Origin of the sequence: Streptomyces sp. NPDC051218 (assembly GCF_044455475.1) — a bacterium.
Lineage (GTDB): Bacteria > Actinomycetota > Actinomycetes > Streptomycetales > Streptomycetaceae > Streptomyces.
This window is the reverse complement of sequence record NZ_JBITEU010000008.1, coordinates 220,702-276,201: the sequence shown is the minus strand read 5'-3', so window position 1 is coordinate 276,201 and position 55,500 is coordinate 220,702. Positions and strand designations below refer to the sequence as shown.

Genomic DNA, 55,500 nt, shown 5'->3' with positions numbered 1-55,500 from the left:
GGTTGTGGTGTCAGTTTGGGGCGGGCCTTTTTCGGCCTGCCCGGCAAAAGTAAATCGCGGGTGTCGGCAGTGTCAACCCCCGCTGTCACATCGCCCAGACCTCGCGGTTGGACGAGGCGATGGCGCTCGCGCCCGCCTTCAGGGCGGCGAACACGTCGTCCCGGTCGCAGACCAGCCCGCCCGCGATGAGCGGCACGTCGATGTCCGCGACGACCCAGGAGATCACCCGCGGCATGCAGCCCGGCAGGATCTCCACGCAGTCGGCCTTCGACATGCGCAGCTGCGGGGCGAGATTGCGGTACGACATCGAGTCGATGAGGAAGAAGCGGTGCACCGCGTAGAGGCCGAACTCGCGGGCCGCGCGCAGCATGAACGCCTTGGAGCTGAGCACGCCGTCGGCGGCCGTCCGCTCCTTGACGTAGCGGACCACGATCTCCTTGCCCGCGAAGCCTTCGAGCAGGTCGACGTTGACGAGCACGATCCTGCCGTCGTCCTTGAGCCGCTGCACGATCGCGGGCAGGTCGAGGACGGTGCCGTAGAGCAGGAACACGATCCGGCACTCGGAACGCAGAACGGCCTCCAGGTCGTCGGCGTCCTTGACGCTGGCGACGACCGGGTGGTCCTCCAGGAGCGAGGGGAGCGGCGTGGTGTCCATGGGGATCTCCTGGAGTGCGGCGCGGTGACAAGCTCCCTCAGGAGCGGCAAGCACCCTCAGGGTACGACCGGGGAGCGCCACCGCCACGCGGGCCCCGGCGGCCGTCGCCCGCCCCCGTCCACCCCTCTACCGCTCGGCGCGCGCCGCGTGGGCGAGATCCATGTCCGTGGTCTCCGGAGCCAGGAAGTGCGAGACCACACCGCCGAGCGCGAGCACCCCGGCCCCGACGAGCAGCACGAACTCCGGGCCGAAGCGATCGAGGCCCATCGGCAGCAGGAACGTGCCGATCGCGGCGCCGACCCGGCTCATCGCCGCGGAGAAGCCCACCCCGGTGGTGCGCAGCGCGGTCGGGAAGACCTCCAGGGGGTACACGGCGGTCAGCGCGCTGGAGGCGGCGTTGAGGAAGATGAAGAACAGGAAGCCGCCCACCACGACCGCGGTCACGTCCGGGAAGAGCGCCACCACGGCCAGACATCCCGCGGTGATCCAGAACGGCGGGATGAGCAGCTTGCGCCGCCCGACGCGGTCCACGACGAGGCAGCCCACCGTGACGCCGGCGACCGCCGTGAACGCGTACACCAGCAGCGCGCCCGCCGCGTTGTCGCCCATGTTCAGGGCCTCGAAGACCTCGCCCCAGAACGCGCCGATCGCGAAGTACGGCAGGACGAGCGCCGCCCAGAAGGTGCTGGCGAACACCGTCGCCCGCAGATGCGCCTTGCTGAACAGGGCCCGGAATCCGGCCTGTTCACCGCTGTCGGCCAGTTCCGCGTCGGCGTCGAGCTCGATCCCGTACCGCTCGATCAGCGTCCGGGCCTCGCCGGTGCGCCCCTGGCTCAGCAGCCAGCGGGCCGATTCCGGCACCCCGCCGCGCAGCGCGAGGCAGGCCAGGGCGACGACCGCGCCGCTGGAGAGGGACCAGCGCCAGCCGCCGTCCACGGAGGCGAAGAGGGCGCCGACGACGGTGGCGAGCGCGTAGCCCGCGTACCAGCTGATCTCCAGGCTGGACAGCAGGCGGCCACGGCCCTTGCTCGGCGCGTACTCGGACAGGAGCGGCGCGCCGACCGCGTACTCCCCGCCGATCGCCAGGCCCATCACCAGGCGGACGAGGAACAGCTGCGTGCCGTCCGCCACGAAGAACTGGGCGACCGAGCTGAGCAGGAAGATCAGCATGTCGACCATGAAGACGGGCCTGCGGCCGAACCGGTCGGCGAGCCAGCCGAAGACCGGGCCGCCGAAGAAGATGCCGATCAGCGGGGACGCCCCGACCAGGCCCTGCGCGACCGTGCCCAGGTGCAGATCGGCGGTGAGCGCGGCCATCGCCATGCCGATGCCGCCGATGACGTAGCCGTCCAGGCCCTGACCCAGCTGAGTCGCGGTCTTGAGCCGGAAGTGCAGACGGCCCCGGTCACGGGCGACACGCTCGGCGGGTATCGGTTCCGGGCGGTCGGAGACAGGCGTCATTGCCATGTCGGGACTCCTTGAGGGGGGAGGGGCGGGTGAGGGGTGCGGCCGTTACGGGGTCGGCCAGTCCAGCGCCACGTACTTCGTCTCCAGGAAGGCCTCGATGCCTTCCCGGCCGCCCTCCCGCCCGAGCCCCGACTGCTTCACGCCGCCGAACGGCGCCGCCGGGTCGGAGATCAGACCGCGGTTGAGGCCGACCATGCCGGCCTCCAGACGCTCGGCGACGCGCAGGCCGCGGGCCAGGTCGCGGGTGAAGACGTACGAGGCCAGGCCGTACGACGTGGCGTTCGCGGCGGAGATCATCGCGTCCTCGTCGGTGAACGTCGTGACCGGTGCCACCGGGCCGAAGACCTCGGTGTGCAGGATCACTGCGTCCGCCGGGACGTCGGTGAGGACGGTGGCCGGGTGGTACCAGCCGTCGGCCTCCGGGACCTCGCCGCGGGCGGCGACACGGGCCCCACGGCGTACGGCGTCCTCGACCAGGCCGGTGATCTTCTCGACGGCCGCCGGGTTGATCATCGGGCCGAGGGTGACGCCCTCGTCGAGGCCGGGGCCCGCCTTGACGGCCAGCATCGCCGCGCAGAGCTTCTCCGTGAACTCGGCGGCGACGTCCTCATGGACGTAGAAGCGGTTGGCGGCGATGCAGACCTCGCCGCCGCCGCGCATCTTGGCGTCCATGGCACCGCGCACGGCGGCGTCCACGTCGGCGTCGGCCAGGACGACGAACGGGGCGTTGCCGCCGAGCTCCATGGTCACGTTGACCACATGGTCGGCGGTCTGGCGCAGCAGGGCCCGGCCGGTGGCGGTGGACCCGGTGAAGGAGAACTTCCGTACGCGTTCGTCGGCGAGCCACGCCGACACGGTCTCGGGGGCGCGGTCGGTCGGCAGCACGTTGAGCAGCCCGGCGGGCAGGCCCGCCTCGGCGAGCAGCGCGGCCACGGCAAGCGCGGTCAGCGGGGTTTCGGGGGCGGGCTTGAGCAGGACGGGGCAGCCCGCGGCGAGCGCCGGGGCGATCTTGCGGGTGGCCATCGCCGCGGGGAAGTTCCACGGCGTGACGAAGGCCGTGACGCCGACGGGCTGTCGCAGGATGACGTGGCGGAAGCCGCCGCCGGGCGCCTCGCCGAATCCGGAGTCGATCCGCACCGCCTCCTCCGCGAACCAGCGGAAGAACTCGGCGGCGTAGGCGACCTCGGCGGCGGCGTCGCGGTAGGCCTTGCCGTTCTCCAGGGTGATGAGGCGGGCGAGGTCGTCAGTGTGCTCGCGCATCAGACGGAAGGTGTCGGCGAGGACCTCGGAGCGGCGCCTCGGCGCGGTGTGCCGCCACTCCTCTGCGGCCCGCGCCGCCGCGTCGAGCGCGAGGGCGGCGTCCTGCGCCGAAGCGGCGCTGACCTCGCGCACGACCTGCCCGGTGGCCGGGTCGTACACCGGGTACGTACGGCCGTCGCTCGCCGCCTGCCAGGTGCCGTCGATCCACAAGTCGCCTTCTCCATAAGGTGACTTGGTGATGCTGGTGAGGTCGCTGGTGATGCCGATGTGGGTGGCGCTGGGGCGCTGCATGGGGTGCTCTTTCCGGCGTGTCGGAGATGCCTCGGGCGGCCGTGACCGACAGCTGAGGACGCGGTCGGGCCAGGGGCGCCGGGGCAGGGGAGGGCTGAGGCCCGGCACTGGGGACAGCACGGCTCTCTGCGGGCTCTGCGTGCGTTCACGTCCGGGACGCCAGGAATGTATGAGCCGGTCACCTGCCGGAACAAGAGGTCACCGGCGATCGAGACAGGGGTTGCGCTCAGGGCAACCGGGACGCCGACGGCCGCGGTTCCCAGCCCAGAAGCGACGAGACCTTCGCGGCCGCCGCCATCGCGGCTCTCCCCGCGTGGTCGAGCCGCGCCGCGAAACGGGCGGCGGGCGCCGTGACGTTGAGGGCGGCGACCACCCGGCCACGGAAGTCGAACACCGGGGCCGACACCCCGACGAGGTCCGGCTCGAACTCCTCGAACTCCCGGGCGAAGCCCTCCTCCCGGGCGCCCTTGACCCTCGACCACAGGGCGGGCACGGACACCTCGTGAGTGGCCCCGAAGCGGACGTACAGCTCGTCGGGGCTGGCGTCCCGCAGCAGCACGGGGCCCGCCGACGTGGTCCACGCGGGGACGCAGCGGCCCTCCCACTCGCGCAGCCGGTAGGAGTGCCCGGAGACCGACAGCAGCGTGCGCACCTCCTTCTCGTGCAGGACGCACAGGTGGCTGGTCTCCTCCAGGCCCACGGACAACTGGTGCATGACGGGCCCGGCCACCCGCACGAGGCGGCTCTCCGAGGTGCGGGCGACCAGCGAGAACAGCCGCCAGCCGAGCCGGTACTCCAGGCTGTCGGGGTCGCGCTCGACGATGCCCACGTCCGCGAGCGCCTTCAGCGCCCGTGACACCTGGCTCTTCTCGCGTCCCACGATCTGCGCGATCCGGACGACTCCCAGGCCGCCGGTGTGCTGGGCCTCCGGCGAACCGAGGGCGTCGAGCAGGTCGATGTCACGGCGCAGGCCGTGACCCTGATTGCGGCCGGCTATGGGGGCGGAGCCGGCGGCGTTCGCTTCGTTCACGCCCGCATCGTAAGGGTGACGTCCCGGGGGACTGCCTGGCCAGGGGCTCGGTTGCCCTCACCGCAACCCCGGTTTCGATTCCCCGGGCGGGCTTGTCCGGCGCTCGCCGGGAGTTCTAGATTCACCGGGCAAGGCAGCGGGGCACGGCCCCCGCGAAGCCCTCCGCGTGGCATTACGCGGATCGCTTCTTCTTCCCAACTCATCGCGCAAACAGCTTCATTGAGTTCCGCGCGCCCTCCTGCCCTTCCGCGCTTCTGACGCACCTCATCCTGACCCTCGTATGGGAGCACTCATGCCCTTCGCCCCCGCCGCGCTCATCGGCGAGTCCTTCGTCGGCGACGGCCCCAACGCCGCGCACACCAACATCGTCATCGGCCGCAAGGGCGGCCCGGTGGAGACCGCCTGGGCGACCGCGCTGGCCACTCCGAGCGCGGGACACGTCCCGTACATGACGGTCGTGCGCCCCTCCGTCCCGGTGAAGCCGCTGACCCTGTTCGTCAACAAGGCGGTGGCCGCCGGGGAGCTGCACGAGCGGGCCACCTGGGGGTCCGCGCAGGCGGGTCTCGCCCAGGGAGTCGCCGACGCGGTGGCGGACGGTGTCGTCCCCGCGGACGAGGCCGACGACCTGCTGATCATCGCCGCGGTGTGGGTCAACCCGAAGGTCGACGACCTCGACGAGTCGTTCCGCAACCAGCGCACCGCCGCCTACCGCGCCCTGCGCGCCGCCGTCGAGTCCACCCCGACCCCCGGTGAGGTCCTCGACGCCGCGAAGGCGGGAGTGACCAATCCCTTCTACACGCCGTCCGAGGAGCAGCTCGCGAGCTCGCGCCCGCAGGGCTGATCCGCCAACTGGCCATCCGTACAACCCTCTCAGACCGCAGCAGCGAGGAAATATCATGAGGATCGGTTTCATCGGCCTGGGCAACATGGGCCGTCACATGGCACGCCACCTGATCCGGGCCGGGCACGAGGTGACCGTGCACGACTCCCGCCCCGAGGCCGCGGCCGAACACGTGGCACTCGGCGCCATCTGGGCCGAGACGGCGGCCCAGTGCGCCTCCCAGGCCGAGGTGTTGGTGACCATGCTGCCCAACCCGCGTGTGGTGGAGGACGTGTTGCTGCGCGGTGGCGTCGCCGAAGCGCTGCCGACCGGCTCCATGTGGATCGACATGTCGACGTCAACGCCCGGGGCGGCGGACCGAGTTGCTGCCGAAGTGCTCGACCGGCGCGGCGTGCGTCGGCTGGACGCCCCGGTCAGTGGAATGGCGCACGGGGCGGAGGCCGGGATGCTGCAGATCTTCGTCGGCGGCACCGCCGCCGACTTCGAGGAGGCACTGCCCGTGCTGCGGGTCATGGGTGACGCGGAGCGCATCCTCCACGTGGGTCCGCTGGGGGCCGGCTACACGGTCAAGCTCATGATCAACCTCCTCTGGTTCAGCCATCTCACGGCGTCGTCCGAGGTGCTGGCCATGGGCGTCAAGGCGGGCGTCGACCTGGGCACACTGCGCAACGCGCTCCTGGCGAGCCCCGCCGCGTCCAACTTTTTGGAGCGCGACATCATGTGCGTCCTCGCCGACGGGGACTACGACGACTCGTTCGCCATGGCACTTGCCTGCAAGGACCTGGGCCTTGCCGTGGACCTGGGCCGGGACCTCGGTGTCTCCACGGAACTGTCGGCCCTGGTCGAGCAGATCTACCGCAGGGCCAAGTCCCGGCACGGCGACTTGGCGGGCGAGATGACGCCGGTCCGGCTGTACGAGGAGCTGGCGGGCCGGGAGTTCCGGCTCGGCGCCGAAGTGGCCGCGGGCCCGGTGGCCGTCTAGGCCTGGACGCCGAGGAGGGTGGGCCTGGACCCACTTCCGGGCCGACCTGGGAGGCATCGGGTTCCGTGCCGTGCAGAGTGGACTCACCGCGCCGTACCGGCCGGGAGTTCACGAAGCAGAAGGAAGGCTCATGCGACAGGTCGAAGGCCTGTCCAACCAGGCCATCGCCGGGCGGCTCTTCCTGAGCGACAGCGCCATCAGCAAGTACACCACTTCCCTGTTCGGCAAGCTCGGCCTGACCGACGACGACAACAACAACCGCCGTGTCCTCGCCGTCCTACACCTACCTCAACGGTCCCTGAGGGCCAGCACCAGAGATGGTTTGGTGGACCGGGGGCACACGACTGCGGTCGGCACCGACACGGACCAGGGAGGCCCCGGCCCCGGACGACCGCCGCCGCATCGTGGCTCTCGCCCCGACGAACTCCTGGCTCCGCTCGGCTCCGAGGAGCGGGAGACGTTGCATGGGTTGCTTTCGCGGGTGGCGCATACGGGGGGCGAGGCCTGACCCCCCGTATGCGCCTCGGTTCGTCCTGGTCGATCGGGGCGTTCGGGGCCTTCGGGTCAGGACCCCGAAGGCAGTTCCGTCCTCACCTCGCGTGCCGCCGCCACCAGGTTCTCCAGGGAGGCCTTGGTCTCGGGCCAGCCGCGGGTCTTGAGGCCGCAGTCCGGGTTCACCCACAGGCGTTCGGCGGGGATGGCCTCAAGTCCCTTGCGCAGCAGGGCAGCCGCCTCCTCGGTGCTCGGTACGCGCGGGGAGTGGATGTCGTAGACCCCGGGGCCCGCCTCGCGCGGGTAGCCGTGTCCGGCCAGTTCGCGGGCCACCTGCATGTGCGAGCGCGCGGCCTCCAGGCTGATCACGTCGGCGTCGAGGTCGTCGATGGCCTGGACGATGTCGCCGAACTCGGCGTAGCACATGTGGGTGTGGATCTGCGTGTCGGGCCGGACGCCGCTGGTGGTGAGCCGGAAGGATTCCGTGGCCCAGTTCAGGTACGCGGCGTGCTCGGCGGCGCGCAACGGCAGCGTCTCGCGCAGCGCGGGCTCGTCCACCTGGATGACGGAAGTGCCCGCCGCCTCCAGGTCGTTCACCTCGTCCCGCAGGGCCAGGGCGACCTGGCGTGCCGTGTCGCCCAAGGGCTGGTCGTCCCGGACGAAGGACCAGGCGAGCATGGTGACAGGGCCGGTGAGCATGCCCTTGACGGGGCGCCCGGTGAGCGAGTTGGCGTACGACGTCCAGCGCACCGTCATCGGTTCGGGGCGTGAGATGTCACCCGCGAGGACCGGCGGGCGCACATAACGGGTCCCGTACGACTGGACCCAGCCGTGCTGCGTGGCGAGGTAGCCGGTGAGCTGTTCGGCGAAGTACTGCACCATGTCGTTGCGTTCGGGTTCACCGTGCACCAGGACGTCGATGCCCGTCTTCTCCTGGTAGGCGACGACCTCGCGGATCTCGTTCTTGATGCGCTCCTCGTAGCCCGCCGTGTCGATGCGGCCGGCCCGCAAGTCGGCGCGCGCGGTGCGCAGTTCGGTGGTCTGCGGGAACGAGCCGATGGTGGTCGTGGGAAGGAGCGGCAGACCGAGATGGGTCCGCTGAGCCGCCGCACGCTCGGGATAGGCGTGCGCGCGGCGGGCGTCGGCCGCCGTGACGGAGTCGACGCGTGAACGTACGGCCGGGTCGTGGGTGAGGGCCGAGCCGGAGCGGGACGCCATGTCGGCGCGGTTGGCGGCCAGTTCGGCCGCGATGGTGCCCGTGCCCTGGGCCAGGCCGCGGGCAAGCGTGGCGATCTCGGCGGTCTTCTGATGGGCGAAGGCGAGCCAGCGTGCGATCTGCGGGTCGATGTCACGCTCGGCGGTGGAGTCCAGCGGGACGTGCAGCAGGGAGCAGGACGCGGAGACGTCCACCCGGTCGGCGAGGCCCAGGAGCGTGCCCAGCGTGGAGAGGGACTTCTCCAGGTCGTTGATCCAGATGTTGCGGCCGTTGACGACACCGGCGACCAGGCGCTTGCCGGGCAGCCCGCCGACGGCGGCGAGGTCCGCGAGCTGGTCGGCGGCGGTCTCCGTGAAGTCCAGGGCGAGGCCGTCGACCGGAGCCTTGGCCAGCACGGGCAGTGCCTCGCCAAGCCTGCCGAAGTAGGAGGCGACGAGGAGCTTCGGGCGGTCGGGGAGGGCGCCGAGGTCGCGGTAGGCACGGGCGGCGGCGTTGAGCTCCGCCGGGGTGCGGTCCTGGACCAGGGCGGGCTCGTCGAGCTGCACCCACTCGGCGCCGGCCGCACGCAGGTCGGCGAGGACCTCGGCGTACACGGGCAGCAGGCGGTCAAGGAGCGTCAGCGGCTCGAAGTCGGCGGCCACGCCGGGCGCGGGCTTGGCGAGCAGCAGATAGCTCACCGGGCCGACGAGGACGGGACGGGCGGCGAGGCCGAGCGCGACGGCCTCCTTGAGCTCGGCGACCTGCTTGGCGGAGTCGGCGGCGAAGACGGTGTCGGGACCCAGCTCCGGCACGAGGTAGTGGTAGTTGGTGTCGAACCACTTGGTCATCTCAAGGGGCGCCACGTCCTGGGTGCCGCGGGCCATCGCGAAGTAGCCGTCGAGCGTGTTGGTGTCGACGGCCTCGCGGTGCCGCTGTGGCACGGCACCGACCATGACGCTGGTGTCCAGGACATGGTCGTAGTACGAGAAGTCGCCGGTGGGCACTTCGTGGATGCCGGCGTCGGCCAGGCGCTGCCAGGTGGACCTGCGCAGCTGCGCCGCGGTCTCCCGGAGGGCGTCGGCGGTGACGCGGCCCTTCCAATAGCCCTCGACGGCCTTCTTCAGTTCACGGTCGGGGCCCTGGCGGGGGTAGCCGTACACGGTGGCCCGTGCTGCCGCGGCTGCGGACTTCGCTGTCACGGAAATCTCCTTCGCGAGATGACTCCTGAGAATCCCGGGGACGGGACACGGACGCGAAGGGATGACGGACCGGGCGGACCGAACGCGCGCCACCGGCGCGGTGCTCCACCTGATCTACGCCGACCCGCCCACGAGGTCACCGGGATGCCGCACGTGAGGGATCACATGCGGGCAACGGGCAGGTCTTCGGACTCGCGGGCGCACCTGCCGAGGCAGATTCCTACTGGCCGTCGCTTCCCGGATCCGCGCTCGGATCCAGTGCGTATGACGGCGGTCGTTCCCACTCACCGCTGCGGGGCAGTCCCGGATTCCCACCGGGTTCCCTCTTGCGACGCGTCTGTCTGGCGGACAGGGCGAACCAGCTGCACGGATCAGGCTAGAGGGTCGTCGGGGTTCTTGGGCGCCACTGATCACATTGCGGACCGTGAGGTGAGACACGGACCCGAGGGGCGGGGGCGCACGCGAAGGGCGCGGAACAGATCACCACTCCGTTCCGCGCCCCGCACACAGCAGCCGCGGGCCCCTCGGCCCGGCGGCGGACCCGGGCCCCTCAGCCCCGGTCGTACAGGTGGAACCCGCGCCCGCTCTTGCGGCCGAGCAGCCCCGCTTCGACCATGCGCAGGAGCAGCGGCGGCGGCGCGTACAGGGGTTCCTTGAACTCTTCGTAGAGAGACGCCGCGATGGAGGCGACCGTGTCGAGGCCGATCAGGTCCGCGAGCTTCAGCGGGCCCATCGGGTGCGCGCAGCCGAGCTCCATGCCCGCGTCCACATCGGTGGCCGTCGCGAAGCCGGACTCCGTCATGCGGATCGCGGAGAGAAGGTAGGGCACGAGCAGCGCGTTGACGACGAAGCCCGCCCTGTCCTTGGACCGCACCACCGTCTTGCCCAGCGTGTTCGTGGCGAACTCCTCGACGGCGGCGACGGTTTCGGCGGCCGTGTGCAGCGAGGAGACGACCTCGACCAGGGGAAGGACGGGTGCGGGGTTGAAGAAGTGCAGCCCGAGAACGCGGTCGGCGCGCCGGGTCGCCATGCCCAGACGCATGACCGGGATGGAGGAGGTGTTGGTGGCGAGGATCGCGCCGGGGTCCTCGACGACCTTGTCCAGGGCGGCGAAGATCTCCGTCTTCGCCGCGGTGTCCTCGACGACCGCCTCGACGACGAGCTGGCGGTCGGCCAGGTCGTCGAGGCTGCCGGTGAAGACCATGCGGGCCAGTGCGTCCTCGGCGCCGATGCGGTCCAAGTTGCCTCGCTGGACGGCGCGTTCGAGTGATACGGCGACCCGTTCGCCGGCGGCGCGAGCGGCGAGGGAGTCGGCCTCGCAGATCACGGTGTCCAGCCCGGCACGGGCACACACCTCGGCGATCCCGGCCCCCATCCGGCCCCCGCCCACCACACCGACCCGGCGGATGGATGTGCTCATGACCGCCCCTCCGGGTGGCGCACGAGGTGACGGCTGTAGGCGTCCGTGGTGAAGAAGGCGGGCAACTCCCGGGCCAGCGCTGTCCGTTCGAAGACTCCACGGACTTCGTCGAGTGGGGCCCACGGGTACTCCGCGCCCAGGGCGGCGAGCTCGTCATCCACCAGGCCGAGGACCGTCGCGCGATCCACGACCCGGTGGCGCAGCCACTGCCAGATCTGCACCCGGGCGATCTCGGCCGTGGCCGCGTCCTCCATCAGGCCGTACAGCGCGACGGCTCCCTGCCCGTGCAGCCAGGCGGCGAAGTAGCGCAAAGCCACCGCGATGTCGGTACGTACGCCCTCCGCCGTGGGCGGTGCGCTGACGCGGCGCACGGACAGCAGCCGGGCCGCCGTCACCTCGACGTCGTCGCGGGTCCGGTCGATCTGGTGCGGGCGGGAGCCGAGCACTCCGTCGAACACCTCGCGGCAGACGGGGACAAGGGCGGGATGGGCGACCCAGGAGCCGTCGAAGCCGTCCTCGGCCTCGCGTTCCTTGTCGAGCCGGACCCTGGCCACGGCTGCCTGATGGGCGTCGGGGTCCTTGCCGGGCACGTGGGCGGCCATGCCGCCGATCGCGTGGGCGCCCCGCTGGTGGCAGGTGCGTACGAGGAGGTCGGTGTAGGCGCGCATGAAGGGGGCCGTCATGGTGACCTTGGCCCGGTCCGGCAGCAGGAAGTCGGTACGGTGCCCGAAGGTCTTGATGAGGCTGAACAGGTAGTCCCAGCGGCCCGCGTTGAGCCCTGAGCTGTGCTCGCGGAGCTCGTAGAGGATCTCCTCCATCTGGACGGCGGCCGTGATGGTCTCGATCAGGACGGTGGCCCGGATCGTGCCCCGGGGGATGCCGGTGAGGTCCTGGGCGAGGACGAACACGTCGTTCCACAGCCGCGCCTCGTCCCGGCTCTCCAGCTTCGGCAGATAGAAGTACGGTCCGTGCCCGGCGTCGATCTGCCGCTGGGCGCAGTGGAAGAAGTAGAGCCCGAAGTCGACGAGGGAGGCCGGCGCGGGCCGCCCGTCGAACTCCAGGTGTTCCTCGGTCAGATGCCAGCCGCGCGGGCGGACGACGATGGTCGCCAGGCGCTCGCCGAGCCGGTACGGCTTGCCATCCGGCGTGGTGAAGTCGATCCGCCGCTCGATCGCGTCGAGCAGGTTCAGCTGGCCGTCGACGATGTTGTCCCAGGTGGGGGAGGTGGCGTCCTCGAAGTCCGCCATCCACACCCGCGCACCGGAGTTGAGGGCGTTGACCGTCATCGCGCGCTCGGGAGGTCCGGTGATCTCCACGCGCCGGTCGGTGAGGCCGGGGGCCGGTGGTGCCACCTGCCAGGTGTCGGCCCGGATACGGGCGGTGGCGACGGAGAAGTCGAGCGGGGAGCCGGAGGCGAGCCGAGCGCCCACCCGCGTGCGCTCCTTGAGGATCTCCAGGCGGCGTTCGGCGAAGGCGTCGACGAGACGGCCGACGAACTCAAGGGCCTCGGGGGTGAGGATCTCGTCGTGCCGGTCGGCCGGTACGCCGAGGACCCGGGCGCGGCTGGTCGGAGCGGAGATGGACATGCGGGTCTCCTCAGCAGGGGTGGTGCGGGCCGGGGGGGGGCGCCCCGAAGGGGCGCGGGGCCGTGACATGTGGGGCTCCGCCCCGCGGGCGCGCCGAGCCCCCACCGGCCCGCGGACATCAATGCGGCGATCCAGCGCAGTGCCTGGCGCCTAGTGGAACTGCTCTTCCTCCGTGGACCCGGAGAGCGCGGTCATGGAGGAGGCCGGGTTGACCGCGGTGGACACCTGGTCGAAGTAGCCGGTGCCGACCTCCCGCTGGTGCTTCACGGCGGTGAAGCCCTGCGCCTGCGCTGCGAACTCGCGCTCCTGGAGGTCGACATAGGCGGTCATGCCGTGCTCGGCGTAGCCGCGGGCCAGGTCGAACATGCCGTGGTTGAGGGAGTGGAAGCCGGCCAGGGTGATGAACTGGAAGCGGTAACCCATGGCCCCCAACTCCCGCTGGAACTTGGCGATCTGGTCGTCGTCGAGCGCCGCACGCCAGTTGAACGACGGCGAGCAGTTGTAGGCGAGCATCTGGTCGGGGTGCTCGGCGTGGATCGCCTCGGCGAACTCGCGGGCCTGGGCGAGGTCAGGGGTGCCGGTCTCCACCCAGATGAGATCCGCGTACGGGGCGTAGGCGAGCCCGCGGGCGATCACGGGTTCCATGCCGTTCCGCACCCGGTAGAAGCCCTCGGCGGTGCGCTCGCCCGTGACGAACCGGGCGTCGCGCTCGTCGACGTCGCTGGTCAGGAGGTTCGCCGCGAGGGCGTCCGTGCGGGCGACGATGAGCGTCGGCACATCGGCGATGTCGGCGGCCAGGCGGGCCGCGTTGAGGGTGCGGATGTGCTGGCCGGTCGGCACGAGGACCTTGCCGCCCAGGTGACCGCACTTCTTCTCCGAGGCCAGCTGGTCCTCGTAGTGGATGCCCGCCGCGCCCGCGGCGATCGTCGCCTTGGCCAGCTCGAAGGCGTTGAGCGGTCCGCCGAAGCCCGCCTCCGCGTCGGCGACGATCGGGGCGAGCCAGTCGGTGGTGTCGTCGCCGCCCTCCGCGGTGGCGATCTGGTCGGCGCGCAGCAGGGCGTTGTTGATCCGACGGACCACCTGAGGCACCGAGTTGGCGGGGTAGAGCGACTGGTCGGGGTAGGTGTGCCCGGCCTGGTTGGCGTCGGCGGCCACCTGCCAGCCGGACAGGTAGATCGCCTGCAGACCGGCCTTGACCTGCTGGACCGCCTGCCCGCCGGTCAGGGCGCCGAGCGCGTGGATGTAGTCCTGCTCGTGCAGTTGGCGCCACAGCCGCTCGGCGCCGCGGCGGGCCAGGGTGTGCTCCTCGCGGACGCTGCCGGAGAGCCGGACCACGTCATCGGCGGAGTAGGTGCGCTCGATGCCCTTCCACCGTGCGTCGGCCGCCCACCGCTGAGCCAGCTCCTGGGCCGTAGCCGTCGTCGTCCCTGCCTGTGCCATGACCGTCTCCCGGTAGTTCGTGAACTGTGCGAAGGTGTGGCACTGAGTGCCGTAACTGTGTGAGGGTGCGGCCCGTCGGCGGAGCCCGGCGGGCCGCGGTACGACTCTGACATCGGCACTCAGTGCCAACAACCAGGGAAAGGTGCCAAGTTCTGCGCATCTTTTCCCGCCGAATTGCCAACTCTGTTAACGGGGGTCACGGGTGAGCAAGACGTACGCGGGAGCGCGGCTGCGACGCCTGCGGGAGGAACGCCGCATGAGCCAGGCCGACCTGGCCCGCGCCCTGGCCATCTCGCCGAGCTATCTGAACCAGATGGAGCACGACTCCCGGCCGCTGACGGTGCCCGTGCTGCTGCGTCTCACCGAGGCGTTCGGCGTCGACCCGGGCTTCTTCTCCGAGCGCGACACCAGCCGCCTGGTGGCGGACCTGCGGGACGCCCTCACCGGCGAGGTGTCCGCCGGGCGGGTCTCCGCGTCCGACCTCTCGGACCTCGCGTCGCGCATGCCCGCCGTCGCCACGGTCCTGGTCGACCTCGGCCGCCGGAACCAGCTCCTCACCGAACAGCTCTCCGATGCCGCGGAGGGGCGAGGTCGGGGAGCGGCGGCACAGCCCCGCTCGGCGCACGAGGAGATCCGTGAGTTCTTCTACCGGCGCCAGAACTACCTGCACGACATCGACATCGCCGCCGAGCGGTTCGCGACGGAGATCGGTGTACGCCAGGGCGAGGTCGTGCGCGCCCTGTCCGCGCGCCTCGCCGAGCGCCACGGGGTGCGCCTGGCCGCGGACGCCGACCAACTCCTGCACCACTACGATCCAACGGCCCGGGTCCTGCACCTCTCCAACCGGCTGCGCCCCGGCCAACAGGCGTTCCGGATGGCGACCCAGCTCGCTCTCCTGGAGTACGCGGACGAGATCTCCGCGCTCGCTTCGGAGGACTTCGGCCAGGAGACCGCGGCCTGGCCGCTGGCCCGCATCGGCATCGCCAACTACTTCGCGGCCGCGCTGATCCTGCCCTACCGCCGCTTCCACGCCGCGGCGGAGGAGTTCCGTTACGACATCGAGCGGCTCACCGACCACTTCGGCCTCGGCTACGAGACCATCTGCCACCGCCTCAGCACCCTCCAGCGCCCCCGGCTGCGCGGGGTGCCCTTCTCCTTCGTCCGCGTCGACAGGGCGGGCAACATGTCGAAGCGTCAGTCGGCCACCGCGTTCCACTTCTCCCGAGCGGGCGGCACCTGCCCGCTGTGGAACGTGTACGAGGCCTTCGCCGCGCCGGGCCGCATCCACGTCCAGGTCGCCGCCATGCCCGACGGGCAGCGTTTCCTGTGGACCGCCCGTGCGGTCACCCGGCACCGCGGCGGCTGGGGAGAGCCCGGCAAGACGTTCGCCATCGGCCTCGGCTGCGAGATCCGCCATGCGGCACGGCTCGTCTACTCCGACGGCCTCGATCTCGACAGCGCATCGTCCGCCGTGCCCATCGGCATGGGCTGCCGCCTCTGCGAACGCACCGACTGCCCCCAGCGGGCGGTGCCGCCGCTGGACCGGCGCCTGGCCATCGACGAGAACAGCAGCACCTTCATTCCCTATCCGGTGGCCGGGGAACAGGAGAGGCCCTGAGGTCTCACGGCAGACCCGCGGGCACACCTGCGGGTCTTATTGCACATTACTTGCAACTACACTTCACAGGCAGAAAGAGGCTGTAGGTGAAGGAGACGCCGGTGGCAGCGGGGCGCATTGTGCTGGGGATCGAGTCGTCGTGCGACGAGACCGGAGCGGGGATCGTCTCGCAAGGGCGGTTGCTCGCCCACGCGGTGGCGTCGAGCATGGACGAGCACGCCCGGTTCGGCGGCGTGGTCCCCGAGATCGCCGCACGAGCGCACCTGCACTCCTTCACCCCGGTCGTCCGGCGCGCCCTCGACCAGGCGGGTCTGAAGCTGTCCGACATCGGCGCGGTGGCGGTCACCACGGGCCCCGGTCTGTCCGGCGCGCTCCAGGTCGGCGTCGCGGGAGCCAAGACCCTGGCCTACGAGCTCGACGTCCCGCTGTACGGGGTGCACCACCTGGCCGGGCATGTCGCCGCCGACACGCTGGAGCACGGCCCGCTGCCCGACCCCTGCGTGGTCCTGATCGTCTCGGGCGGGCACACCTCCCTGCTGCTCGTCCGGGACCTGGCCCGCGATCCGATCGTGCACCTGGGGGACACCCTGGACGACGCGGCGGGCGAGTGCTTCGATAAGGTCGCCCGCGTCTTCGGCCTGCCGTATCCGGGCGGCCCCGCCATCGACCGCGCCGCACGGAGCGGCGATCCGCGGGCGGTGGCCTTCCCCCGCCCCCTCACCGGGCCGAAGGACGACCCGTACGCGTTCTCCTTCTCCGGTCTCAAGACCGCCGCCGCGCGCTGGGCCGAGGGGCACGCCGGCCGCGACCTTCTGGTGGCCGACGGCGCGGCCTCGCTCCAGGAGGCCGTCGCGGACGTACTGACCCGCAAGGCGCTCGCCGCCTGCCGGGACCACGGGGTCGGGACCCTCGTCGTGGTGGGCGGTGTCGCCGCCAACTCGCGCGTGCGGACGCTCGCCGAGGAGCGGTGCGCCGCCGCGGGCGTGCGGCTGCGCGTACCCCCGATGACCCTGTGCACCGACAACGGCGCGATGATCGCCGCCGTCGGCGACCTGCTCGTACGCTCCGGGGCCGAACCCGCGCCCTGGGACGTGTCGATCGACCCGTCGGCTCCCCTCGCGTACGCGGCCCTGCAGCCGAGGGCGGCCACGGCGAGGGCTGCCTGATGGCCTCGGTCGTACGGCTGCTGAGCGGTGAGCAACTGCTCGCGCACGTGGACGACTTGCGCGGCGTCTACGCCGAAGCCTTCCGCGCGGCGCCCTGGTACGAGGACGAGGAGAGGGTGGCGCAGTTCCTGGTCCGGCTCCACGACGACATACGGCGCCCCGGCTTCACCGCGGCGGTCGCCCTGGAGGGTGCGGGCATCACAGGGTTCGCCACCGGATGGACCACGCCCGCCCCCTTTCCCGCCGACCGCTGCTACCCGCAGGCGGCGGCCGGACTCGGTGCCGAGCGCACCCTGTCGTGGCTGTGCGGGGCCCGCGAGATAGACGAACTCGCCGTGCGCCCCGCCGCCCAGGGTGCCGGTACCGGGGCCGCCCTCCTTGACGCGATGGCCGCCGGCGCCCCCGACGGCCGTCTCTGGCTGCTGACTTCGGTCAAATCGCCGCAGGCCATGGGCTTCTACGGCCGCCAGGGCTGGACCCAGGCGACGCACCCCGCCCCCGACGGCAAGGGCGTCGTCGTCTTCCTCGGCCCCCGCCACCCCGCCAGGACCCTCGCGGTGTCCCGCGGCGGGGAGGGGTGGACTTACTAGGGCGTCCAACTATATGTTCGTGGCACAAGGTCCGCGGTGCAGGGAAGCCGGTGTGAATCCGGCACGGTCCCGCCACTGTGACCGGGGAGTGTGCTGCCATCCACACGCCACTGGCGAAGTCTGCCGGGAAGGCGGGCGGCGCGCGGAGATCCGGGAGTCAGGATACCGGCCGCGGAATGTTCCGTGTTGTCCACGAGGATGGAGCAGACACGCATGGCACCGGTCCGTACCCACGACCCTGGTGATCCGGCGGAGCGCACACAACTCACCACGCGCTCATAGGACTTCGCGACCCCGGGCGGTCTCGACCCACGCCTGACGGCCCCGACATCCGCTGTCCCGCGGCTGACGCCGGCAGCGCACGCATCCGTGCGCCCCGTCGGCGGCGCGCCGTGCCGTCCCCGGATCTCACCTGACGAGAGCAGGCACCCATGGTCCGTGAACTCACGCACTTCATCGGCGGCAAGCACACCGCCGGCACGTCGGGCCTCTTCGGCGACGTGTACGACCCCAACACCGGCACCGTCCAGGCCCGCGTACCGCTCGCGGGCCGGCCCGACACCGAGGCGGCGATCGCCGACGCGGTCAACGCCCAGCGAGAATGGGCGAGGTGGAACCCGCAGCGACGCGCCCGCGTCCTGCTGCGCTTCCTCCAGCTCGTCGAGGCCGAACGCGAGTCCCTGGCAGGGCTGTTGTCCGCAGAGCACGGCAAGACCGTGGCCGACGCGCACGGCGACATCCAACGCGGCCTGGAAGTCGTGGAGTTCGCCGCCGGGATCCCGCACCTGCTCAAGGGCGAGTTCACGGACAACGCGGGCAGCGGCATCGACGTGCACTCGCTGCGCTCCCCGATCGGTGTGGTCGCGGGGATCACCCCGTTCAACTTCCCCGCGATGATCCCGCTGTGGAAGGCGGCGCCCGCCATCGCCTGCGGCAACGCGTTCATCCTCAAGCCCTCCGAGCGCGACCCCTCCGTGCCCCTGCGTCTTGCCGAACTGCTCCTGGAGGCAGGCCTGCCGCCCGGCGTCCTGAACGTCGTCAACGGCGGCAAGGAAGCGGTCGACACCCTCCTTGCGGACCCCAGGGTCGGCGCGCTCGGCTTCGTGGGCTCCACACCGGTCGCCGCGCACATCTACGCCACCGCCGCCGCGCACGGCAAGCGCGCCCAGTGCTTCGGCGGCGCCAAGAACCACATGATCGTGATGCCGGACGCCGACATCGACCAGGCAGTCGACGCGCTCATCGGCGCCGGATACGGCTCGGCGGGCGAGCGCTGCATGGCCATCTCCGTGGCCGTGCCCGTCGGCGAGGAGACCGCCGACGCGCTGGTGGCCGCGCTCAAGGAGCGCATCGGCACGCTCCGCGTCGGCCGCAGCGACGACCCTCGGGCCGACTTCGGCCCGCTCGTCAGCAGGGACGCGCTCGACCGGGTCCGCAGGTACGTGGACATCGGCGTCAACGAGGGTGCCGAACTCGTGGTCGACGGAGGGCGGTTCAAGCTGTCGGGCCATGAGGACGGGTTCTTCGCGGGTGCCTCGCTCTTCGACCGGGTCGGACCTCGGATGCGGATCTACCGCGAGGAGATCTTCGGCCCCGTCCTGTGCGTCGTACGCGCCGCCGACTACGAGGAAGCCCTGCGGCTGCCCAGCGAGCACCCGTACGGCAACGGGGTCGCGATCTTCACCAGGGACGGCGACACCGCCCGTGACTTCACCCGCCGCGTCGACACCGGCATGGTCGGCGTCAACGTCCCCATCCCGGTGCCCGTGGCCTATCACACCTTCGGCGGCTGGAAGCGCTCCGGCTTCGGCGACCTGAACCAGCACGGCCCCGACGCCATCCGGTTCTACACCCGCACCAAGACCGTCACCTCGCGCTGGCCCTCAGGGGTCAGGGAAGGCGCGAGCTTCACCCTGCCCACCATGGGATGAGCGCCATGACCACCACATCGCTCACCCAGGACCAACAGGCCCTCGTCGAGACCACGCTCGACTTCGCCGACGACCACCTGGCGCCCCGTGCCGTGCAGTGGGACCAGGACAAGTACTTCCCGCTCGACGTGCTGCGCAAGGCGGCCGGGCTCGGGCTCGGCGGCGTGTACGTGCGGGAGGACGCGGGAGGCAGCGGTCTCACGCGGGCCGACGGCGTCCTCGTCTTCGAGGCGCTCGCCTCCGGCTGCCCGTCCATCGCGGGCTACCTCTCCATCCACAACATGGTCGCCTGGATGATCGACACATACGGCGATCCCGCGCAACGGGCGCGGTGGCTGCCCCGCCTGGTCTCCATGGACGACCTCGGCAGCTACTGCCTCACCGAACCGGGGGCAGGATCCGACGCCGGGTCCCTGCGCACCCGGGCGGTCCGCGACGGCGACGACCACGTCCTCAGCGGGGTCAAGCAGTTCATCTCCGGCGCGGGAGCCGCGCAGGTGTACGTGGTGATGGCGCGCACCGGCGGCGAGGGCCCCCGGGGGGTGTCCGCGTTCCTCGTCGAACGGGGTGACCCCGGACTCTCCTTCGGCCCCGACGAGAAGAAGATGGGCTGGAACGCCCAGCCGACACGTCAGGTGATCCTGGACGGGGTGCGGGTGCCCGCCGACCGCCTGCTCGGCCGCGCGGGCGACGGCTTCAAGATCGCCATGAGTGGTCTGAACGGCGGCAGGCTCGGCATCGCCGCCTGCTCCCTGGGCGGCGCCCGCAGCGCACTCAACAAGAGCCTCGCGCACCTCGCCGACCGGGAGGCGTTCGGCGCCCGGCTGCTCGACGCGCAGGCGCTGCAGTTCCGTCTCGCCGACATGGCGACCGAACTCGCCGCGGCCCGAGCCCTGGTCCAGCAGGCCGCCCAGGCCCTGGACCGCGGTGACGCGCAGGCGCCGCAGCTGTGCGCGATGGCCAAACGCTTCGCCACCGACACCGGCTACTCCGTCGCCGATCGCGCGCTCCAACTCCATGGAGGCTACGGCTACTTGACCGAGTACGGCATCGAGAAGATCGTCCGCGACCTCCGTGTCCACCAGATCCTGGAAGGAACCAACGAGATCATGCGCGTCATCGTGGCCCGAGGCCTGACCGAGGCACTGCGGTGACCGCCGCCGAGGACTCCGTCCTGCTCCGGAAGGAAGGCCGCGCGGCCCATCTCACGCTCAACCGACCCCAGGCCATCAACGCCCTCACTCACGCCATGGTGCGCCGCATCGACGAGGCGCTCACCGCGTGGGAGAGCGACCCCGACGTACAAACCGTGATCATCCAGGGCGCCGGCGGGCGCGGCCTGTGCGCGGGCGGCGACATCCGCTCCATCTACGAGGACGCGCGCGCGGGGACGACAGCCTCCGCCGACTTCTGGCGCGACGAGTACCGGCTCAACGCCCGCATCGCCCGCTACCGAAAGCCGTACGTCGCCGTGATGGACGGCATCGTGATGGGCGGCGGTGTCGGCGTCTCCGCACACGGCGACGTCCGCATCGTCACCGAGCGCTCCCGCGTCGCGATGCCGGAGACCGGCATCGGCTTCGTGCCGGACGTGGGCGGCACCTACCTGCTGGCCCTCGCTCCCGGCGAACTCGGCACCCACCTCGCGCTCACCGGCGCGCGGATCGGCGCGGGCGACGCCCTGCTCTGCGGGCTCGCCGACCACTTCGTGCCGAGCGAGGACCTGCCCCGACTCCTCGACGGCCTGGGCATGGAGCCGGTGTGGGACGTACTCGAGAGGTACGTGCGCCGGTTGCCGCCCGGCGAGCTGGCCGGTCACCGGTCCTGGATCGACCACTGTTACGGCGCCGACACGGTGGAGGAGATCGTCGCCCGGCTGCGCGGCCATGGATCACGCGCCGCCGCGGAGGCGGCCGACACCATCGCCACCAAGTCGCCCACCGCCCTGAAGGTCACGCTCGCCGCTCTGCGCCGGGCGCGGCGGCTCGGCCCCCTGGAACGCGTACTGGAGCAGGAGTTCCGCATCTCCTGCGCCGCACTCGCCTCGCACGACCTGGCGGAGGGGATCCGCGCCCAGGTCATCGACAAGGACCGCAGCCCTCGCTGGGCGCCCGCCTCACTCGGGGAGGTCGGTGCCGCCGACGTGGCGCGCTACTTCGCCGCGCCCGCCGGAGGCGAACTCGACCTGGACACAAGCCCGCAGGAGGTGGCGTGGTGAACGGCGGAGTGGCAGGCGCGGTGAACGGCACGCGCACGATCGGCTTCGTCGGGCTCGGTCACATGGGCGCCCCGATGGCCGCCAACCTCGCCAGGGCGGGGCACCGCGTTCTCGGTCACGACCTGCTGCCCGAGCTGCTCGCCTCGGCTGTCGCGAGCGGCGTGGAGGCCGCCGGGTCGACAGCGGGAGCCGCGGCGGAGGCGGACGTGGTGATCACCATGCTGCCCGCGGGACGGCATGTCCTCGGCCTCTACCAAAAGGAGGGGCTTCTCGCCGCCGCCCGGCCGGGCACGCTGTTCATCGACTGTTCGACCATCGACGTCGCCGACGCGCGGGCCGCCCACGCGGCCGCCACCGCGGCCGGGATGCGAGCGTTGGACGCCCCCGTCTCCGGGGGAGTGGTGGGCGCCGAGGCAGGCACCCTCACCTTCATGGCGGGCGGCGGCGGAACCGAGTTCGCCGAGGCCGAACCGCTCCTGACGGGCATGGGCAGCAAGGCGGTGCACTGTGGCGGTCCGGGCGCCGGTCAGGCGGCGAAGATCTGCAACAACATGATCCTGGGCGTCTCGATGATCGCGGTGAGTGAGGCGTTCGTCCTCGGGGAGAGCCTCGGCCTCTCCCACCAGGCCCTGTTCGACGTGGCCTCCACGGCGTCGGGGCAGTGCTGGGCCCTGAGCGTCAACTGCCCGGTGCCGGGCCCCGTTCCGGCCAGCCCCGCGAACCGCGACTACCGCCCCGGATTCGCGGCCCCGCTGATGGCCAAGGACCTCGGCCTGGCGGCCAACGCCCTGCGGGCGGCGGGCATCCATGCCGAACTAGGCCTGAAGGCGGCGGAGTTGTACGCCGCCTATGCCGAAGGGGCTGGAGCGGACCAGGACTTCTCCGGGATCGTCACCACCATCGGCCAACACGCCGCACGAGACGGGGAGGACAGCGCATGACCAGGACCACGACCACGGAACCGTACGAGACGATCCGCGTGGAACGAAAGGGCCGCACCGCGCTGCTCACGCTCGACCGGCCCAAGGCGCTCAACGCGCTCAACCTCCAGGTGATGAACGAGATCGTCGCCGCGACAGAGGCCCTGGACCGGGACCCCGACATCGGCTGCGTCGTCCTCACCGGATCGGCGAAGGCGTTCGCGGCCGGCGCCGACATCAAGGAGATGCGGCCCCGGAGCTACCTGGACATGTACCTCAGCGACTGGTTCGCGGCCTGGGACCGGCTCGGGGCGCTGCGTACGCCGACGGTCGCGGCCGTGTCCGGCTACGCGCTCGGCGGCGGCTGCGAGCTGGCGATGCTGTGCGACATCCTGCTGGCCGCCGACACCGCCGTGTTCGGGCAGCCCGAGATCAAGCTGGGTGTCATCCCGGGCATCGGCGGCTCGCAGCGGCTGACCCGCGCGGTGGGGAAGGCTAAGGCCATGGAGATGTGCCTGACCGGGCGCACGATGGATGCCGCTGAGGCCGAGCGGGCCGGGCTCGTCTCCCGGGTGGTGCCCGCCGGTGAACTCGTCACCGAGGCGCTCGCCGTCGCGGAGAGCGTCGCGGAGAGCGTCGCGGGGATGTCCCTGCCCGTCGCGATGATGGCGAAGGAAGCGGTGTCCCGCGCCTTCGAGACGACCCTCGCGGAGGGTGTCCGTTTCGAACGCCGTCTGTTCCACGCCGTGTTCGCGACCGAGGACCAGAAGGAGGGGATGGCCGCCTTCATCGAGAAGCGGCCTCCCGGGTTCACGCACTCCTGAGGGGCGCTGACCAGGGGCGTACGCCCCTGGTCGTGTGCGCTCGCGTGTGCCACAGGTGAGGCGGTCCCGCAAGTTGTCAGTTGGCTCGATCGCGCACTAAGGTCGCCACGCCTTGGTGCTCGGGAAATCCGGTGTGATGCCGGTGCGGCCCTCGCCACTGTGATCGGGAAGTCCGGCTCCAGCCCTCGCGGCAGCCACTGGGTACTCGCGTACCCGGGAAGGCGGAGTCCGGTCGGTACGACCCGTCAGCCAGGAGACCGGCCAAGGCGCGTTGTCCATCCACGAGGTGCTGGAGAGGGTCTGCTTAGCCATGCACATAGCCGAGGGTTTCCTCCCGCCGGCGCACGCGATCGCCTGGGGCGTAGCGTCCGCGCCGTTCGTCGTCCACGGAGTCCGCTCCCTCACCCGTGAGGTCAAGGAACACCCGGAGAGCACACTGCTCCTGGGCGCCTCGGGAGCCTTCACCTTTGTCCTTTCCGCGCTGAAGATCCCATCCGTCACGGGCAGTTGTTCGCACCCGACGGGGACCGGGCTCGGCGCGATCCTGTTCCGGCCGCCGATCATGACGGTGCTCGGCACCATCACCCTTCTGTTCCAGGCGCTGCTGCTCGCCCACGGCGGGCTCACCACGCTCGGCGCCAACGTCTTCTCCATGGCGATCATCGGGCCCTGGGCCGGATACGCCGTCTACCGCCTCCTGAAGCGGTACGACGTGCCGCTCATGGTCGCCGTGTTCTTCGGCGCGTTCGTCGCGGACCTGTCCACGTACTGCGTGACCAGCGTCCAGCTCGCCATGGCCTTCCCCGACCCCGGCAGCGGATTCATCGGCGCGCTCGGCAAGTTCGGCGGCATCTTCGCCGTCACGCAGATCCCCCTCGCGGTCAGCGAAGGACTGCTCACCGTCATCGTGATGCGGCTGCTCGTGCAGTCCAGCAAGGGGGAGCTCACGCGGCTCGGCGTACTGCTCCAGGGCAAGCGGCAGGCCGATACGACGAAGACGGCCGGTACGACGAAGACGGGCGATACCACGGAGACGGCCGAGACGGCCGAGACGACCAAGACGACGGAGACGGGGGCCAGCGCCTGATGAGCCGGAACGCGAAGATCAACACTCTGCTCCTCCTCATCGTCGCCGCGCTCGCGGTGCTGCCGTTGGCGCTCGGCCTCGGGGACGACGAGAAGGAGCCGTTCGCCGGGGCCGACGCCCAGGCCGAGACCGCGATCACCGAGATCAAGCCGGACTACGAGCCCTGGTTCTCGCCGCTGTACGAACCCCCGTCCGGGGAGGTCGAGTCGGCGCTCTTCGCGCTTCAAGCGGCGCTGGGAGCGGGCGTCCTCGCGTACTACTTCGGTCTGCGCAAGGGACGCCGCCAGGGCGCGGAGATCGCGCGCGCCGAGGGGGCCGGCACGGAGAAGGCCGCCACCGATAAGGCCGCCGACGCGGAGAGCGGCCGGGCCGAGACCGAGCAGGTCTGACCCCGCGTGCTGCCCATCGACGCGGCGGCGCACAGCAGCCGCTGGCGCCGCCGCCACCCCGTGGACAAAGCCGTGCTGGGGCTCGGCCTCACCGTCCTCGCGGTCTCCCTGCCGCCCTGGCCGGGCGCCGCCCTGGTGCTCGTCGCCGCGCTCGCCGTGCTGCTCGGGCCCGCCGGTGTGCCGCCGCGCAAACTGTGGCGCGCCTACCGCGTACCGCTCGGCTTCTGCGTCACCGGCGCCCTGACCCTGCTCGTCCAACTCGGCGGTCCTGGAGGGTCCTTCACGCTCGCCGAGGGTGGGCCCGCACGGGCGGGCGGACTCCTCCTGCGCACATCGGCGGCCTCGCTCGGCGTCCTGCTGTTCGCCTTCACCACACCTCTGTCGGACCTGCTGCCCCGGCTGGTCAGGGCAGGTGTGCCGGCGCCGGTCGTCGACGTGGCTCTCGTCATGTACCGGATGAGCTTCCTGCTCCTGGACTCCATGAGCCGGATCCGGCAGGCGCAGGCCGCGCGCCTCGGCCATACCACCCGGGCCGCCACGTGGCGCTCCCTCGGCGGCCTCGGCGCCACCGCGTTCGTGCGGGCCTTCGACCGTGCGGGCCGGCTCCAGGCCGGGCTCGCCGGACGGGGGTACGACGGAACCCTGCGGGTGCTGGTGCCCGACGCCCGGATCTCGCGGAGCTTCGTGGCCGCGAGCGCCGCCCTCCTCACGGGCCTCGCGGCCCTCACCTTCGTACTGGAAAGGCTTCTTCCATGAGCGAGCCCGGCGCTCCTCGCGAGCCGAGCGGGACCTCGGGGTCCCTGGTCGCTCTGCGCTCCGCTTCCTACGCGTACGAGGACGGACCCACCGTGCTCAGCGGCCTGGACTTCGACGTCACCGAGGGCCGTGCGCTGGCGCTCCTCGGCCGCAACGGCAGCGGCAAGACCACCCTGATGCGGCTGCTGAGCGGCGGCCTGCGCCCGGACCAGGGCGAGTTGACGCTCGGGGGCGCCCCCGTGACGTACGACCGCAAGGGCCTCACTCGGCTGCGCACCACCGTTCAGCTCGTCGTCCAGGACCCCGACGATCAGCTGTTCGCCGCATCGGTCGAGCAGGACGTGTCCTTCGGGCCGCTGAACCTGGGGCTGCCGGACGACGAGGTGCGCGTCCGCGTCGCGGAGGCGCTCGCCGCGCTCGACATCAGCGCCCTGGCGGACCGCCCCACCCACCTCCTCTCCTACGGCCAGCGGAAGCGGACGGCCATCGCGGGCGCCGTGGCGATGCGCCCCCGCGTCCTGATCCTCGACGAGCCGACCGCGGGGCTCGACCCCGACGGCCAGGAACGCCTCCTGGCCACCCTGCAAGGCCTGCGGGACGCCGGGACGACCGTGGTCATGGCCACGCACGACGTGGACCTGGCCCTGCGCTGGGCCGACGATGCGGCACTGCTCACCCCCTCGGGAGTGCGCACAGGCCCGGTGGCGCGGATGCTCGCCCACCGTGAACTCCTCGCCCAGGCGGGCCTGCGCCTGCCGTGGGGGATCGCGGTCACGGAACTGCTGCGGACGAAGGGCCTGCTGACGGGGGTCGGCGAAGGACCGTGCACGCCCGAGGAGTTGGCGGCTCTCACGGCTTCGGTGGTGCCCGGCGTATCAAGGGGCTGACCGGCTGCGGCCGGGCAGCAGCGTCACGGCCAGGAGGGGGATGCCGGCCAGGGCGAGCCACGGTGTCCAGGGCGGGAGGCCTGCGTCCAGGAGCGCGCCCGTTGCCGCGCTGCCTGCCAGGACGATCAGGCCGGAGACCGAGGACAGGGCCCCGGTGTAGAGGCCCAGCCTGCCGTCGGGCGTGAGGTCGGGGACCCAGGCGCGGGCGGCCGGGGCGACCAGCATCTGCCCGAGGGTCAGCAGGACGACGAAGGACGCGGCGGGCAGCAGACCGGCCACCCCCGTCAAGGCGGCAGGCCGCGCGGCCGCCACCACGGCGAACCCCACGGAGATGAGTACGAGCCCGGCCGCCATGGAGCGCCGCTGGTCGAGCCGCCCCGCCGCCCAGTGGGTGACGGGGAGCTGCGTGGTCACCACCAGCAGGGAGGAGAGGGCGAAGAGCCAGGCGAGCGGCGCCTGCGACCCGGCCGTGCGCTCCACCTCCTGGGGGAGGGCGAGATAGAGCTGGTTGTACGCAAGGAGATAGGCGCCGTAGGCACAACACACCGCCAGGAAGCGGCGGTTGCGCAGCATGTCACCCATGCCTCCTCGTACGCGGACCCGCTCACGCCCCGGGATGCGCTGGGGCAGCAGCCACAGGTGCCCGGCAAGGACGAGGACGAAGACCCCGGCGCCGCCCAGACAGACGGCGCGGAAGTCGACGGAGAGCAGCAGGGCGCCGATGAGCGGACCGAGGAAAGCGCCGGCCTGGCCCGCCACGGTGAGCAGGGCGAGGACACGGGTACGCGGGCCGCGGCCCGACTCCTCCCAGAGCACCGCCTGCCGTGCGACCTCGGATTCCACGGCGGGGGAGAACAGGGCGGCGGCGAACCCGATCAGGAGCACCGCTGCGATGACCGACCACGTCTGCTGCGCGTAACCGAGCCAGGCGAAACCGGCGATCCGCAGCACGCAGCCGGTGAGCACGACAGGCCGTACGCCGTACCGGTCGGTCAGGGCGCCGCCCACCACGAACAGCCCCTGCTGGCTGAACGTCCGCAGGCCGAGCACGAGACCGACCAGCCAGCCCGCCATGCCGATCGCCGCACCCAGATGTTCGGCCAGGAAGGGCAGCACGGCGAAGAAGCCGATGTTGAAGGCGAGTTGGGTCAGGATCAGCAGGCGGAGCAGCGGCGAAAGCTGCGGCCAGGTGCGTGCGGGCCGTGGGCGCTTCGCGGTCCGGAGCCGGGTGGGCAGGGACAGCTGACGTCGATCGCTCACCGGGCTGCCGTCCCGGCCGAGGTCAACTCCCGCTCGGTGGACCGTACGTCGGCCGTGGGAGAGCGTTCATCGGGTCGGCCCTTGCGTCGCAGCCGCCGGGGGACCGGTACCCCGCCCGCCGCCGTCACCGCGAGAGCGCCGAGGAGAGCGAGCGCGGCCGCCGGCGCGAGCAGGGCCCAGGGGGCGCGTTCGGCGTAGGGCTGGTTCTCGGCGAGCAGCAGCCCCCACTCGGGGGACGGTGGCTGCGCGCCGAGGCCGAGGAAGCCGAGGGCGGCGATGGCCAGCGCGACCGCGGGCAGCCGTAGCAGCGCGTGGCGGGTGACGGGCGGCAGCACCGCGGGCAGCAGATGGTGCCGTAGCTGGTGCCGACGGCCCGCGCCCAGACTCCGTGTCGCCGTCAAGTGCAGCGTGGCGCGCTCCTGGAGGAGCAGGGCGGCGGTATGGGCGGCGAGCGGAACCCACGCGACGGCGGCCACGGCGATCGCGGGGGTGGCCGCTCCGCTGCCGGCGACCCCCGCGATCAGGAGGCCGGCCAGGGTGGGGGGTATCGCGTTGAGCGTGTCGAGAAGGGGGCCGGAGAACCGTGGCAGAAGACCGAGCAGGACACCGGCCGCCAGGGCGAAGGCGCTGATCCCCAGGGCCAGTGCGATCGTGTGGAGCGCGCCGTGGCCGACCCGGGCCAGGACATCGCGCCCCAGGGCGTCCGTGCCGAACGGGTGGGCCAGGGACGGGGCCTGGAGCCGGGCCGCGGTGTCCAGGGCGAGCGGGTCCCGGGCCAGGCTGAAGAGGATGATGCCGAGGAGGACACCGCCGTACAGGAGTGGCAGGCGGCTGGGCGCGGGGCGCTCGGGAAGGTGCAGCGTCGGAAGGGCTCCGTCGCGCAGCGCGGGGCCGGTCGTGAGCCGGGACGCGAGGCGGAAGAGACCGCCCGCCACGGCGGCGAGCAGGACGAGCGCGAGCGTGCCTGCCTGGAGCACCGGCAGATCCTGTGCCACCGCGGCCTGGAGAGTGGTGCGGCCGAGCCCGGGAATGTCGAAGACCTGCTCCACGGCGACCGCGCCACCGGTCAGGCCCACGACGAACAGACCGACGTTCGGCAGCAGTCCGGGGAAGCAGCGGCGCAGCGCCTGGCGCGCGATGCGTCCGTGCGGGATGCCGCGGGCCGCGGCGGCCCGCGCCCAGGGTTCGGCGAAGGCGCCGGGCAGCAGGTCGTCGAGGAGCCGCCCGAGCAGCGCACCGGCAGGCAGCCCGAGCGAGAGCGCCGGCAGCACGAGCCACTGGGGCCCGTACCAGCCGAGGGCGGGCAGCCAGCCGAGCTGCACACCGACCACGGTGGCGAGCACCGACGCGGTCAGGAACTCGGGCAGCGTGGCCACGACCGCGGCCCCACCGCCCGAGCGCCTCCGCCCGGAGAGCCTGCGCCGGGAGCCGAGCCACAGGGTGCGGGCGCACACCGCGCCGGCCGTCACGACGGCCACCGCAAGCGCCGCCGACATGAGCAGCAAGGAGACACCCAGAGCCTCGGTCACGGGGGGCAGTACCGCTTCGCCGGAGATCCACGACCGCCCGGCGTCCCCGTGCAGCAGCCCACCCGCCCACTGGCCGAGCAGATGCAACGGGCCGTCATCCAGGCCGAGTTCGGCGCGGACGGCCGCCAGGGCCTCCGGGGTGGGTGTGCGCTCCGCGGCCCGCGCCTTGAGCACGGTGAGCGCCGGGTCGGTGCGCGAGAGCCAGGGCAGCAGACCGATCAGGCACAGCAGCGCGACGGCGATGACCACGCGCCAGAGCAGCGCCGGTCCGCGGACGAGCCCTTTTCGCACGGGTCCTCAGCGCCTGGTGCCGGTAGCGACAAGCGCCCGCTCGTACGGGTCGAGGATCTCGCCCCGCACCGAACCGCCGACGCCCGTGATGATCCGCTGATGGACCAGCGGAACGACCGCGTCGGTGCCGAGGATCGCGGACTCGGCGGCCATGGTCGCGGCCTGCCGCTTCGCGGTGTCGGCCGTGTTCTCGGCCTTGCGCACGGCCTTGTCGACCGAGGTGTCGCACAGCTGGGAGAGGTTGTAGCTGCCGTCGCAGGTGTAGTCGCTGGCGAGGACCGAAACGGGGTCGCCGGTGTCGAGCATCGTGTTGCGTGCGCCGACGAACGCGTCGAACTTCCCCGCCAGCGCGTCACCCTCGATGCGGGAGGACTCACGCACCTCCAGCGTCACCTTGAACCCGGCCTTCTGCAGCTGCTGCTTGAGCACCTGGGCGACCTCGGGCAGCTCGGGCCGGTTGTCGTACGTGGCCAGGGTGATGGACTTGCCGCCGGGCGAGGTGGCCCGCGCCCGGTCCTCCGGCTTCTTGCGCTTCCCGTCGGCCCAGTTCAGGGCGGGGCCGAAGATGCCCTTGCCGGTGTCGGCGTGACCCTCGTACACGTCCTTGGCGAGCGCGGAGGTGTTGATCGCGGCGCGGGCCGCGGCGCGCAGGCCGGGGTCCTTGAAGGCGCCCTTCTCCGTGTTGAGCTGGAGGGCGGTGGTGCGGGCCGTGGCGGTCTCGCGGCCGTGCCCCTTGTCGAGGGAGGCGGCCTGCGAGACGGGGACGGCCTCGGCGATGTCCACGTCGCCGGTGCGCAGGGCGTTGGTGCGCGCGGTGCCGTCGGCGATGAACCGCGCGTCGACGCCGGAGGCCTGCGCGCGACCGCCCCAGTAGTCGTCGAAGCGGTCGAGGGTGGCCGCGGTGGCGCCGGTGGTCTTCGTGAGCTCGAAGGGCCCCGTGGCGGTGCCGACCGGGCTGACCTTGTCCCCCTTCTCGTACGCCTTCGCGGAGAGCACGGCGAGGCCGGGGCTCGACAGGCGCAGCGGCAGCGCCGGGTCCGGGGCCTTGGTGGTGAGCCGGACCTGGTCGTCGCCGACGGGCTCGGCGGTGAGCGACGCACCGGACAGCGCGGCGGTGACGGGCTCGGCCTTGCCCGCGTGGGTAAGGGCCGACGCGACGGCGGCCGGTGTGACACGGCTGCCGTCCTGGAATGCGGCCTGGCGCAGGGTGAACAGCCAGCCGCGGTCGCCCTCCTGCTTCCAGGACGCGGCGAGCGCGGGAGCGGCGGCGCCGTTCGCGTCCAGCTTCGTCAGGCCCTCGGTGACGCCGAGACGGCTGAGGAGGGTGGCGTCGGCGCCGTACGGGGAGAAGTTCTCGGAGGGAGGGAAGGCCAGCGCGACCTTCAGCCGGGCGCCTTCCGTGGTGTCGCCGGACGCGTCGTTCTTGGCCGCGAAACAGCCGGCGAGCAGCGGGGCGACGAGCAGGCCGGCTATGAGGGGGAGGGGCCGGGGGCGGACGGAGCGCATGGTCCTCGTTCTCGGGGTGGGGGTGTCCGGAAGTGCGGCCACAGATTACATGACAACCATTTCCATTAATGGGGTGGGGTCATGTCTGTGCCCGGGGAGTTCGGGCTACCTACTACGGGGCCTGCGGCTGCCGCATGGGCACCTCGAAGTGCATGACGCGCGACGCCCCGCCGTCCTCGCGCTCGTCGTGCACGACCTTCCCCAGGGAGCGCCAGAAGCCCTCGGCGCCGGTCACCGCCGGGTCGGTGTGCAGATAGACGGAGCGGTATCCGCCGTCCGTCGCGGCGAACTCCAGGAGCTCGCCGACCAGCTGCCGGGCGAGGCCGCGGCGCCGGTGCTCGGCCCGCACGTAGACGCGCCGCAGCTGCGCCGTCTCGCCCGAGGGGAAGCGGTCGGCGATCCAGCGAGGGTTCGGCGGGTGTGCCGGGCCGCGGGAGTCGAGGGCGGCGGTGGCCGCGACCGCCCCGTCGCGCTCGTCCACCGCGACGAGCAGGGTGTGGCGGGCGGGGCCCAGATACGCGCCGTCGAGGTCGATGATGTCGCCGTGCCAGCGCGGCACGTATCCCGTGCCGAAGTCGTGGTAGACGGTGTCGAGCATGACGGCTCGCGCGGCGTCGAGGTCGTCGGCGGTGGCCGTTCTGATGCGGTATCCAAGCACTTGCACATCCTAAGCATTAAGGAGATATGGCCTGCCACCAGCGGTATTGCAGGCCGATTGAACCGCTCACGCGCCGACTTTGAACGGCTCTCGCGCACGACGTTGCATGGTCATGCGAAGTCATGCATACTCTTCCTATGTCCAAGGTCCTCACCTCCCTCCCCACCGGCGAGCGCGTCGGCATTGCCTTCTCCGGCGGTCTCGACACCTCGGTCGCCGTCGCCTGGATGCGTGACAAGGGCGCCGTCCCCTGCACGTACACCGCCGACATCGGTCAGTACGACGAGCCCGACATCGCCTCCGTGCCCGGCCGTGCCTCCGCGTACGGCGCCGAGATCACCCGGCTCGTCGACTGCCGTGAGGCGCTGGTCGAGGAGGGGCTTGCCGCACTCGCGTGCGGTGCCTTCCACATCAGGTCGGGCGGGCGTCCGTACTTCAACACCACGCCGCTGGGCCGCGCCGTGACCGGCACGCTCCTGGTGCGGGCGATGCTGGAGGACGGGGTGCAGATCTGGGGCGACGGCTCCACCTTCAAGGGCAACGACATCGAGCGGTTCTACCGGTACGGGCTGCTCGCCAACCCGCACCTGCGGATCTACAAGCCCTGGCTCGACGCGGACTTCGTGACGGAGCTCGGCGGCCGCAAGGAGATGTCGGAGTGGCTGCTGGCGCACCAGCTGCCCTACCGCGACTCGACGGAGAAGGCCTACTCGACGGACGCCAACATCTGGGGCGCCACGCACGAGGCCAAGACGCTCGAGCACCTCGACACCGGCCTGGAGACCGTCGACCCGATCATGGGCGTGCGGTTCTGGGACCCGGCGGTGGAGATCGACACGGAGGACGTGACGATCGGCTTCGACCAGGGCCGCCCCGTCACGGTCAACGGCAAGGAGTTCTCCTCCCCGGTCGACCTCGTCATGGAGGTCAACGCGATCGGCGGCCGGCACGGCCTCGGCATGTCCGACCAGATCGAGAACCGGATCATCGAGGCGAAGAGCCGCGGCATCTACGAGGCGCCCGGCATGGCCCTCCTGCACATCGCCTACGAGCGCCTCGTCAACGCGATCCACAACGAGGACACCCTGGCCGCGTACCACAACGAGGGCCGTCGCCTCGGCCGGCTGATGTACGAGGGCCGCTGGCTCGACCCGCAGGCGCTGATGATCCGCGAGTCGCTGCAGCGCTGGGTCGGCGCGGCGATCACCGGAGAGGTGACGTTGCGGCTGCGGCGCGGCGAGGACTACTCGATCCTCGACACCACGGGCCCGGCGTTCAGCTACCACCCGGACAAGCTCTCCATGGAGCGGACCGAGGACTCGGCGTTCGGCCCGGTGGACCGGATCGGCCAGCTCACCATGCGGAACCTCGACATCGCCGACTCCCGCGCGCGCCTTGAGCAGTACGCGGGCCTGGGCCTGGTCGGCTCCGGCCACCCGACGCCGATCGGCGCCGCGCAGGCGGCGTCGACCGGTCTGATCGGCGCCATGGACGGCGGCGGCGCGGAGGCGATCGCCTCGCGCGGCGAGACCACGGACGAGGAGTCGATGCTGGACCGCGCCGCGATGGAGTCCGGCACGGACTGACACCGCGCACCGGTCGTACGCACGACAGCGGGCCCCGACGGATTTCGATCCGCCGGGGCCCGCTGTCGTGCGCGTACGTAACCGGACCTAGATGCTCAGGAGCCTTTCCGTCGCTTCGCGGTACTGGCGCAGCGCGAGGCGCAGTTCTTCCGTATGCGCTTCGGTGTCGTGGCCCTGCCAGCCCGCGCGCAGGGTGCGGCGTCGTTCCGTGAGGGTCTCGGTCAGATGCCTGACGGCGTCGTCGAAGAGGCCGTCAGCCTCTTCCACCGCCTGGCGCGGGCTCTCGACGAAGGTGCTGAGAGCCTGTTGCAGCCGCAGGCCGAACTTGTCCCGCTCGTCCGGCGCAAGCAGCACGGGGCCGGATTCGGAGCCCGCGACGTGGGAGCCGGGGGCGTGGGAGCCAACGGCGTGGGAGCCGGAGCCCGGGGCGCCGTCGGCAGGGGAGGGAGGCGCGGCGTGAGCCGGGGCCGGAGCGGGGACGCCGCTGCCGATGCCCTGCTCGCGGGGCGTGCCGGGGGCCTGCTCGCGCGGTGTGCCGATGCCCTGTTCGCGCGATGTGCGGTGCTGTGCGTCCGTCATGACGTGCCACTTCCCTTCGCGTGACGCCGGGGCAGTGCCCACGGTGCGTGGCCGCGGTCGGCGGTGGAGTCTCCGCCGGGCCGGTTGGAGTCGACCGTGTGCTCGGAGACCAGTGCCTCGAAGAGGCGCCGGGCCTCGACCATGGCCTCGCGCATTTCCTCGGTACCGCCCTGCCCACGGGTCGCCGTGTGCACCTTGCGGTAGCCGTGCACGGAGTGGCCGTGGTGGACGGAGAGCGCGGCCACCTGCTCATCGAAGCGCTCACCGTCGGGGAAGCCCCGGTCCCTGGCCAGTCGGGCAAGGAGCGCGTCGGCCTCGACGACGGCCTGCTGCGGTGATTCGACGAACTGCTCCTGGACGCCGGCCCACTGGGCCACGTAGCGCTCGCGCGCGCCGGGCGGCAGGGGCTCGGTCTTGACGGAGCCGTGGAGCCGTACGCGCTCGCGGAGCTCCTGTTCGGCTGCCCGTACGTCCCCGCCATGACGGGCGACGGTGTGGTCGTACTCGGGCCCGAAGCGATGCTTCAGGCCGCCTCCGCCGCCCCGGGCTCGCCGCAGTCCGACGAAGAGGACGGCGGCTACCGCGATGACGACCACGGCGATGATGACGGCGGTGATCATGGCTGCCTCCCTTGAACTCGTGGTCCATTCAGCTGGTTTCGTTGGTCGTTCGGCGCTGATGGCCTGCCGGTGGGCACCCACGCGACGCGGGCACCGATCGGGGCACATGTCGTCAGCGGTCGAACGACTGCTTCCGTGTTCGCATGGCGGCCGAGTACCCCCAACTCCGGCGATCAGTCGGCCCGGGGGCGCTTCACCCGGCTCGGGAGCGTCGACACGCCCGCGCCCCCGTGGTCGCCGGATCGGGGCCGTCGACCTCAGCGCCCGTGCGGTGGCACGTCTGGCCGGCGACCTGGCCCCGCCGCCGTGACCAGGTCGCCCAAAGCCTGTTACCTGCCTCCTACGTCTGACTCCTACGCTTCCGCGACCCGCACCGAGAGTCCGTAGTCCAGCTCGGACCCGTCGACCAAGAGCGCCTCCACGGTGCGGGTCTCGGGATCGATGTCGGCCTCCATGCCGTCACCCGCGTACCGGGGGAACCCGGAGGCCCCGGTCTCGCCCGTGGCCACCACGACGGCCGAGCGCAGGGCGCCGCGGGCGTCGGTCGTACTCGCGCCGTCCCCCGTGAACTCGGGGACCAGCAGGATCTCGAAACGCTGCGGGACAGTGTTCATGCACGTGACGCTAGACAGGAGTCGCGCGTCACGCATGTCCAGGGCGTGCGTACGGCCGGGTCATGATCTCCATGTTGTGGCCGTCCGGATCGTCGAAGTACGCGCCGCGACCGCCGAACCAGCGGTTGATGTGGCCGGGTTCGGTGTGGCCGGGGTCGGCGTAGTACGTGACCCCGACCGTCTCCAGGCGGGCGATCATGGCGTCGAACTGTTCGTCGGGCACGAGGAACGCGTAGTGCTGCGCCTGGATCGGCTCGTCGCTCAGCTCGTAGTAGTCGAGCGTCACGCCGTTGCCGAGGTCGACGGGCAAGAACGGCCCGAACGGGGCGCCGACCTTCAGGCCGAGGATCACGGCGAGGAACTCGGACGACAGCTGCCGGTCCCTGGCGTGAACGACGGTGTGGTTCAACTGGACGGTCGTGACAGGCGAAGTGGGGTCGTGCTGGTGCTGGTCGTGCGGCATGTGTGAGGTCTCTTCCGGGTCTTGGATCCGCTGAGGGTGCGCCGCGTGGGGCGCCGGAGGGAGGACGGAAGAGGGATCGGCGGGGCTCTGGCCCGCCTCGCGCTCACGCCGAGGCCGGGTGCCTCACTCGTACGTGGCCCATGGCCGACCCGGCAGTCACCCGAGTGACCTTACGGGGCGCCGCGGGGCGGGGCAACGCGGTTTTTCGCCCGCATCGAAGGGGGCGCTCGCGCTGACGCCGACCGGCGGCGCAGCTCGGGCGGGCGGGCGTTAGCCTCGTCCAGGACGACGAGGCAGTGGAAGGGAGAGGGGCGTGGCGGAGCAGCGGCGGCGTCCCCGGCGACGGGGGCAGGGTGAGCTGGAGGCGCAGGTCCTGGCTGCCCTGCGCGAGGCGGAAGGTCCCGCTACCGCGGGCTGGGTGCAGGAGCGGCTCGGCGCGGACCTCGCGTACACGACCGTCGTGACGATCTTGAGCCGGCTCCTGGACAAGGGCGCCGTGACCCGCGAGCGCGAGGGCCGCTCCTTCGCGTGGACGCCGTCGGCCGACGAGGCGGGCCTCGCGGCACGCAAGATGCGCAAGGTGCTCGACGGCGAGCGCGACCGGCAGGCGGTCCTCGCCAGTTTCCTCACCGAGCTGCCCCCGGGTGACGAGCGGCTGCTGCGTGAGCTCCTGCGGCAGGACGAGGCGGAGAAGGACGTCTGAACCGTCATGGGGATGTTCGTCCTGCTGCCGTTGGTGCTGCCGCTGACGGCCTGGCCGGTGGCCCGGCTCGCCGAGCAGCGGCTGCACCCGAGGACCGCCACCCGGCTGCTCACGACGGTCGCCGCCGTCATGGCGCTCGCCAGCACGCTGTGCCTCTGCCTGCTGATGGTCGTCGGCACGGCGCAGCTGCCGGGGAACCCGCTGCCGGACGGCTGGTCGGACCCCGAGGTGCGCGCCGCGGTCCCGTACGACGAGGTGGCGGGGCGCCTTGCCATTCCGGGGCTGCTCGCCGTGGCCGTGGCGTGCGGCAGGACACTGTGGCGCCACCGCCGGGTGCGCCGCGGTGCCCACCGGGCCCTGGCCGGTCTGCCCGGCACCGCCGTGGCCGTCCTGCCCGACGACGTGCCTTACGCCTACGCGCTGCCCGGCGGCGCCCGCGAACGGGTCGTGGTCACCACCGCCCTGCTCGACTGCCTCGAACCCGCCGAGCGGCGCGCCCTGTTCGCCCACGAGCGCGCCCACCTCGCGACCCGGCACCACCGCCACCTCCTCGCCGTGCAATTGGCCGCGCGCGCCAATCCGTTCCTGCGTCCGCTGCGGACCGCCGTGTCCTACACGACCGAGCGCTGGGCGGACGAGGACGCGGCCCGTGCCGTCGGCGACCGCAGGACCGTCGCCCGCGCGATCGGCAAGGCGGCGCTCCACTCCCGGGGCGCCCCGGCCCCGACCCTGGCCGGGCTCGCCGCTCCCGGGCCCGTGCCCCGCCGGGTCGCGGCGCTCCTCGGCCCGGCTCCCACGGCACGCAGCTGGCCCTCCCTGTTCACCGCGGTGGGGCTCGCGGCGTGGGCCGCCGCCGCGGGCGCCGCGGTCTCCGCCATGTCGTCGGCGAACTCCGCCGTGACGATGGTCCTGATCCTCCGCGCGGCCACCCCGCTCTAGCGGCCGGGCCCGGCTCGGTGCCGTGGTGGAGCTCAGCCGATTCACAGGTGGCGCGGCTGTACGCGCGGGGGCTCCGATGGCTAGGGTGCCCGTGATGTTCTACACAGGTGTAGCACCCGCAATCGACGTCAGAAGCGAGACCGCGGGCCCGGGTTCCCCCGGGAGGTCCCGTGAGTGAGCCGGTCCGCGCGATGAACAGGGGCGGGGCGCTGCGGACGCCGTTGCCCGCGGCGCGCAGTGTGCCTCCCAAGGCACCGGCGGCCCCCACCGTGGCGCCCGAACCTCCCGTCAAACGCCGGGACTCGTTCTTCGACAACGCCAAGTACCTGGCGATCGTGCTGGTCGCCATGGGCCACGCGTGGGAGCCGCTGCGCGGCGACAGCCGGGCTGCGGCCGCGCTCTACATCACCGTCTACACCTTCCACATGCCGGCGTTCATCGTCATCTCCGGCTATTTCTCACGGAGTTTCGACGCGAGCCCCGGCCGCCTCAAGCGCCTGGTGACGGGCATCGCCGTGCCGTACGTCATCTTCGAAGTCGCGTACACCTTCTTCAAGCGCTGGGCGGGCGACGACCCGACGTACCCGATCAGTCTGCTCGACCCCTGGTACCTCACGTGGTTCCTGGTCGCGCTCTTCGTCTGGCGGCTCACCACCCCGCTCTGGAAGCTGGTGCGATGGCCCCTGCCGATAGCGCTCGCCATCGCCGTACTGGCCTCGGTATCACCGGACATCGGTGACGACCTCGACCTGCAGCGGGTCCTTCAGTTCCTGCCGTTCTTCGTCCTCGGCCTGTGCCTGAAGCCCGAACACTTCCAGATCGTGCGCCGCCGGGAGGCCCGGCTCCTGGCGCTGCCCGTCTTCGCCGGCGCCCTGCTGTTCGCGTACTGGGCGGCGCCGCGGATGAACGCGGCGTGGTTCTACCGCCGGGACAGCGCACAGGAGTTGGCGGCGCCCGGCTGGTCCGGGGGTGTGATGACCCTCGCGATGTTCGGCTGCTCGGCGGTGCTCGTCGCGTGCTTCTTCGCCTGGGTGCCGGGCCGCAAGCTGTGGTTCACGGCCCTGGGCGCCGGCACGCTCTACGGCTACCTGCTGCACGGCTTCCTCGCCAAGGGCTCCCGCTTCTGGGACTGGTACGACCTCGACTGGCTGCACACACCGCTCGGCGAGATCACCGTCACGCTCGGCGCGGCGACCCTCATCACGGCGCTCTGCACGCCGCCGGTGCAGCGCCTCTTCCGGTTCGCGATGGAGCCCGACATGGAGTGGGCGTTCAAGAAGGACGCGAAGGCCGTGGCCCGCGGGCGAGGCGCTCACCGGAGGCGCTGACGGGCCACCCGCTCGATCTCCGAGGAAGGTTCCGCCGCCCTGCTGGGCAGCGGCACGCAACAGCGGTATGCCAAGTGTTGACCCGTCAATCACGAGAGGGTGGGCCAGACATGTGGACCGCTGGATTCTGGAAGGCCACCGCGGAGCGCGCGCTCCGCACCTTCGCTCAGTCGCTCGCCGCCGTCCTGGTCGCCGGTGCGACCACCCTCCTGGACGTCGAATGGAAGGCGGCGCTCGCCACCGCGGGCATGGCGACGCTGCTCGCCGTGCTCACGGCGGTCGGTGCCGCGAACGCCGGGGCGCGCGGACCGGGCATCACGGAAACGCCCGCCCCGCGCAGCCGCCAGGTCACGCCCTAGGAGCTGGTCAGCACCCCGGACTCCACCGAGATCCGTTCGCCCCGGAAACGCTCCCGGAGCCTTCGGTCGTGCGACACCACGACCAGCGTGCCCCGGTAGCCCGCCAGTGCCTCGTCGAGTTCCTCGACCAGCGCGGGGGAGAGGTGGTTCGTCGGCTCGTCGAGCAGGAGGAGGTCGGCCGGGCGCGTCACCAGGCGGGCGAGCGCGAGACGGCGGCGCTGGCCCACGGAGAGCCCCTTCACCGGCACGGCCAGGTCCTCCTCGCGGAAGAGGCCGAGGGAGAGGAGGGCCTGGGCGTGGTCTTCGGGCAGGCCCGCGAGGCCCGCCGCGAACGCGTCGAGCAGCGGCTTCGTCGTGTCCTCGTACGTGATGTACTCGATCTCCTGCGGCAAGTAGCCGATGCGGGGCGGGAGTTGCACCTCTCCGCGATCCGGGGTGAGCACTCCGGCCAGGACGGCGAGCAACGTCGACTTGCCCGCGCCGTTCACCCCGGTCACCAGCGTGCGGGAGCCCGGATCGAGGAGCAGGTGGGACACGGCGAGGCGCGCGCCCACCGCTACGTCCGTGAGCGAGACCGGGCGTACGAAGGGATGGTCGCCGCCCTCCAGGCCTTCACCGGCCGTGAAGTGGAGGGGGTCGGGCGGGCGCGGCACCGGGTCCGCGCGCAGCCTGCGCAGGCGCTCGCGCGCGTTGCGCACGATCCCGGAGAGCTGGCCTTCCACCGACCGCTGATGGCCCGCGAAACGGGGGCTGTCGCTCATCCGCCAGCCCGTCGCCAGCCGGTCGGAGCCGCCGTCCGCGAGCCGTTCCTGGCGCGCGATCTCCTCGCTCCACTCCCGGTAGCGCTCCTCCCAGCGGCGGCGTGCCGTGGCGCGCTGTTCGAGGTAGCCGTGCCAGCCGCCGCCGAAGCGGGCCACGGACCTGCGGTCGCCGTCGACCTCGACGATCACCTCGGCGACCCGGTCGAGGAAGACCCGGTCGTGGGTGACGGCGACGACCGTGCCCCGGTGGGCGCGCAGCCGCTCCTCGAGCCAGCCGAGCGCCTGGTCGTCCAGGTGGTTCGTCGGCTCGTCCAGGAGGAGCAGCTCGGGCTGCGGAGCCAGGACGCAGGCGAGCGCGAGGCGCGCCGCCTCCCCGCCGGACAGCGAGCCGAGCGTGCGCGAACGCTCCAGGTGGGGGACGCCGAGGCCGTGCAGGGCGGCTTCGAGGCGCGCGTCGGCCCGGTAGCCGTCACGCGCCTCGAAGGCGGCGACGAGGTCCCCGTACGCGGCGAGTTCGGCAGGACCCGCGGCGCCGAGCGACTCCTCGGCCTCGCGGATCCGCCGCTCCAGGTCCCGCAGTTCGACGAGCGCGTCGTCCACCGCGTCCTGCACGGTGGCGTGCGGCGGAAGGCGCAGCGTCTGCGCGAGATAGCCCGTGCCGCCGTCCGAGACGACGGCCACCTCGCCGTCGGCGGGCGCGAACTCGCCCGCCACCAGGCGCAGCAGCGTCGACTTGCCCGAGCCGTTCTCACCGATGACGCACGCCTTCTCGCCGGGGCGCACCGACAGGGAGACCCGTTCGAGTACGGGCCGCTCCGGATAGCCGTACGACACGTCGCGCAGGACGAGCTGACTCACGGTGCGCATCCCCCTCGGATCACGGGTCTTCCTCGGTTCACACGGGCTGACCGAACAGCTCCCGCAGTACGTCCTCCATCGTGACCATGCCGGCCAGCCTGCCGTCGGAGCCGAGCACCGCCGCCACATGCGTACGGCTGCCCCGCATCGCGGTCAGCACGTCGTCCAGCGGCGTGGTCTCACGGACCTGAGCGATCTTGCGCATGTCCGGCACCCGGAACGGCAGGTCGCGCGGCATCCGGTCGAGCGCGTCCTTGACGTGGAGATAGCCGACGATGCGACGGCCGTCGTCCACGACGGGAAAGCGCGAGAACCCGGACTCCGCCGAAAGCCGCTCCAGCTCCTCGGGCGTCACGCCGACGCGGGCGTAGACCACGCTCTCCAGCGGGAGCACCACATCCCTGACGGGGCGGCGGCCCAGCTCCAGGGCGTCGTGCAGCCGCTCCTGGGCGCGGTCGTCGAGCAGGCCGGCGTCGCCGGAGTCCTTGACCATCCGGGCGAGTTCGTCGTCCGAGAAGGACGCGCTCACCTCGTCCTTCGCCTCGACCCTGAGCAGCTTCAGGAGGCCGTTGGCGAAGGCGTTGATCGCGAAGATGACCGGGCGCAGCGCCCGCGCGATCGCGACCAGCGGCGGGCCGAGCAGCAGAGCCGTGCGTACCGGCTCGGCCAGCGCGATGTTCTTGGGGATCATCTCGCCGAGCAGCATGTGCAGATACGTCGCGAGCGCCAGGGCGATGACGAACGAGATCGGGTGGACCAGACCGTGCGGCACCCCGACCCCGTCGAACAGCGGCTCAAGAAGGTGCGCGATCGCGGGCTCGGCGACGATGCCGAGCACCAGCGTGCACAGCGTGATGCCGAGCTGCGCCGCCGCGAGCAGCGCGGACACGTGCCGCAGGCCCCACAGCACGCTCTTGGCACGCCGGTCGTCGTCCTCGGCGTACGGCTCGATCTGGCTCCTTCGTACGGAGATGAGGGCGAACTCGGCGCCCACGAAGAAGGCGTTGACGACGAGGGTCGCCAGGCCGATCAGCAACTGGATGGCGGTCATCGCTCCTCCTCCTGGTGGTCGTCGTGCAGGGGCGCGTGCAGCAGGACGCGTGCCGCGCGGCGGCCCCGGGAGTCCACGACGTCCAGCCGCCAGCCGCCCACCTCCAGGCTGTCGCCATCGGCGGGGATACGGCCGAGCTCGGTCGCGACGAGTCCGGCGAGCGTCTCGTAGGGACCCTCCGGCGCGCGCAGGCCGACGCGGGCCAGCTGGTCGGTGCGGGCCGAGCCGTCGGCGGAGTACCGCGTGCGGCCTTCGCCGTCCGTGCCGTCGGGGGCGATGTCGGGCGTCTCGTGCGGGTCGTGCTCGTCCCGCACCTCGCCGACGACCTCCTCGACGATGTCCTCCAGGGTCGCGACGCCGGCCGTGCCGCCGTACTCGTCGATGACCACGGCCATCGTGCGCTTGCCGGAGAGCCGGTCGAGCAGACGGTCGACGGTCAGCGACTCCGGTACCAGGAGGGGCTCGCGCATCAGCTCGGCGACCGGGAAGCGCGCCCGGCGCTCGGCCGGTATGGCCAGGACGTCCTTGATGTGCGCGACGCCGACGACCGAGTCGAGGTTGCCGCGGTAGACGGGAAAGCGGGACAGACCCGTCGCCCGGGTGGCGTTCGCGACGTCCTCGCAGGTGGCCTGCACGTCGAGGGCCATGACCTGGACCCGCGGCGTCATCACGTTCTCCGCGGAGAGGTCGGCGAGGTTCAGGGTGCGCACGAACAGCTCCGCGGTGTCCGCCTCCAGAGAGCCCTCCTTGGCGGAGTGGCGGGCGAGTGCCACCAGCTCCTTGGGGCTGCGCGCGGAGGCCAGCTCCTCGGTGGGCTCGATGCCGAAGCGGCGTACGGAACGGTTCGCGGTGTTGTTCAGATGCGCGATGAACGGGCGGAACAGGGCGCTGAACAGGCGCTGCGGGGTCGCCACCCGTTTGGCGACGGCCAGCGGGGAGGAGATCGCCCAGTTCTTGGGGACCAGCTCACCGACGACCATCAGGAAGACCGTCGACAGGGCCGTGCCGATGACCAGGGCGATCGACGATGACGCCGATGACGGGATGCCCATGGCGCGCAGCGGGCCCGAGATCAGCTTGGCGATCGAGGACTCGGAGAGCATGCCGACGACCAGGTTGGTGACGGTGATGCCCAGCTGGGCGCCGGAGAGCTGAAAGGTGAGGTTCTTGACCGCCTTGAGGGCGCCGGCGGCACCGCGCTCGCCGCGTTCGGCGGCTCGCTCCAGTTCGCTGCGCTCGACCGTCGTGAGGGAGAACTCGGCCGCGACGAAGACACCGCAGGCAAGCGAGAGCAGCACCGCCACGAGGAGCAGGAGCACTTCGGTCATCGGGTCACCTCCGTCCCATGATCGGGCAGGGACCGGGCGAATGCGCGATGTCGGGTACTAGGAGGCTCGCCCATGGGCGGACGCTCACACCTTTCGTAGACGTTCGAGTGGTCCGTCCATGTTAAAGGATCAGCAAAGCCCACTCGACGGACCGACTGCGGGCCGGGATCGGAGGGGTCCCCCGGTCAGGCCCGTTGAAACGGCTTCACCCAGCGGCTTCACCCAGCGGCTCCACTGCGGCTCGGGGGCGTAACCCGCGGCGTGCCAGGTGTGATGGGCCTGTTCGTTGCGGTTCAGGACCATGGCGTCGCCGCGCCGCCCGCCGAGGCCCACGAATCGCTCCTCGGCCGCGGTGAGCAGCGCCGAGCCGATGCCCTGGCGGCGGTGGTCCGGGTGCACGGCCAGGCGGTAGAGGTGACAGCGCCAGCCGTCGAACCCGGCGATCGCGGTGCCGACGACGCGGGCGTCGCGCTCCGCGAGCAGCAGGGCCTCGGGGTCGCGCGCGATGAGACGCGCCACCCCGTCGTGGTCGTCGCTGATGCTCGTTCCCTCGGCGGCTTCGCTCCAGAACCGCAGCACGGTGTCGATGTCCGAAGGGGTCGCGCGGCGGATGTGAAGGTCGCTCATGGGGAGATGTAAGCAGGGCGGCCGCCCGTCTGGCGAGCGGTTTCGGCGACCTGGCCGGGGGCGGACCGGCAGCGGAAACCGGCCATGAAACTTTTTCTAGAAAGTGGCTCTAGAAACCGTGTTGATTGGGCCAGAATCGCGGCATGGTCAATCGTGAGTCCGAGCCGGTGCATCAGCCCGTGCCCGGCAACCCCTACGTCGTCCAGCCGGCGCCGCCGGCCGGTCCCTCGCGGAGGCTCGGCCTCGCCCTGGCGGCCGGCGCCGTCGCCCTGGCCCTGGTCGGTGTGGGCTTCTACGCCGTCACGCGAGCGGACGGGGACGGGGACGGCAGCGGTTCCCGTGAGCCCGTCGCCGGACAGACCCGGCAGTCGCCGGACGGTGACGGGAAGTCGGCCGGCCCGGACCAGGGGGACGACGCCAAGGACGACGGGTCGGCCGCCGTGATCGACGTCAACGCGGGGCGCAAGCCCGGTGAGGCCAAGGCGTGGCTCGCGATGAACGACCTCAAGCTGCCGGGCAAGGGTGCGCAGCTCCTCGACCTCTGGCATGTGCCCGGCGTCGTGGCCCAGGCCGAGTACAACGAGGTCACCGGCTACCGCACCGCCGACGGCTCGAAGGCATGGTCGGTGGTGCTGCCCGGCACGGTGTGCGACACGCCGGTGAACCCCACACCGGACGGCAAGGTCGTGGTGGCGTACACGAAGAAGAAGTCCGAGCAGAACACGTCGTGCGATCAGCTGCGGATGATCGACCTGAAGACCGGTGACAAGGGCTGGCACAAGGAACTCGTCGACCGCGGCTTCTGGGACTCCACCAGCTCGACGCACGTCTCCATCACGGGCAGCACCGTCCTGGTCGACACGTACGCCACCATGCGCGCCTACCGGATCAGCGACGGCAAGCGGCTCTACACGACCGAGAGGGAGCGGAAGGGCGGCTGCTCCCTCGACGGCGTCGCGGGCGGCACGCGGCTGCTCCAGGTGGAGTCGTGTCAGCCGGGCAGCCCGAACACGCACGGCAGGCTCAAGAAGCTCGACCCCCGCACGGGCGACGTCGAGTGGAGCTACCGGACGAAGAAGGGCTGGAGCATCCAGAAGGTCTACTCCGTGGACCCCGTCGTGGTCGCCGTCAGGAACCGCGAGGAGATGGACAAGTGGGCCGTCGCCGCCGTCGACGACAAGGGTGATCAGCGCTCCTGGATCAGTCTCGACAAGGGCCCGCAGAAGTTCGAGATGTGCGCGGGGGCCGGGGACTCCGGCGAGGGCGTGCAGAACTGCCCGGGGGGAGCTGTCGATTCGGACACGCTCTATCTGGCGAGCGAACCCAAGGACGACCTCCTCGGACCGAACAAGATCGTTGCCTACGACCTCCGTTCGGGGAAGTCCAAGTGGTCCGGATCGGTCAGCGGGCGGAACATCGTGCCCGTCCCCGTGGCCGGAGGCGACAAGCCCGGGTTGATCGCGTACGCGCGGCCGCGGGGCGACAAGAGCGGGCAGACCGTGCGGTTCGGCCGCGGCGGCGGCAAGCCGGACGTGCTGCTGCGGCACACCTCGCCGGCCCAGACCATGGAGGTCGCGATGTTCGCCGGCAACATCCTGTACGCCGACAAGCGGTTCTTCGTGACCCCCACGCTCCTGGAGGGCAAGAGTCACGGCGGCAAGGGCGAGGAAGGCGACGCCCGCATGCTCTCCTTCGCCCGGTGAGGCCTCCGGCCGGGCCTCCGGCCGAGCAGCACGCCCCCAGATCCTTGCCAGCAGTGGAGACACGATGACGCAGCCGCCCCCCGAACAGTCCCCGCAGCAGCCGCAGGGCCCATTGCCTCCGCAGGGCGCCTTCGGACCGCCTCCGCAAGGCAGCTTCGGCCCGCCGGTCGCCCCGCCGCCCAGCGGCTTCGGCCCGCATCAGGTCTACCAGCCGATACCGGCGTCCGGCCGGCCACCCGGCTCGGGCGGCGGACGGCGAGGTCGGCGTACCGCGATCGTCGTCTCCGTCGTCGCCGCGCTCGCCCTGATCGTCGGCGGCGGCGTCTGGTACGCCACATCGGCGGGCGACGGCTCGAAGGACAAGACGGCGGCCAAGCCGGGCGGCGACGGCGCGAAGCCCGAGTACGAGAAGCCCGAGGAGAAGGCACCGAAGGACCCCAAGGCCTTCTTCACGACCAAGGCATTGCAGCCCAAGTTGCCCAAGGGGGAGACGACTTGGAGGACGCAGGGGTCCTGGCTCACCGACAAGGTGTACGCGAAGTCCTCGGTCGAGGCGATCGTCGGCGTCGACGCCACGTCGGGGAAGGGGCTCTGGCGCCTGCCGAAGCCGGGGCAGTCGTGTGCGGGCTCCCCGAACCTCGGAAAGGGCAACATCGCCGTCGTCGTCACGGGGGCGAAAGTGCACGACGACAGGGGCTTCAAGGACGCGTGCACCGAGGTGACGGCCTTCGACGTGGACACCGGTGACAAGCTCTGGACCAAGTCGATCACCATCGGCTACGAGAAGAAGAAGACGGAGTTCGACCAGGTCACCATCAGCGGCGACACGGTCGCTGTCGGAGGCCTCTACGGCGGCGCGGCCTTCGACCTGCGCAGCGGCGAGGTCCGGTGGGAGCCGAAGCAGGGGGAGGAGTGCCGCGACGTCGGGTACGGGGGCGGCGAGCGGCTCGTGGCGGTCCGCTCCTGCGGTGACTACGGCTCCGAGCGCTTCCAGGTACAGCTCCTCGACCCGGCCACGGGAAAGTCGAAGTGGACCCACAAGCTGCCGGCGGGCGTCCGCAGCCCGAACCTGGTCTCGACCAAGCCGGTGGTCGTCGCCCTCGACTCCGGTGAGATCACCTCGTCCGGAGCCACGGACGTCTTCCCCCTCGACGAGAAGGGCAACCGGCGTACGAGGATCGCCCTGACGGACGGCAAGTACCTGCACAACTGCGGCAGGGTCCACGTCGTCGAGGACTGCCGGGCCATCGCGGCGGGCAACGGCAAGCTCTACGTCGCCACCGAGAAACGCGAAGGGGCGAAGGAGTTCTCGTCGGTGAACGACATCGTGGTCTTCTCCCTGGCCACCGGCAGGACCACGGGGGAGAGGGTGGAGGGGGGCGACAGCTCCCCGATCTTCCCGATCCGCATGGACGGCGGGAACGTGCTCGTGTACAAGAGTGGCTTCAAACCGCAGGTCGTCTCCCTCGACGGCAGGAACCTGAAGAAGGAGACGGTGCTTCTCGCGGGCACCGGGTCGGCCGCGCTCTCGCCCCTGATCTCCGAACTGCGCTTTTACCGCAACAAGCTGTTCGTCAGCTCCGATCTGCTCGGCCAGTACTCATCGGACAAGAAGGAGATCATGATGTTCGGCTTCGCGGCCAAGTAGGCACAGGCCGCGTGGCCACAGCGGCAGCGGGCCCTCACTCGTGCGCGATGGCCGCCAGCACATTCATGCGCGACGCGCGCAGCGCGGGGAGCAGGGCCGCGGCGAGTCCGACGACCACCGAGCCGATCAGCACCGCGATCACCGTCGTCCAGGGGATCGCGAACGCCGTCATGCCCTGCAGCGCGAGCACCTGCTGCGCCGCGACGCCCCACACCAGACCGAGCGCGAGCCCGAGCAGCGCGCCGAACACCGCGATCACCACCGACTCCAGGCGGATCATCCTGCGCAACTGCCGCCTGGCGAGACCGATGGCGCGCAGCAGACCGATCTCGCGGGTGCGCTCCACGACCGAAAGGGCAAGGGTGTTGACCACGCCGAGGACGGCGATGATGATCGCCAGGCCGAGCAGCGCGTAGACGAGGTAGAGCATCACGGCGATCTGCTCGCGGATCAGTTCCTTGTAGTCGGCCTGGTCGCGGACCTGCACCTGCGGATACGGGTCGAGCGTCTTCTCCAGCCGGTCGCGCAGCGTGTCGGCCTCCGTGCCCGAGGCCGCGTTCACATACAGCGCGGAGTCCTGACCGCCCGGCACGAACTCGTCGACCGTCTCCATGCCGAGGAAGATGCCGCCCTCGATGCCGAACCCTTCCGATCCGGGCTGGTCGGTGAGCGCACCCACCGTCAGCTCCGTCTTGCGTCCGCCGGGGAACTCCACGGGCAGCTCGGAGCCCACCCGGGCGTTGTGTTCCCGCGCGAAGTCCCGCTGCATGGCGATGCTTCCGGGCGCCAGGGCCCGTGAGGTGCCGCCGTCGACGTACGTGACGCGGGCGACGTCGTCGAGGCGCGGGTCGTAGCCCGCCGCGGTCGTCTCCACGCTCTTGCCGTCAGGCATGGACACCTTCACGGGCGTGAACCGCTGGCGCACGACGAGCCCGGCGCCCTCGGTGTCCTTCACCTTCTCGGTGATCTCCTGCGAGAAGGGCATGAAGTTGCTGTTCTGTACGACGAAGTCGGCGCCCAGCGTCTTGTCGATCTGTTCGTCGAACGACTTGGTCATCGACGCGCTCGCCACCGACATGCCGCTCACCAGGGCGAGGCCCACCATCAGCGCGGCGGCCGTGGCGCCCGTACGGCGCGGGTTGCGCAGCGCGTTGCGCTGGCTCATCCGGCCGACCGAGCCGAACAGGGCGGGGAACGCGCCACCGAGCACCCGGATCACGGGCCGGACGAGAAGCGGTCCCGCGATGACGGTGGCGATCAGGGTGAGGACGAGACCGAGACCGAGCAAGGAGGCTGCCGATGAGGTCTGCTCCGCGGTGGCACAGCCCACCAGCGCGGCGGTGCCCGCCGCCCCGACGACCGAGCCGACCGTGGCGCGGATCTTCAACGGACGTCCCACGCCCGCGATTTCGGCGTCGGCGAGCGCGGCCATCGGCGACACCTGCGCCGCACGCCGAGCCGGGAGATACGCCGCGACGAACGTGACGCCGACCCCGACGACGTACGAGGCGACGGGAGTTCCCCACCCGATGACCATCTCGGTGGACTTCAGGTTCATCCCGAAGGCGCTCATCAGCTCGATGAGCCCCGCCGCGAGGCCGATGCCCGCCGCGAGGCCGAGCGTGGAGCCGACCGCGCCGAGCAGGACGGCCTCGGTGAGCACGGAGCGGCGGACCTGTCTGCGGTCGGCGCCGAGCGCGCGCAGCAGGCCCAGTTCGCGGGTGCGCTGGGCGATCAGCATCGAGAAGGTGTTGACGATCAGGAAGATGCCGACCAGGACGGCGATACCGGCGAAGCCGAGCATCACGTACTTGATGACGTCGAGGAAGCCGCCGAGTTCGGAGGCCGCGGATTCGGCCTGTTCGTCGGCGGTCTTCAGGTCGTATCCCGAGCCGAGTTCGGCGGTGATACGGCGCTTGAGTTCGGTGTCGCTCACGCCGGCGGCGGCGTCCACGGAGAGGCCCGTGGCCGCGTCCTTGTCGCCCAGGAGTTCGCGCTGGGCGGTCGGGGTGTCCAGGAAGAGCAGGGCCGCACCGGGGTTGGTGGTGGTGAAGGTGACGATGCCGACGACCTCGACCTTGAACGAGCCCGGCGCGGCGAGCACCGTGAGGGTGTCGCCGATCCGCACGTCCTTCTTGTCGGCCGTGTCCGCGTCGAGCAGCGCCTGGTCCTTGCCGCGCGGAGCGTGCCCGGAGGTCAGCTCGACCGGGCTGCGGTCGGAGACGTACCAGTTCGTGGCGACGGTCGGGGCGCCGGAGGTGGGGCCGACCGGATCGTTCCCGCTGTCGACGACCGTGATGTTCTCGACGGCCGCGTCCAGACGGGTCCGGGCGACCCCATCGACCCCGGCGACGCGGTCGGCGAGTTTCGCGGGGATCGTCGGTGTCCGCCCCGAGGGCACCGCCTCGTCGAGGTCCTCCTTCGGCTCGACGGTCACATCGGCGGACGTCGAGGCGAAGAGCCGGTCGAAGGTGCGGGCCACCGTGTCCGAGAAGATCAGGCTGCCCGCGACGAACGCCACCGAGAGAAGCACGGCGAGCGCGGAGAGCAGCAGCCGGCCCTTGTGCGCGAGGAAGCTTCTGAGCGTCGCCTTCAGCATGGCCGCGGGCCGCCTCAGTCCCGGTCCGGCGCGCTGTCGGCCCCGGGACGGCTCTTTGGTTCGTGCATCACGTCGAACCGTTTGAGCCGTTCGAGGACCGACTCCGCGGACGGGCGCGGCATGTCGTCGACGATGCGGCCGTCCGCGAGGAAGAGCACCAGGTCGGCGTGGGCGGCGGCGCCGGGGTCGTGGGTCACCATCACGACGGTCTGCTCCAGCTTGTCGACGGCCTCGCGCAGGAAGCCCAGCACTTCGAGGCCCGCGCGCGAGTCGAGGTTGCCGGTCGGTTCGTCCGCGAAGATCAGCTCCGGGCGCGAGGCGAGCGCCCGCGCGCACGCCACGCGCTGCTGCTGGCCGCCGGAGAGCTGGGCGGGCCGGTGCTTGAGGCGGTCGCGCAGCCCGAGCGTCTCGATGACGTGGTCGAGCCACGCGCGGTCGGGACGTTGGCCCGCGATGTCCATGGGCAGCGTGATGTTCTCGACGGCGTTCAGGGTGGGGATGAGGTTGAAGGACTGGAACATGAAGCCGATGCGGTCCCGCCGCAGCTGCGTCAGCTCCCGTTCCCTGAGCCCGGTGATCTCCGTGTCGCCGAGCCACACCTGGCCGGCGGAGACCGTGTCGAGCCCGGCGAGCAGATGCATGAGCGTGGACTTCCCCGAACCGGAGGGGCCCATGACGGCCGTGAACCGACCGCGTGCGATGTCCACGTCGACCGCGTCGAGGGCGAGCACGGTGGTCTCCCCGGAGCCGTACGCCTTGGTCAGACCGCGTGCCCGTGCGGCGACCTCGCTGGGCTCCGCGAGGCCTCTGGTCGATGCCGAAGCAGGTGTGGACAAGGCCGCCTCCTGGGTCGTGGCCGCTCCAACTCCCTTAATCCAGCCGAGAGTAGAGGGTCGGGGCGGGCGCCGGTATCCCTCCAAGGTCGTGAACCGGAGACGTATGTAAGGGGCACTGGACGGGCTCCTCGTGTGCGCCCCCGCGCGCTTCCGCGCCCTCTTGCCGGTGCTAGCGCAGCGGCGCTAGCTTGAAAGCATGGCGAAGACCCAGCTGAACGTGCGGGTGGACGAAGGCACGGCCCGCGCCGCGCGCGAGCGGGCGCTGGCCCGCGGGATGAGCGTGAACCGCTACATCGAGGAACTGGTCAAACAGGACGCCGGCGAGGTCGGCCACACCTTCGTCGAGGCCGCCGCCGACTTCATGAAGCAGTACGAATCCGTCTTCGCCGAGGAGTTCGGTGCTGAGCGCGAGGGTCGTCGCTGAGCCCTTGAACCTCAGAATCGATCTTGCCTGGCTGTTGATGATCGCCGAACACAAGATGCCCGGAGACCCGCAGGTCACCGACTGGGGCGCCCTGGTCGCCGCCGTCAGCCGGCACGAGGCCGAGATCTTCGGCGTGCCCGTCTACGAAGGCCCGCACGACCGGGCCGCCGCGCTGCTCCAGGTCCTCCTGCACATCCCGGCCCTGGAACGCTCCAACGCCCTCTTCGCCTCTTCCGTCGCCTACGCCTATCTGGTCGCCAGCGGCGTGAAGGTGGTCACCTCGCCCGAGCAGGTGCGCGAGCTGGCCCGCCTGGTGAAGGAGGACGGGGCGAGCGTGCGGGCCGTCGCGGACGAACTGCGGAAGTGGCGCCGCTAGCCTCCGGGCGAGTCACCGCACGGCGGGGTCTCACAGGTCGCAGGCCCGCGGGTGCCGTGGCTCGTACAGGCCGACCTCGCCGCCGCCCGGCAGTTTGAAGCGGGTGAGCAGTCCCCAGCCCGCGTCGGTGACCGGCTGGGTGAACTTCACGCCTGCGGCGGTCAGTTCCCGTACCGTCACCTCCACGTCGTCGCACATCACGGCGTCGTTGCTGTAGATGATGAGGTGCGCGCCATTGATCATGCGGCGAGGATAGGTTCGGCGGGAGAGAGCCGCACTCCAGGAGGACGCTCATGCCTGCCGCCATCCAGCCGATGATCATCACCCCGGATCTCGACCGCCTGCTGCGTTTCTACCAGGAGCTGCTCGGGGCCGTGGAGGTGTCGAGGACTCCGGATGAGGGGCCCGCGTTCTTCGTGGACCTGCGCATCGGCGACTCGGTGTTCGGCGTCGTCTCGGACACGAGCGTGCCGCTCGACACGCCGCAGCGCATTCTCCTGAGCGTGGCGGTGGAGGCCGTGGACGACCTCCTGGAGCGGGTGGACACCCTCGGCGGTGAGACGCTGGGGCCGGCCAACGACATGCCGTGGGGTCAGCGCGTCGCGCACATCAAGGACCCGGACGGCAACGCGGTCAACCTCACGCAGCTGATCTGAGGCCTGCCGTCCCGGCCTTCCCGGCGTGGGGGATTGGGTCAGTCGCTCTCCGGCCGTCGTGCCGTGCCGAGCACGCAGTAGGAGGTGGGCAGCCGCGGGCCCTTCGGGGGCACCAACAGCCGCCGGTACGTGCCGATCTCGAAGCCCGCGGCGCGCAGGGCCGCGAGGGGGTCGCGTGCCACATGGCAGCCGCCGAAGAGAGGCGGCCAGAGCGTGCGGTCCAGGAAGCGCTGCGTGGCCGCCATCGCGCCGCCCGGAGCCACGCCGTGCTCGAAGAACCGCAGCTCGCCGCCCGGCCGCAGGACGCGCCGCAGCTCGCCGAGCGCACGGGGTACGTCACGCACGCTGCACAGCACGAGCGAGGCCACGGCGCCGTCGAAGGCCTCGCTCTTGACGGGCAGCGCTTCGGCGGCGCCGGGGACGACGTCGACCGGTACGTCGGCGCGCACGGCCGCGGACGCGGCCAACTGCCGCAGGACGCGCTCCGGTTCGATCGCCACGACCTCGGATACCGCCGCCGGATAGTGCGCGAAGTTCAGGCCGTTGCCCGCACCGACCTCGATCACCCGCCCGGAGAGCCCGGCGAGCAGCTCCTTGCGGTACGTGGCGATGACGCGCTCGGCGGCCACGCTCTGCCGGGCGTAGAACCGGGCGAAGACGGGGTGGTGCACCGCGTCCCGGGACGCGGCTTTGGCGAAACGCGGTGACATGGGCCCTCCTCGACGGGACGAGCGGTTACCGCAATGGTGCCCCGGCACGGACGGTTTTCCCCACGCAGTACGCGTGGTGGCGCCGGGCCGTCACCCGCGCGGCGGCCGTATGCCGCCCGGGGCTCAGCCCGTAACCTCCACCCCCCGCGGCGCCTCCCGTTCGGTGAACGTTTCCGCGTTCCAACGGCCGCCCAGTTGTGGCGCCAGCCAATCAGCCGCGTGCGTGCGGAAGTTGGGGTGGGTGAGGGTGCCCGCGCCCTGCGGTACCGCGCCGAGCAGCGGTGCGTTCGCTGACCGGGGCAGGTCCGCGAGATTGCAGCGCGATGCCAGGTCCGGTGCGGTGGGCCAGCTGCCGATCGTTACGCCCAAGGGGGTCAGGCCCCGGGCTCGAAGGGCCTCCGCCGTGAGCGCCGTCGAGTTCAGCGTGCCGAGACCCGCCGAGGCGACCACCAGGACCGGAGCGGAGAGGAGGCGCGCGGCATCGGCCAGGGTGGCGCCCTCGTCGTCGTAGCGCACGAGCAGACCGCCCGCGCCCTCGATCAGGACCAGGTCATGCTCCGTCGACAATTTCTGCGCCGCCTCGGCAATTTCGTGCGGGCGCACCGGCTCCATGCCCGCCCGCCGCGCGGCGGTGTTCGGCGCCAACGGCTCGGGGAAGCGGGCGAGTTCGAGGGTCGTGACCGCGTCACCCGCCAGCCGCTTCACCTCCTGCGCATCGCCCGGCTCGCCGGGAGCCACCCCCGTCTGCGCGGGCTTGAGCATCGCGACGCTGCGCCCCGCAGCCAGCGCGAGGGCGGCCACCGCCGCCGTCGTCACCGTCTTGCCGATCTCGGTACCCGTCCCGGACACCACGATGACCGTCATCTCAGCCCTCCTTCGCCGCCGCGCACACCGCGCGCCCGATCCGTGCCACGTCGTCGTCGCTCGTGATGAACGGCGGCATCGTGTAGATGAGGTCGCGGAACGGCCGCACCCACACCCCTTCGCGCGTCGCGGCGCGGGTCGCCGCCGCCATGTCCACGTCGTGGTCAAGCTGCACGACGCCGATCGCACCGAGCACGCGTACGTCACGGACGCCCGGCAGAGCCGCCGCCTCGGCGAGCGTGCCGCGCAGGCCCGTCTCGATGCGCTTGACCTCGGTCCGCCAGTCCTGCCCCAGCAGCAGCTCGATCGAGGCGCCGGCCACCGCCGTGGCCAGCGGATTGCCCATGAACGTGGGGCCGTGGGCCAGGACCGGCACCTCGCCCTGAGAGATGCCGTCCGCGACCCGCGAGGTGCACAGCGTCGCGGCCAGCGTCAGATAGCCGCCGGTCAGCGCCTTGCCCAGGCACATCACATCGGGCGTGACGCCCGCGTGGTCCGCGGCGAACAGCTCGCCCGTGCGGCCGAACCCCGTGGCGATCTCGTCGAACACGAGCAGCACGTCGTGCTCGTCGCAGGCCTCCCGCAGCACCCGCAGATAAGCGGGGGAGTGGAACCGCATCCCGCCCGCGCCCTGCACCACCGGCTCCACGATCACGGCGGCGAGCTCGTCGGCGTGACGCCCGATCATCTCCCGCAGGTGCTCGGCGTACTCCTCGTCGTACGCGTCGAAGCCCGTGGGCGGCGCGTCCGCGAACACCTGCTCGGGCAGCGCCCCCTGCCACAGCTCGTGCATGCCGCCCTCGGGGTCGCACACCGACATGGGCTGCCAGGTGTCCCCGTGGTAACCGCCGCGCCAGGTCAGCATCCGCCGCTTGGCCGGACGCCCGAGCGAGCGCCAGTGCTGAAGGCACATCTTGACCGCGACCTCGACCGACACCGAACCGGAGTCCGCGAGGAAGACGTGCTCCAGGCCCTCCGGCGATATGTCGACAAGACGCTTCGCAAGGCGGACGGCGGGCTCATGCGTGAGCCCGCCGAACATGACGTGGCTCATCCGGTCCAGCTGCCCGCGCACCGCGTCGTTGAGCACGGGGTGGTTGTAGCCGTGGATCGCCGACCACCAGGACGACATCCCGTCGACCAACTCGCCCCCGTCGCCCGCGAGCCGCAGCCGCACACCGCTCGCCGACTCGACGACCAGCGGCTCCTGACGGCCGGGCATCGGGCCGTACGGATGCCACACATGGCGCCGGTCGAGGTCGAGCAACTGGGGAACGTCGAGCGGTCGGGGCGCGGAGAAGTCAGGCATTGGGCGCCAGATCCGTCCCCGCGCCCCGGCGGCGTACCGCCACCAGGTCCGTGCGCGCCTCGGACGTCTCACCCTCCGCGGCCTCGACCGGCGCGGGCTCGGACGAGCCGCACGGCCCGCAGCCGCCCCCGCCGTCCCCGTGCGACCCGCACCCCGCGGCCGTCAACGCGTCCGCGCGGTGCTCAGGGAGCGTCACCGTGTCCGTGCCCTCGACCTCGAACCCGGCGTCCGCGATCATCTCCAGGTCGGTCTTGCCGGCCTGGCCCTCGCTGGTCAGATAGTCGCCCAGGAAGATCGAGTTGGCGAGGTGCAGCGCCAGGGGCTGCATCGTGCGCAGATGCACCTCGCGGCCGCCCGCGATGCGGACCTCCACGTCGGGGCAGACGAAGCGGACCATGGCGAGAATGCGCAGGCAGCGCTGCGGGGTGAGGTTCCACTCCTTGGCGAGCGGGGTGCCCTCGAAGGGGATCAGGAAGTTGACCGGGACGGAGTCGGGGTCGAGGTCGCGAAGGGCGTAGACCACGTCCACCAGGTCCTCGTCGCTCTCGCCCATGCCCGCGATCAGACCCGAACAGGCGGAGAGCCCCGCTGCCTGCGCCTGCTGCACGGTGTCCACGCGGTCGGCGTACGTGTGGGTCGTGGTGATCTCGCCGTACGTCGCCTCGGACGTGTTGAGATTGTGGTTGTACGCGTCCGCGCCCGCCGTGCGCAGTTTGTCCGCCTGGCCCGCGGAGAGCAGTCCGAGGCACGCGCACACCTCGACGCCGTTGTTCTGCTCCTTGATCGCCTCGATGGTCTGCGAGACCCGGTCGACGTCACGGTCGGTCGGACCGCGCCCGCTGGCGACCAGGCAGACCCGCTTGGCGCCACCCGCGACACCGGCAGCGGCGGCCTGCGAGGCCTCGTCGGGCTTGAGCCAGGTGTACTTGAGGATGCCGGCCGTCGAGCCGAGGCGCTGCGAACAGTACGAGCAGTCCTCCGGGCAGAGCCCCGACTTGAGATTGACCAGATAGTTGAGTTTCACCCGGCGCCCGAACCACTGCCGCCGTACCTTCCCGGCGGCGGAAACCA

Annotated in this window: 52 protein-coding genes and 3 riboswitches (1 of these 55 only partly in view); of the genes, 25 read left to right on the top strand and 27 right to left on the bottom strand. The window is 71.6% G+C overall.

Going from position 1 to position 55,500, the window contains the following annotated elements:
• Positions 1–85 precede the first annotated feature (85 nt).
• From ACIBCK_RS24760 to ACIBCK_RS24745, 4 genes are all read right to left on the bottom strand, one after another.
• On the bottom strand, positions 86–655 hold the full coding sequence (locus tag ACIBCK_RS24760; protein ID WP_399393582.1) for a glycerol-3-phosphate responsive antiterminator: 570 nt from the start codon (positions 653–655) through the stop codon (positions 86–88).
• Between the two features lie 126 nt (positions 656–781).
• Positions 782–2,122 (bottom strand): MFS transporter, encoded by a 1,341-nt coding sequence (locus tag ACIBCK_RS24755; protein ID WP_399393580.1) that lies wholly within the window; start codon positions 2,120–2,122, stop codon positions 782–784.
• Between the two features lie 45 nt (positions 2,123–2,167).
• Positions 2,168–3,673, bottom strand: coding sequence for an NAD-dependent succinate-semialdehyde dehydrogenase (locus tag ACIBCK_RS24750; protein WP_399393579.1), 1,506 nt, complete (start codon positions 3,671–3,673; stop codon positions 2,168–2,170).
• 226 nt (positions 3,674–3,899) lie between these two features.
• Positions 3,900–4,703 carry an IclR family transcriptional regulator gene (locus ACIBCK_RS24745; protein WP_399393577.1) on the bottom strand — a complete coding sequence of 268 codons (804 nt, stop codon included), beginning with the start codon at positions 4,701–4,703 and terminating at the stop codon, positions 3,900–3,902.
• Positions 4,704–4,995: 292 nt separating this feature from the next.
• Here ACIBCK_RS24745 and fae point away from each other — a divergent pair, with 292 nt between their 5' ends.
• The 3 genes from fae to ACIBCK_RS24730 all read left to right on the top strand — a co-directional run bounded on the left by fae (position 4,996) and on the right by ACIBCK_RS24730 (position 7,034).
• The gene (fae, locus tag ACIBCK_RS24740; RefSeq protein ID WP_399393575.1) at positions 4,996–5,544 is read left to right on the top strand and encodes a formaldehyde-activating enzyme; all 549 of its coding nucleotides are present in this window, start codon (positions 4,996–4,998) and stop codon (positions 5,542–5,544) included.
• Between the two features lie 55 nt (positions 5,545–5,599).
• A complete protein-coding gene (locus ACIBCK_RS24735) occupies positions 5,600–6,526 on the top strand; it encodes an NAD(P)-dependent oxidoreductase (RefSeq protein ID WP_399393573.1) in 927 nt (308 codons plus the stop codon).
• A gap of 130 nt (positions 6,527–6,656) precedes the next feature.
• Positions 6,657–7,034, top strand: coding sequence for a LuxR C-terminal-related transcriptional regulator (locus tag ACIBCK_RS24730; protein ID WP_399393571.1), 378 nt, complete (start codon positions 6,657–6,659; stop codon positions 7,032–7,034).
• Between the two features lie 56 nt (positions 7,035–7,090).
• Here ACIBCK_RS24730 and metE read toward each other — a convergent pair whose 3' ends face one another.
• The 4 genes from metE to aceA form a co-directional block, all read right to left on the bottom strand.
• Positions 7,091–9,412, bottom strand: coding sequence for a 5-methyltetrahydropteroyltriglutamate--homocysteine S-methyltransferase (gene metE / locus ACIBCK_RS24725; RefSeq protein ID WP_399393569.1), 2,322 nt, complete (start codon positions 9,410–9,412; stop codon positions 7,091–7,093).
• Positions 9,413–9,571: 159 nt separating this feature from the next.
• A riboswitch (cobalamin riboswitch) is annotated at positions 9,572–9,790 on the bottom strand.
• A 172-nt stretch (positions 9,791–9,962) separates the two neighbouring features.
• Positions 9,963–10,832 (bottom strand): 3-hydroxybutyryl-CoA dehydrogenase, encoded by an 870-nt coding sequence (locus tag ACIBCK_RS24720; RefSeq protein ID WP_399393567.1) that lies wholly within the window; start codon positions 10,830–10,832, stop codon positions 9,963–9,965.
• Positions 10,829–12,418: a malate synthase A gene (aceB, locus tag ACIBCK_RS24715; RefSeq protein ID WP_399393566.1), complete on the bottom strand. Its 1,590-nt coding sequence runs from the start codon at positions 12,416–12,418 to the stop codon at positions 10,829–10,831. Before aceB ends, ACIBCK_RS24720 begins: the two co-directional genes overlap by 4 nt.
• 150 nt (positions 12,419–12,568) lie before the next feature.
• Positions 12,569–13,858, bottom strand: coding sequence for an isocitrate lyase (gene aceA / locus ACIBCK_RS24710; RefSeq protein ID WP_399393564.1), 1,290 nt, complete (start codon positions 13,856–13,858; stop codon positions 12,569–12,571).
• Between the two features lie 202 nt (positions 13,859–14,060).
• Here aceA and ACIBCK_RS24705 point away from each other — a divergent pair, with 202 nt between their 5' ends.
• The 12 genes from ACIBCK_RS24705 (at position 14,061) to ACIBCK_RS24650 (ending at position 26,244) form a co-directional block, all read left to right on the top strand.
• Positions 14,061–15,476, top strand: a complete 1,416-nt coding sequence (locus ACIBCK_RS24705; protein WP_399393563.1) for a short-chain fatty acyl-CoA regulator family protein — start codon at positions 14,061–14,063, stop codon at positions 15,474–15,476.
• A gap of 101 nt (positions 15,477–15,577) precedes the next feature.
• Positions 15,578–16,642 (top strand): tRNA (adenosine(37)-N6)-threonylcarbamoyltransferase complex transferase subunit TsaD, encoded by a 1,065-nt coding sequence (tsaD, locus tag ACIBCK_RS24700; RefSeq protein ID WP_399393560.1) that lies wholly within the window; start codon positions 15,578–15,580, stop codon positions 16,640–16,642.
• Positions 16,642–17,232: a GNAT family N-acetyltransferase gene (locus ACIBCK_RS24695; protein ID WP_399393558.1), complete on the top strand. Its 591-nt coding sequence runs from the start codon at positions 16,642–16,644 to the stop codon at positions 17,230–17,232. The genes tsaD and ACIBCK_RS24695 overlap by 1 nt, the downstream gene beginning before the upstream one ends.
• A gap of 3 nt (positions 17,233–17,235) precedes the next feature.
• Positions 17,236–17,421, top strand: a riboswitch (cobalamin riboswitch).
• A 242-nt stretch (positions 17,422–17,663) separates the two neighbouring features.
• Positions 17,664–19,163 carry a CoA-acylating methylmalonate-semialdehyde dehydrogenase gene (locus ACIBCK_RS24690; RefSeq protein ID WP_399393556.1) on the top strand — a complete coding sequence of 500 codons (1,500 nt, stop codon included), beginning with the start codon at positions 17,664–17,666 and terminating at the stop codon, positions 19,161–19,163.
• A 5-nt stretch (positions 19,164–19,168) separates the two neighbouring features.
• A complete protein-coding gene (locus ACIBCK_RS24685; protein WP_399393554.1) occupies positions 19,169–20,317 on the top strand; it encodes an acyl-CoA dehydrogenase family protein in 1,149 nt (382 codons plus the stop codon).
• A complete protein-coding gene (locus ACIBCK_RS24680) occupies positions 20,314–21,381 on the top strand; it encodes an enoyl-CoA hydratase/isomerase family protein (protein ID WP_399393552.1) in 1,068 nt (355 codons plus the stop codon). The genes ACIBCK_RS24685 and ACIBCK_RS24680 overlap by 4 nt, the downstream gene beginning before the upstream one ends.
• Positions 21,382–21,443: 62 nt before the next feature.
• Positions 21,444–22,322 (top strand): 3-hydroxyisobutyrate dehydrogenase, encoded by an 879-nt coding sequence (gene mmsB, locus ACIBCK_RS24675; protein WP_399393939.1) that lies wholly within the window; start codon positions 21,444–21,446, stop codon positions 22,320–22,322.
• On the top strand, positions 22,319–23,125 hold the full coding sequence (locus tag ACIBCK_RS24670) for an enoyl-CoA hydratase (protein WP_399393550.1): 807 nt from the start codon (positions 22,319–22,321) through the stop codon (positions 23,123–23,125). Before mmsB ends, ACIBCK_RS24670 begins: the two co-directional genes overlap by 4 nt.
• Positions 23,126–23,221: 96 nt before the next feature.
• A riboswitch (cobalamin riboswitch) is annotated at positions 23,222–23,406 on the top strand.
• Positions 23,407–23,435: 29 nt separating this feature from the next.
• Positions 23,436–24,212: an energy-coupling factor ABC transporter permease gene (locus ACIBCK_RS24665; protein ID WP_399393549.1), complete on the top strand. Its 777-nt coding sequence runs from the start codon at positions 23,436–23,438 to the stop codon at positions 24,210–24,212.
• Entirely contained in the window at positions 24,212–24,601 is a 390-nt protein-coding gene (locus ACIBCK_RS24660; protein WP_399393547.1) for an energy-coupling factor ABC transporter substrate-binding protein, read from the top strand. Before ACIBCK_RS24665 ends, ACIBCK_RS24660 begins: the two co-directional genes overlap by 1 nt.
• 6 nt (positions 24,602–24,607) lie before the next feature.
• Positions 24,608–25,357: a cobalt ECF transporter T component CbiQ gene (cbiQ, locus tag ACIBCK_RS24655; RefSeq protein WP_399393546.1), complete on the top strand. Its 750-nt coding sequence runs from the start codon at positions 24,608–24,610 to the stop codon at positions 25,355–25,357.
• Positions 25,354–26,244: an energy-coupling factor ABC transporter ATP-binding protein gene (locus tag ACIBCK_RS24650; RefSeq protein WP_399393544.1), complete on the top strand. Its 891-nt coding sequence runs from the start codon at positions 25,354–25,356 to the stop codon at positions 26,242–26,244. Before cbiQ ends, ACIBCK_RS24650 begins: the two co-directional genes overlap by 4 nt.
• On the opposite strand, the gene ACIBCK_RS24645 is transcribed toward ACIBCK_RS24650, so the two are convergent.
• From ACIBCK_RS24645 to ACIBCK_RS24630, 4 genes are all read right to left on the bottom strand, one after another.
• Positions 26,233–27,480: an MDR family MFS transporter gene (locus tag ACIBCK_RS24645; RefSeq protein ID WP_399393937.1), complete on the bottom strand. Its 1,248-nt coding sequence runs from the start codon at positions 27,478–27,480 to the stop codon at positions 26,233–26,235. The two genes, ACIBCK_RS24650 and ACIBCK_RS24645, sit on opposite strands and share 12 nt — an antisense overlap.
• A 20-nt stretch (positions 27,481–27,500) precedes the next feature.
• Positions 27,501–29,324 carry an ABC transporter permease subunit gene (locus ACIBCK_RS24640; RefSeq protein WP_399393542.1) on the bottom strand — a complete coding sequence of 608 codons (1,824 nt, stop codon included), beginning with the start codon at positions 29,322–29,324 and terminating at the stop codon, positions 27,501–27,503.
• Positions 29,325–29,330: 6 nt separating this feature from the next.
• The gene (locus tag ACIBCK_RS24635; protein ID WP_399393540.1) at positions 29,331–30,830 is read right to left on the bottom strand and encodes an ABC transporter substrate-binding protein; all 1,500 of its coding nucleotides are present in this window, start codon (positions 30,828–30,830) and stop codon (positions 29,331–29,333) included.
• Positions 30,831–30,942: 112 nt separating this feature from the next.
• Positions 30,943–31,488 carry a GNAT family N-acetyltransferase gene (locus tag ACIBCK_RS24630; protein ID WP_399393538.1) on the bottom strand — a complete coding sequence of 182 codons (546 nt, stop codon included), beginning with the start codon at positions 31,486–31,488 and terminating at the stop codon, positions 30,943–30,945.
• 137 nt (positions 31,489–31,625) lie between these two features.
• On the opposite strand from ACIBCK_RS24630, the gene argG reads away from it, so the two are divergent.
• The gene (gene argG / locus ACIBCK_RS24625) at positions 31,626–33,074 is read left to right on the top strand and encodes an argininosuccinate synthase (RefSeq protein WP_399393537.1); all 1,449 of its coding nucleotides are present in this window, start codon (positions 31,626–31,628) and stop codon (positions 33,072–33,074) included.
• 87 nt (positions 33,075–33,161) lie between these two features.
• On the opposite strand, the gene ACIBCK_RS24620 is transcribed toward argG, so the two are convergent.
• The 4 genes from ACIBCK_RS24620 to ACIBCK_RS24605 all read right to left on the bottom strand — a co-directional run bounded on the left by ACIBCK_RS24620 (position 33,162) and on the right by ACIBCK_RS24605 (position 35,350).
• Positions 33,162–33,653, bottom strand: a complete 492-nt coding sequence (locus ACIBCK_RS24620; protein WP_399393535.1) for a hypothetical protein — start codon at positions 33,651–33,653, stop codon at positions 33,162–33,164.
• Complete coding sequence (locus ACIBCK_RS24615) at positions 33,650–34,273, bottom strand: hypothetical protein (protein WP_399393533.1); 624 nt, start codon at positions 34,271–34,273, stop codon at positions 33,650–33,652. The genes ACIBCK_RS24620 and ACIBCK_RS24615 overlap by 4 nt, the downstream gene beginning before the upstream one ends.
• A 353-nt stretch (positions 34,274–34,626) precedes the next feature.
• Positions 34,627–34,887: a hypothetical protein gene (locus tag ACIBCK_RS24610; RefSeq protein ID WP_399393531.1), complete on the bottom strand. Its 261-nt coding sequence runs from the start codon at positions 34,885–34,887 to the stop codon at positions 34,627–34,629.
• 28 nt (positions 34,888–34,915) lie between these two features.
• On the bottom strand, positions 34,916–35,350 hold the full coding sequence (locus tag ACIBCK_RS24605; RefSeq protein ID WP_399393529.1) for a VOC family protein: 435 nt from the start codon (positions 35,348–35,350) through the stop codon (positions 34,916–34,918).
• Between the two features lie 313 nt (positions 35,351–35,663).
• Between ACIBCK_RS24605 and ACIBCK_RS24600 the strand changes: the two genes are divergently transcribed.
• The 4 genes from ACIBCK_RS24600 (at position 35,664) to ACIBCK_RS24585 (ending at position 38,679) form a co-directional block, all read left to right on the top strand.
• The gene (locus ACIBCK_RS24600) at positions 35,664–36,053 is read left to right on the top strand and encodes a BlaI/MecI/CopY family transcriptional regulator (RefSeq protein ID WP_399393528.1); all 390 of its coding nucleotides are present in this window, start codon (positions 35,664–35,666) and stop codon (positions 36,051–36,053) included.
• Positions 36,054–36,059: 6 nt separating this feature from the next.
• Positions 36,060–36,992: a M56 family metallopeptidase gene (locus ACIBCK_RS24595; RefSeq protein WP_399393526.1), complete on the top strand. Its 933-nt coding sequence runs from the start codon at positions 36,060–36,062 to the stop codon at positions 36,990–36,992.
• A gap of 191 nt (positions 36,993–37,183) precedes the next feature.
• Entirely contained in the window at positions 37,184–38,320 is a 1,137-nt protein-coding gene (locus ACIBCK_RS24590; protein WP_399393935.1) for an acyltransferase family protein, read from the top strand.
• Between the two features lie 110 nt (positions 38,321–38,430).
• Positions 38,431–38,679: a holin gene (locus tag ACIBCK_RS24585; RefSeq protein ID WP_367047354.1), complete on the top strand. Its 249-nt coding sequence runs from the start codon at positions 38,431–38,433 to the stop codon at positions 38,677–38,679.
• Here ACIBCK_RS24585 and abc-f read toward each other — a convergent pair.
• The 4 genes from abc-f to ACIBCK_RS24565 all read right to left on the bottom strand — a co-directional run bounded on the left by abc-f (position 38,676) and on the right by ACIBCK_RS24565 (position 43,304).
• Positions 38,676–40,307, bottom strand: coding sequence for a ribosomal protection-like ABC-F family protein (gene abc-f, locus ACIBCK_RS24580; protein ID WP_399393524.1), 1,632 nt, complete (start codon positions 40,305–40,307; stop codon positions 38,676–38,678). The two genes, ACIBCK_RS24585 and abc-f, sit on opposite strands and share 4 nt — an antisense overlap.
• Positions 40,308–40,335: 28 nt before the next feature.
• On the bottom strand, positions 40,336–41,349 hold the full coding sequence (locus ACIBCK_RS24575) for a hemolysin family protein (protein ID WP_399393523.1): 1,014 nt from the start codon (positions 41,347–41,349) through the stop codon (positions 40,336–40,338).
• Positions 41,346–42,677, bottom strand: coding sequence for a hemolysin family protein (locus ACIBCK_RS24570; RefSeq protein ID WP_399393522.1), 1,332 nt, complete (start codon positions 42,675–42,677; stop codon positions 41,346–41,348). The genes ACIBCK_RS24575 and ACIBCK_RS24570 overlap by 4 nt, the downstream gene beginning before the upstream one ends.
• A 129-nt stretch (positions 42,678–42,806) precedes the next feature.
• Positions 42,807–43,304 carry a GNAT family N-acetyltransferase gene (locus tag ACIBCK_RS24565; protein ID WP_399393520.1) on the bottom strand — a complete coding sequence of 166 codons (498 nt, stop codon included), beginning with the start codon at positions 43,302–43,304 and terminating at the stop codon, positions 42,807–42,809.
• 143 nt (positions 43,305–43,447) lie between these two features.
• On the opposite strand from ACIBCK_RS24565, the gene ACIBCK_RS24560 reads away from it, so the two are divergent.
• Together ACIBCK_RS24560 and ACIBCK_RS24555 are read left to right on the top strand one after the other, a co-directional pair.
• Positions 43,448–45,007, top strand: a complete 1,560-nt coding sequence (locus ACIBCK_RS24560; protein ID WP_399393518.1) for a PQQ-binding-like beta-propeller repeat protein — start codon at positions 43,448–43,450, stop codon at positions 45,005–45,007.
• A gap of 64 nt (positions 45,008–45,071) precedes the next feature.
• Positions 45,072–46,655 (top strand): PQQ-binding-like beta-propeller repeat protein, encoded by a 1,584-nt coding sequence (locus ACIBCK_RS24555; protein WP_399393516.1) that lies wholly within the window; start codon positions 45,072–45,074, stop codon positions 46,653–46,655.
• A gap of 34 nt (positions 46,656–46,689) precedes the next feature.
• Here the strand turns inward: ACIBCK_RS24555 and ACIBCK_RS24550 are convergent, their stop codons facing one another.
• Both ACIBCK_RS24550 and ACIBCK_RS24545 read right to left on the bottom strand, forming a co-directional pair.
• A complete protein-coding gene (locus ACIBCK_RS24550; protein WP_399393515.1) occupies positions 46,690–49,254 on the bottom strand; it encodes an ABC transporter permease in 2,565 nt (854 codons plus the stop codon).
• A 14-nt stretch (positions 49,255–49,268) separates the two neighbouring features.
• Complete coding sequence (locus tag ACIBCK_RS24545) at positions 49,269–50,090, bottom strand: ABC transporter ATP-binding protein (protein ID WP_399393513.1); 822 nt, start codon at positions 50,088–50,090, stop codon at positions 49,269–49,271.
• A 196-nt stretch (positions 50,091–50,286) separates the two neighbouring features.
• On the opposite strand from ACIBCK_RS24545, the gene ACIBCK_RS24540 reads away from it, so the two are divergent.
• Both ACIBCK_RS24540 and ACIBCK_RS24535 read left to right on the top strand, forming a co-directional pair.
• Complete coding sequence (locus tag ACIBCK_RS24540) at positions 50,287–50,514, top strand: antitoxin (RefSeq protein WP_344526843.1); 228 nt, start codon at positions 50,287–50,289, stop codon at positions 50,512–50,514.
• A 4-nt stretch (positions 50,515–50,518) separates the two neighbouring features.
• Positions 50,519–50,890 (top strand): fic family toxin-antitoxin system, toxin component, encoded by a 372-nt coding sequence (locus ACIBCK_RS24535; protein ID WP_399393511.1) that lies wholly within the window; start codon positions 50,519–50,521, stop codon positions 50,888–50,890.
• 30 nt (positions 50,891–50,920) lie between these two features.
• Here the strand turns inward: ACIBCK_RS24535 and ACIBCK_RS24530 are convergent, their stop codons facing one another.
• On the bottom strand, positions 50,921–51,133 hold the full coding sequence (locus tag ACIBCK_RS24530) for a VOC family protein (RefSeq protein WP_399393509.1): 213 nt from the start codon (positions 51,131–51,133) through the stop codon (positions 50,921–50,923).
• 50 nt (positions 51,134–51,183) lie between these two features.
• On the opposite strand from ACIBCK_RS24530, the gene ACIBCK_RS24525 reads away from it, so the two are divergent.
• The gene (locus tag ACIBCK_RS24525) at positions 51,184–51,546 is read left to right on the top strand and encodes a VOC family protein (protein WP_399393507.1); all 363 of its coding nucleotides are present in this window, start codon (positions 51,184–51,186) and stop codon (positions 51,544–51,546) included.
• A 38-nt stretch (positions 51,547–51,584) separates the two neighbouring features.
• Here ACIBCK_RS24525 and ACIBCK_RS24520 read toward each other — a convergent pair whose 3' ends face one another.
• From ACIBCK_RS24520 to bioB, 4 genes are all read right to left on the bottom strand, one after another.
• Positions 51,585–52,256, bottom strand: a complete 672-nt coding sequence (locus ACIBCK_RS24520) for a class I SAM-dependent methyltransferase (protein ID WP_399393505.1) — start codon at positions 52,254–52,256, stop codon at positions 51,585–51,587.
• A gap of 123 nt (positions 52,257–52,379) precedes the next feature.
• Complete coding sequence (gene bioD / locus ACIBCK_RS24515) at positions 52,380–53,120, bottom strand: dethiobiotin synthase (protein ID WP_399393503.1); 741 nt, start codon at positions 53,118–53,120, stop codon at positions 52,380–52,382.
• 1 nt (position 53,121) lies between these two features.
• Positions 53,122–54,429, bottom strand: coding sequence for an adenosylmethionine--8-amino-7-oxononanoate transaminase (locus tag ACIBCK_RS24510; RefSeq protein ID WP_399393501.1), 1,308 nt, complete (start codon positions 54,427–54,429; stop codon positions 53,122–53,124).
• Positions 54,422–55,500 carry the 3' portion of a biotin synthase BioB gene (bioB, locus tag ACIBCK_RS24505; protein WP_399393499.1) on the bottom strand. It continues 106 nt past the right edge of the window, so 1,079 of the gene's 1,185 nt are visible here — the last part of the coding sequence; its start codon lies off the right edge, out of view; the stop codon is at positions 54,422–54,424. The genes ACIBCK_RS24510 and bioB overlap by 8 nt, the downstream gene beginning before the upstream one ends.

Coding starts and splice junctions, on each gene's coding strand:
- ACIBCK_RS24760 (WP_399393582.1), bottom strand. CDS start 655: ATGGACACCACGCCGCTCCCCTCGCTCCTGGAGGACCACCCGGTCGTC.
- ACIBCK_RS24755 (WP_399393580.1), bottom strand. CDS start 2,122: ATGGCAATGACGCCTGTCTCCGACCGCCCGGAACCGATACCCGCCGAG.
- ACIBCK_RS24750 (WP_399393579.1), bottom strand. CDS start 3,673: ATGCAGCGCCCCAGCGCCACCCACATCGGCATCACCAGCGACCTCACC.
- fae (WP_399393575.1), top strand. CDS start 4,996: ATGCCCTTCGCCCCCGCCGCGCTCATCGGCGAGTCCTTCGTCGGCGAC.
- ACIBCK_RS24735 (WP_399393573.1), top strand. CDS start 5,600: ATGAGGATCGGTTTCATCGGCCTGGGCAACATGGGCCGTCACATGGCA.
- ACIBCK_RS24730 (WP_399393571.1), top strand. CDS start 6,657: ATGCGACAGGTCGAAGGCCTGTCCAACCAGGCCATCGCCGGGCGGCTC.
- ACIBCK_RS24720 (WP_399393567.1), bottom strand. CDS start 10,832: ATGAGCACATCCATCCGCCGGGTCGGTGTGGTGGGCGGGGGCCGGATG.
- aceB (WP_399393566.1), bottom strand. CDS start 12,418: ATGTCCATCTCCGCTCCGACCAGCCGCGCCCGGGTCCTCGGCGTACCG.
- aceA (WP_399393564.1), bottom strand. CDS start 13,858: ATGGCACAGGCAGGGACGACGACGGCTACGGCCCAGGAGCTGGCTCAG.
- ACIBCK_RS24695 (WP_399393558.1), top strand. CDS start 16,642: ATGGCCTCGGTCGTACGGCTGCTGAGCGGTGAGCAACTGCTCGCGCAC.
- ACIBCK_RS24690 (WP_399393556.1), top strand. CDS start 17,664: ATGGTCCGTGAACTCACGCACTTCATCGGCGGCAAGCACACCGCCGGC.
- ACIBCK_RS24685 (WP_399393554.1), top strand. CDS start 19,169: ATGACCACCACATCGCTCACCCAGGACCAACAGGCCCTCGTCGAGACC.
- mmsB (WP_399393939.1), top strand. CDS start 21,444: ATGGGCGCCCCGATGGCCGCCAACCTCGCCAGGGCGGGGCACCGCGTT.
- ACIBCK_RS24670 (WP_399393550.1), top strand. CDS start 22,319: ATGACCAGGACCACGACCACGGAACCGTACGAGACGATCCGCGTGGAA.
- ACIBCK_RS24665 (WP_399393549.1), top strand. CDS start 23,436: ATGCACATAGCCGAGGGTTTCCTCCCGCCGGCGCACGCGATCGCCTGG.
- ACIBCK_RS24660 (WP_399393547.1), top strand. CDS start 24,212: ATGAGCCGGAACGCGAAGATCAACACTCTGCTCCTCCTCATCGTCGCC.
- ACIBCK_RS24650 (WP_399393544.1), top strand. CDS start 25,354: ATGAGCGAGCCCGGCGCTCCTCGCGAGCCGAGCGGGACCTCGGGGTCC.
- ACIBCK_RS24635 (WP_399393540.1), bottom strand. CDS start 30,830: ATGCGCTCCGTCCGCCCCCGGCCCCTCCCCCTCATAGCCGGCCTGCTC.
- argG (WP_399393537.1), top strand. CDS start 31,626: ATGTCCAAGGTCCTCACCTCCCTCCCCACCGGCGAGCGCGTCGGCATT.
- ACIBCK_RS24620 (WP_399393535.1), bottom strand. CDS start 33,653: ATGACGGACGCACAGCACCGCACATCGCGCGAACAGGGCATCGGCACA.
- ACIBCK_RS24615 (WP_399393533.1), bottom strand. CDS start 34,273: ATGATCACCGCCGTCATCATCGCCGTGGTCGTCATCGCGGTAGCCGCC.
- ACIBCK_RS24610 (WP_399393531.1), bottom strand. CDS start 34,887: ATGAACACTGTCCCGCAGCGTTTCGAGATCCTGCTGGTCCCCGAGTTC.
- ACIBCK_RS24605 (WP_399393529.1), bottom strand. CDS start 35,350: ATGCCGCACGACCAGCACCAGCACGACCCCACTTCGCCTGTCACGACC.
- ACIBCK_RS24595 (WP_399393526.1), top strand. CDS start 36,060: ATGGGGATGTTCGTCCTGCTGCCGTTGGTGCTGCCGCTGACGGCCTGG.
- ACIBCK_RS24590 (WP_399393935.1), top strand. CDS start 37,184: ATGAACAGGGGCGGGGCGCTGCGGACGCCGTTGCCCGCGGCGCGCAGT.
- ACIBCK_RS24585 (WP_367047354.1), top strand. CDS start 38,431: ATGTGGACCGCTGGATTCTGGAAGGCCACCGCGGAGCGCGCGCTCCGC.
- abc-f (WP_399393524.1), bottom strand. CDS start 40,307: ATGCGCACCGTGAGTCAGCTCGTCCTGCGCGACGTGTCGTACGGCTAT.
- ACIBCK_RS24575 (WP_399393523.1), bottom strand. CDS start 41,349: ATGACCGCCATCCAGTTGCTGATCGGCCTGGCGACCCTCGTCGTCAAC.
- ACIBCK_RS24570 (WP_399393522.1), bottom strand. CDS start 42,677: ATGACCGAAGTGCTCCTGCTCCTCGTGGCGGTGCTGCTCTCGCTTGCC.
- ACIBCK_RS24565 (WP_399393520.1), bottom strand. CDS start 43,304: ATGAGCGACCTTCACATCCGCCGCGCGACCCCTTCGGACATCGACACC.
- ACIBCK_RS24560 (WP_399393518.1), top strand. CDS start 43,448: ATGGTCAATCGTGAGTCCGAGCCGGTGCATCAGCCCGTGCCCGGCAAC.
- ACIBCK_RS24555 (WP_399393516.1), top strand. CDS start 45,072: ATGACGCAGCCGCCCCCCGAACAGTCCCCGCAGCAGCCGCAGGGCCCA.
- ACIBCK_RS24550 (WP_399393515.1), bottom strand. CDS start 49,254: ATGCTGAAGGCGACGCTCAGAAGCTTCCTCGCGCACAAGGGCCGGCTG.
- ACIBCK_RS24540 (WP_344526843.1), top strand. CDS start 50,287: ATGGCGAAGACCCAGCTGAACGTGCGGGTGGACGAAGGCACGGCCCGC.
- ACIBCK_RS24530 (WP_399393509.1), bottom strand. CDS start 51,133: ATGATCAATGGCGCGCACCTCATCATCTACAGCAACGACGCCGTGATG.
- ACIBCK_RS24525 (WP_399393507.1), top strand. CDS start 51,184: ATGCCTGCCGCCATCCAGCCGATGATCATCACCCCGGATCTCGACCGC.
- ACIBCK_RS24520 (WP_399393505.1), bottom strand. CDS start 52,256: ATGTCACCGCGTTTCGCCAAAGCCGCGTCCCGGGACGCGGTGCACCAC.
- bioD (WP_399393503.1), bottom strand. CDS start 53,120: ATGACGGTCATCGTGGTGTCCGGGACGGGTACCGAGATCGGCAAGACG.
- ACIBCK_RS24510 (WP_399393501.1), bottom strand. CDS start 54,429: ATGCCTGACTTCTCCGCGCCCCGACCGCTCGACGTTCCCCAGTTGCTC.